Raw genomic sequence first — 55170 nt, 5'->3', positions numbered from 1 at the left:
AGCAGACCAAACTGCGTGCGGACCGGCTGAATATCACGGCTGATGACCTATACATATATGCAGAAACCAACCTGCAGTCGATCCACCAGACCATCGATCAGCTTTCACCCGACTTTGTCATCATCGACTCCATTCAGACCATCTATCATCCGGAGGTCACTTCGGCGCCGGGAAGCGTATCGCAGGTGCGGGAATGTACGGCGGAATTGATGCGGATCGGTAAGACGAAAGGAATTGCCATTTTCATCGTCGGACATGTGACCAAGGAAGGATCCATTGCCGGTCCACGCCTGCTGGAGCATATGGTCGACACCGTGCTCTATTTCGAAGGGGAGCGCCACCATTCCTACAGAATCTTGAGGGCGGTGAAAAACCGTTTCGGTTCTACGAATGAGATGGGGATCTTCGAAATGAAGGAGCTGGGTCTTGAAGAAGTCGCAAATCCTTCGGAGATCTTCCTCGAAGAACGTTCACAGGGATCGGCCGGTTCGACGGTCGTTGCATCCATGGAAGGAACAAGGCCGGTGCTTGTGGAAATCCAAGCCCTCGTCACACCGACGAGCTTCAATAACCCGAGACGTATGGCAACTGGAATCGACCATAGCAGGGTCTCCCTGATCATGGCTGTTCTTGAGAAGCGGGCGGGGATGCTCCTTCAGCAACAGGATGCCTACCTTAAGGTCGCAGGTGGAGTGAAGCTGGATGAGCCGGCTATCGATTTGGCCGTAGCGGCGAGCATTGCTTCAAGCTTCAGGGACAAAGCCTCACGCGCACAGGATTGCATCATCGGGGAAGTGGGGCTGACCGGGGAGATCCGGCGCGTCTCACGAATCGAGCAGAGGGTGCAGGAAGCGGCGAAGCTTGGCTTCCAGCGCGTCATCATCCCTCAGAACAATATCGGGGGTTGGCAGGCACCGGGCGGAATCGAAGTGGTCGGTGTATCCGATATCCATCAAGCGTTGGGTATGATTTTAGGAGGATAACAAAATGGAAGATAAAAAGGCTAAGGATAAATCCATATCGGACATTTTACAGTTCGTCGCCCCCGGTGCCCCTATCCGGGATGGCATCGATAATGTGCTCAGGGCCAATACCGGCGGATTGATCGTCGTCGGATATAACGACAAGGTCAAGTCCGTCCTCGACGGCGGCTTTCATATCAACTGTCCGTTTTCACCCAGCTATCTGTATGAGCTGGCGAAAATGGACGGGGCAATCGTCCTGAACGAATCAGGGACGAAGATCATCCTGGCGAATGCCCAGCTTGCCCCTGATGTGTATGTGCCTTCCACGGAAACAGGGATGAGGCATCGTACGGCAGAGAGGGTGGCAAGGCAGACGAATGCCCTTGTCATTGCCATCTCACAGCGCCGTAACGTCATCACCCTGTACCAGGGCAATTTCCGATACGCCCTGAAGGACATTTCCGTCATCCTGACCAAAGCCAATCAGGCTGTGCAGACACTGGAGAAATATAAGGTCGTCCTCGACCAGAGCATCTCCAATCTATCGGTTCTGGAGTTTGAAGAGTTGGTGACCCAGAGCGACCTGCTTCAGGTTCTCCATCGATTCGAAATGGTTCTCAGGATCAAAAATGAGCTTCTTACGTATTTGAGTGAACTCGGTACTGAGGGAAGACTGATCCGCCTGCAGATGAATGAACTCCTTTCAGACATCGAGAGCGAGGCGATGCTGATCTTCCGGGATTACGCCATGGACCGAAACGTCAAGGCATTCGAGCTTCTATACAAGTTCCAGGAGCTTGTGCGCTCCGAGGTGCTTGAAGACAATGTGCTCCTGAAGCTCCTTGGCTATCAAGGCTACCCTCATCATGATGAGGCGATGTTCCCGCGCGGATACCGTGTATTGAATAAGATCCCGCGTCTTCCGATCGTGATCATTGAGAACGTGATCAATGAGTATGATGCCCTTCATCACATTGTGAAAGCGACAGTGGAAGACCTCGATGAAGTGGAAGGGATCGGGGAAGTGAGGGCGCGCAAGATTAAAGAAGGTCTCAAGCTCATAAAGGAACAAACGTTCGCTGACCGGCAATTATAGCACACAAGTCCCGGTTTGATAAAAGGGAGAAATGCCCTGTTTCCAAAAAATTGACAGTGCAATCCCCGAGTGTTAGCCTTTTCATGAGGGCCTCTATCATCATTCGTGAAATTGAAGAAAATTAGTCAAGAATCTCACGTTTTAAAAATCATAAATTGTTTATAATGGATAGGAGGAGGTGAAGGTATGTTAAAAAGAATCGTTCAGGCATGCTTCCTTATCGTAGGTGGTACACTAGGGATCCTATTGATTCCGGAGTTATTGTCGGTCATCAACATGGCGGATATTTCATTAATCAATAATGCATATATGACTGCTATATTAGGTGCCATTATTTTTTATATTATTTCGTTCTGGGCAGTCGAGTATGTGGTGAACTTTGTCAAATGGTTCGAAGATAGTTTGGTAAAGGCCCCGGTGACGGATTTGCTCTTTGGAAGTCTTGGTCTGATTATCGGATTGATTGTGGCGTACCTGTTGGGAATTGCCGTCAATCAGCTTGAATTCCCGATTTTGAATGCGGTCGTACCGGTACTCTTGACCTTGCTGCTTGGGTATCTTGGTTTCCAGGTCGGCTTCAAGAAGCGGGATGAAATGGTAGGGCTCTTCGGTAATTCTCGTTCGAAGAAGAAAGATTCCGAAGAAGATGATGAGGCGAACGCCGTGAAGACGCTCAAGATCCTCGATACAAGCGTGATCATCGACGGACGTATCGCAGACATCTGTCAGACAGGATTCCTCGAAGGGATCATCGTCATTCCTCAGTTCGTCCTCGAAGAGCTCCAGCATATCGCGGATTCATCCGATGTATTGAAGCGGAATCGTGGACGCCGCGGACTGGATATCCTGAACCGCATCCAGAAGGAATTGCCGGTTGAGGTCCAGATCTATGAAGGGGACTTCGAAGAGATCCAAGAGGTGGATTCCAAGCTTGTGAAGCTTGCGAAACTCACGAACGGAATCGTTGTGACCAATGATTTCAACCTGAATAAGGTATGTGACCTTCAAGGGGTACAAGTATTGAATATCAATGACCTGGCGAACGCCGTTAAGCCTGTGGTCCTTCCTGGTGAAGAACTGAAGGTACAAGTGATCAAAGACGGTAAAGAGCATAATCAGGGCATTGCCTACCTCGATGACGGAACGATGATCGTCGTGGAGGAAGGGCGCAACTACATCGGCAAATATATCGATGTCCTTGTCACTTCGGTACTGCAGACCTCCGCGGGGCGGATGATCTTCGCAAAGCCGAAACAATTGGAAAAAGCGCTCTAAGCCTGACTCCTTTGACCCGGTAAGGTATAATGGATGAATACTAGAGGAAGTCAAAGGAGTTAATCATATGGAGTATCAAGTGGTCATCCCGGCTGCCGGAAGGGGCAAACGGATGAAAGCGGATCGGAATAAGCTGCTTCTTGAGTTGGACGGGGCACCCATCATTGTCCATACCCTTCAAGTGTTCGACCGGGATCCCCTGTGCCAGGGGATCTTTGTTGCTATCCATCCCGATGAACGGGAGGAGTTCGACGCTCTGATCGATCGTCATGATATCGGCAAGGATATCCGACTCGTCGACGGGGGGAAAGAAAGACAGGATAGCGTCTATCAGGCATTGCTTGAGGTCGATCATGAAGTCGTACTCGTTCATGATGGTGCCAGGCCGTTCATTTCCCGGTCGGTCATCCACGAGCTCGCTGAGCGGGCTGGGGAGACAGGTGGGGCGATTGCCGCGGTTCCGGTAAAGGATACCATCAAGAAAGTCATGGATGGGAAAGTCGAAGAAACGATCGAGCGCTCAAGCTTGTGGATGGTGCAGACCCCACAGGCTTTTCGCGTTTCATCCTTGAAAAAAGCCCACGATGCAGCAAGGGACGAAGGGTTCCTCGGGACCGATGACGCTTCTCTCGTGGAGCGTCTGGGAGAAGACGTGTCCATCGTGGAAAGTGATTATGACAATATCAAACTGACGACGCCGGAGGATATGTTTTTTGCCGAGGCGATACTGAAGAAGAGAACTGAAGGAGGAAAACATCATGTTTAGAATCGGACAAGGCTTCGATGTGCATCAACTAGTAGAGGATCGCCCATTGATCATGGGCGGCATCACGATCCCGTATGAGAAAGGGCTTCTGGGGCATTCTGATGCCGACGTCCTTCTTCATGCCGTGGCGGATGCCTGTCTCGGTGCCATTGCTGCCGGTGATATCGGGAAACATTTCCCCGATACCGAAGAGGAGTTCAAGGATGCAGATTCGGCCAAGCTGCTTCAGCATGTATGGACAATGGTCAAAGAGGAAGGCTATGAACTGGGGAATATCGATTGCACCATCATCGCCCAAAAGCCGAAGATGGCCCCATATATCGATGAGATGAGAGCAAGGATCGCCGAGCTTCTCGAAGCGGATCCATCACAGGTGAATGTAAAGGCCACAACATCCGAAAAACTTGGTTTCACCGGACGCGGAGAAGGGATCGCTGCTCAGACGACGGTTCTGGTGAAGCAAAAGTAAGACCCTTTATTCCGGTTTCGAACGGTGGTAAACTAATACAAGCAGAATCATAGAGGAGGAACGAATATGTCAAACGAAGTACGCGTACGTTATGCCCCGAGTCCAACGGGTCATTTACATATCGGTAATGCCCGTACGGCCCTATTCAACTATCTATATGCCCGCAGTGTGGGCGGGAAATTCATCATCCGCATCGAGGATACGGATAAGAAGCGTAACATTGAAGGCGGAGAAGAAAGCCAGCTCAAGTATCTTCAGTGGCTTGGGATCGACTGGGATGAAAGTGTGGATAAGGAAGGCGAATACGGCCCTTATCGTCAATCCGAGCGGAACCATATTTACGAACAGTATTTAAATGAGCTTCTTGAAAGCGGAAAAGCTTATAAATGCTATTGTACGGAAGAGGAGCTGGAAGCTGAACGGGAAGCCCAAAGCGCATCCGGCCAGATGCCACGCTACTCCGGTAAATGCCGCAACCTGACAGCAGAAGAGCAGGAGAAGCTTACAGCGGAAGGACGTCAGCCGAGCATCCGTTTCCGTGTGCCGGAAGGTCGCGTATTTTCTTTCAACGATATCGTGAAGGAAGAAGTATCATTCGAATCCGACGGGATTGGTGATTTTGTCATCGGGAAGAAAGACGGTACACCGACGTATAACTTTGCCGTAGCAGTCGATGATTACCTTATGAAGATTTCCCATGTGCTTCGCGGAGAGGACCATATCTCCAATACACCGAAGCAGCTCATGATCTTTGATGCCCTAGGCTGGGAGCCGCCGGTATATGGTCATATGACCCTGATCGTGAATGAAAGCCGCAAGAAGCTGAGTAAGCGTGATGAGAGCATCATCCAGTTCATCGAGCAGTATGAAGCCCTCGGCTATCTGCCTGAAGCGCTCTTCAACTTCATCGCCCTGCTTGGCTGGTCGCCAAAAGGAGAAGACGAGTTGTTCTCTAGGGAAGAATTCATCAAGATCTTCGACCCTGAGCGCCTTTCCACATCGTCTGCCCTGTTCGATAATCAGAAGCTGACGTGGATGAACAACCAGTATATGAAATCCCTGGACCTTGATCAGGTGGTCGCTCTTGCTGAACCGCATTTGATCAAAGCAGGCAAGATCAGCGGGAACCCGACTGCAGAAGAGCATGAGTGGGTTCGTCGCGTTGTCGGTCTCTACCAGGAGCAAATGAGCTTCGGAGCTGAAATCGTCGAGCTTTCAGAGATGTTCTTCAAAGATGATCTGGAATATGATGCAGAAGCGAAAGCGGTATTGGACGAGGAAGAGGTCCCTGAAGTGCTTCGTGCATTCCTTGAGGAGATCGATTCCTTAGAGAATTACGAAGCGGCAGAAATTAAAAAGTCCATCAAAAATGTCCAGAAGTCGACGGGACACAAAGGCAAGAAGCTCTTCATGCCGATCCGCGTGGCCGTTACCGGTCAGACACATGGTCCGGAACTTCCGAATGCCATTGAGTTGTTGGGGAAAGATAAAGTGAAACTTCGCCTTAAAGGACTTTTAGGTTAACATTTCGCAGGGAATGTAATATAGTAAGAGTATCACGAATTGGATAAATCGCGTTGAAGAGGAGAAGTAGGGATACGGATGCTGACTAGAGAGGACCATCACCGGCTGAAAGTGGTCTGAGCCCCTCCGTTCCTGAAATGCACCTCTGAGTCCGTTGCTGAACATATAAGTAGGTGATGGCGGCTTCCACCGTTAACAGGATCCGAGTTGGGGAGTGATCCCAATCAGAGTGGAACCGCGCTTGCCTACAGCGTCTCTGTCATTTGACAGGGGCGTTTTTTTATTGAGCGATTGAAAGGAGGGGGATGGGCATGTTCAAGACATTTAAAGAAGACATCGATGTCGTGTTCGATCAAGATCCGGCGGCGAGGAATTATTTTGAAGTGGTCCTCACGTATTCGGGACTACATGCCATCTGGGCCCACAGGGTGGCCCACGCATTTTTCAAGCGGAGATTCTTCTTCCTGGCCCGCGTGATTTCTCAGATCAGCCGGTTCTTCACCGGGGTGGAGATCCATCCTGGCGCCAAGATCGGACGCCGGTTCTTCATCGATCACGGGATGGGCGTGGTCATCGGTGAAACGTGTGAGATCGGGGACAACGTCACCTTGTTCCAGGGGGTCACACTCGGGGGTACGGGTAAAGAAAAAGGAAAGCGGCACCCTACGATAAGGGACAATGCCCTCATCGCGACGGGAGCGAAAGTGTTAGGTTCCATCGTAGTTGGGGAAAATTCTAAAGTAGGGGCAGGATCGGTCGTCTTGAAAGATGTCCCGGCGAACTCCACTGTCGTGGGCATCCCAGGGAAGGTCGTGATCCAGGACGGGGTAAAGATCCAGAAGGACCTGAACCACTGCGACCTGCCGGATCCGATCAATGACCGGATCAAACAGCTGCAAGCAGAAATCGAAGAACTCAGGATTCTATTACAAGAGGAACATGGAAGGAGTCGATCGTCTTGACGATCCGTTTATATAATACACTCACAAGACAAAAGGAAGAATTCAAGCCGCTTGAAGAAGGAAAGGTCAAGATGTACGTGTGCGGACCCACGGTCTACAACTACATCCATATCGGGAATGCCCGACCGGCGATCGTATTCGATACGGTACGCCGATACTTGGAATACCGGGACTATGATGTGAAATTCGTTTCCAATTTCACCGATGTCGACGATAAGCTCATCAAGGCGGCCAACGAACTCGGAGAAGAAGTGCCGACAATCGCCAAGCGTTTCATCGACGCCTATTTTGAAGACACCGGAGCCCTCGGATGCCAGAAAGCCGATATTCATCCGACGGTGACAGATAACATCGATACCATCATTGAATTCATCTCAGCCCTTGTCGATAAAGGATTTGCCTATGAATCACAAGGCGATGTTTACTACCGCACAAGGAAGTTTGACGGATATGGGAAGCTGTCCCATCAGTCCATCGACGAGTTGAAGGTCGGGGCGCGGATCGATGTGGGTGACAAAAAAGAAGACGAACTCGATTTCGTCCTCTGGAAATCGGCGAAAGAAGGGGAAATCTCATGGGAAAGCCCTTGGGGGCATGGACGTCCCGGCTGGCATATCGAGTGCTCGGCCATGGCGAAGCGCTACCTCGGGGATACGATCGATATCCACGCAGGCGGACAGGATCTCACATTCCCCCATCACGAAAATGAGATTGCCCAGTCAGAGGCACTGACTGGAAAACCGTTCGCGAAATACTGGCTTCATAATGGATATATCAATATTGATAACGAAAAGATGTCGAAGTCACTGGGGAACTTTGTTTTGGTCCACGACATCATCAAGGAACATGACCCGCAGGTCCTTCGTTTCTTCATGCTGTCGGTCCATTACCGCCATCCGATCAACTATAACCTTGAGCTTCTGGAGAATGCCAAGACGGCCCTGGACCGTATCCGCACCTCTTATGATAATCTCCAGCACCGCAAGGAAACGAGTGCCAATCTTGCGGATCACGATCAAGAATGGTTCGACAAAGTCGCGGGCCTCAAAGACCAATTCATCGAAGCGATGGACGATGACTTCAACACGGCGAACGGGATCTCCTCCCTGTTCGAACTTTCCAGGCAGGCGAACTATTACCTTATGGAGAAAAACACATCGACGGCTGTCATCGATTCATTCCTCGCCCAGTTCGAAGAGTTCTTCGGCGTGCTGGGTCTCTCCCTTGCCAGTGAGGAACTTGTAGATGAAGAGATCGATGAACTCATCGAGAAGCGGCTACAAGCTCGTAAGGACCGTGACTTCCAATTGGCGGATGAAATCCGTGATACGTTGAAAGCCCGGAATATCATTCTTGAAGACACTCCTCAAGGCACGCGCTGGAAAAGAGGTTGACGATGCTGTACGAAACGAATGAGCACATCGATGCGAAACAAATGAATCCATTGGCCTTGGCCTATATGGGGGATGCCGTATATGAAACCTACGTGCGGCAACTCCTCCTCACCAAAGGCAGGGTCAAGCCCAATCAACTTCACCGGGCTGCCACAAGCTATGTGTCGGCAAAGTCACAGGCGGCGATCCTTAAGTGGATGTTCGAGGAAGAGATCCTCTCAGAAGAGGAAGTCCTGGTGGTCAAACGGGGAAGGAACGCGAAATCCGGCACCACCCCCAAGAATACAGACGTGCAGACGTATAAGCATAGTACAGCTTTTGAAGCCCTGATCGGATTCCTTTTCCTTCAGAACCGCATCGAGCGGCTGGAGGAACTGATCACGTTGATCTTTGAACAGAAAGGAAAGGAGGAAAGAGCATGAGTAATGAATTAGATTTTATTGGAGGACGGAATCCCGTCATCGAAGCATTGAAGTCGGGGCGTGATATCAACAAGATTTGGATCCAGGAGGGATCCCAGAAGGGGTCGATGCAGCAGGTCATCGGTCTGGCGAAGGACTCCAATATCCTGGTCCAGTTCGTACCGAAGAAGAAAATTGAACAGATGGTTCCCGAGAATCATCAGGGTGTCGTCGCATCGGTTGCAGCGTATCAGTATGCAGAGATCGATGACCTGTTCAAGAAGGCACAGGAAAAGGGGGAGGATCCTTTCTTCCTGATCTTGGACGAGCTTGAAGATCCACATAACCTCGGTTCCATCATGCGGACAGCTGATGCGTCAGGTGCACACGGGATCATCATCCCGAAACGCCGAGCCGTCGGTTTGACGTCAACAGTGGCCAAAGCGTCCACCGGGGCCATTGAGCATATCCCTGTGGCCCGCGTCACCAACCTGTCACGTGCGGTCGAGGAACTGAAGGACCGCGGCGTATGGATTGCCGGTACGGATGCCAAGGGCAGCCAGGATTACCGCCGGCTCGACGGCACGCTTCCAATCGGCTTGATCATCGGAAGCGAGGGCAAGGGGATGAGCAGGATCCTGAGGGATAAATGCGACTTCCTGGTCCAACTGCCGATGATCGGACATGTGACATCATTGAATGCCTCGGTGGCAGCCAGTATTTTAATGTATGAGGTTCACCGCAATCGCCACCCGCTGGGAGAATAGCCATGGACATTCTCCTAGTGGACGGATATAACATCATCGGTGCCTGGCACGAGCTGAACGAGCTGAAGAAGAAGGACTTGTCGGCTGCCAGGGATCGCCTGGTGGAACAGATGGCTGAATACCAAGGGTATACCGGCTATCGGGTGATCGTCATATTCGACGCCTATTACGTGCAGGGAATCGCAAGGAAATACAATAACTACAAGGTGGAAGTGATTTTCACCAAAGAGAACGAGACGGCCGATGAGCGGATCGAGAAACTCGCCATCGAGCTCAACAACATCAAGACGCAGATTCATGTGGCGACGTCCGACTTCACGGAGCAGTGGGCGATATTCGGTCAGGGAGCCCTGCGCAAATCGGCAAGGGAACTTCTGAACGAAGTAAATGCCATCGAAAAGAAAATCGAAAAAAAAGTACGAAATTCGACAGACCGAAAGCCCCCTACGAAAATACCGTTGTCGAATGAAGTCGCTGAAATCTTTGAGAAATGGCGGCGCGGCGAGCGATGACCGGTTGACGATTGAATTTTCTGTAATGTATAATATTTCTATCTATTGCTATGCGCGGGGGGATGTCTGTGAGCAATATCACCAGGACAGAAGCATTTGACGAGAAATTGGTGACAATGGATGACGAAGCAATCATAGAAGCGGTTCATCAGGGTCATAGCGAAGCGCTGGATTATTTGATTAAGAAATATCGTAATTTCGTAAGGGCGAAAGCACGTTCCTACTTCCTGATCGGTGCAGATAAAGAAGATATCGTGCAGGAAGGGATGATCGGCCTTTATAAGGCGATCCGCGACTACAGGGAGGACAAGCTGACCTCTTTCAAGGCGTTCGCGGAACTGTGCATCACCCGCCAGATCATAACAGCCATCAAGACAGCCACGAGACAGAAACATATACCGCTCAATTCCTACGTGTCATTGGACAAGCCGATTTATGATGACGAATCGGACAGAACGCTGCTCGATGTCATCTCAGGTGCGAAAGTCATGGATCCTGAAGCTCTCATCATCAACCGTGAAGAATTCGATAATATGGAAGATAAGATGGCCGAGCTCCTGAGTGATCTTGAACGGAAGGTGCTCGCATTGTATCTTGACGGGCAATCCTACCAGGAAATCTCAGAAGAGCTGAACCGCCATGTGAAGTCCATCGATAACGCATTGCAGCGGGTGAAGCGGAAGCTTGAACGCTACCTGGAAGTCCGGGAAATAACCATGTAACCGTATTGACACAATTTGGTGACCGTGTTATTTTTGATAGGACTTACAATGGACCGAATAGGGTCCGGACCGGGTGATAAGATGACAAAGAAACTAATACTGGCCTGTACCGTTTGCGGTTCGCGGAACTACAGCGTACCCGGCAAGCAGAATCAGTCCGTTCGATTAGAATTGAAGAAGTTCTGTAATACTTGCAATTCCCATACCCTTCACAAAGAGACAAAATGACGGGGACGGAAACTCTACAGCATTGATACTAGTTGGAGGTTACTAACGGATGTTTAAATTCTTTCGCAACGTAGCATCGGAAATGAGGAAGGTTAGCTGGCCGTCCCGCAAAGAGCTGACGCGCTATACCATCACGGTCATCACGACCGTCATCGTTTTCGCCTTGTTCTTCACGGTGATCGACCTTGGTATATCAGAACTCATGCGACTCCTCATTGATTCAAAATAGAAAAGAAACAGAGATTTACCTGTATATATACCGTCAAAGCATGGTATAATGGACGATAATAGAGTACTGACCTTTGAGCCCGTTACCTTTTACGGGTTTTTTACATTGTCTGAAAGCAGATGATGGAAGTGTATTCTTACTAAGCGAGGAGGGACGGACTGGAGAGTCCTAACATATGGAGAAGAATTGGTATGTGGTCCACACGTATTCAGGATATGAGAACAAAGTCAAAGCCAACCTGGAAAAGCGCGTAGAAACCATGGGGATGCAAGATAAGATCTTCCGTGTCATCGTGCCTGAAGAGGAAGAGACAGATATCAAGAACGGCAAGAAAAAAGTAATCAAGAAGAAGGTATTTCCGGGTTATGTCATCGTTGAGATCGTCATGACGGACGATTCATGGTATGTGGTACGGAATACTCCGGGTGTGACAGGATTCGTCGGTTCATCGGGATCCGGATCCAAACCGACGGCACTGCTTCCGGAAGAAGTGACCAATCTGTTGAAACAGATGGGCATGAGCGAGAAGAAAGTAGAAGTGGATTATGAGCTCGGCGAAACGGTCAAGGTCAACGAAGGTCCATTCGCGAACTTCACCGGGACAATCGAAGAAATAGACTCTTCCAAAACGAAGCTCAAGGTGCACGTCAATATGTTCGGCCGCGATACGCCGGTTGAACTTGATTTCTCTCAAGTCGATAAATTATAATGGAAAAGAACTTGAAATCACTCTGAAAAAATGATACTATTTCATAAGTCAGTGCGTCTCGACGAGAGCCACTGAACCTAATAGACGTTCTTTATGTTGATAAAGACATTTTTTACATGAGTGGGAGGGTGTACAACCCAATAACCACATCACGGACTTAAGGAGGTGTGTCTCGTGGCTAAAAAAGTTATCAAAATGGTTAAATTGCAGATTCCTGCCGGTAAAGCTAATCCAGCTCCACCAGTTGGTCCTGCACTAGGTCAAGCAGGTGTTAACATCATGGGATTCTGTAAGGAATTCAATGCTCGCACAGCCGATCAAGCTGGCTTAATCATTCCTGTTGAAATCACGGTTTTTGAAGACCGTTCATTTACATTCATCACTAAAACTCCACCTGCTGCTGTATTGCTTAAGAAAGCAGCTGGTATCGAGTCTGGTTCAGGCGAACCGAACAGCAAAAAAGTGGCAACACTTAAACGCGATAAAGTACGTGAAATTGCTGAATCAAAAATGCCTGACCTGAATGCAGCTAGCGTTGAATCAGCTATGCGCATGGTAGAAGGAACTGCACGCAGCATGGGAATCGTCATCGAAGACTAATCCCTGCTTCCGCTATAGTTCCTGTTGACTGAGGTTGCGATGATGAAATGTACGTTTCACTCTCGCAACCTTATTTCGTGGGAGGTTATTCCGCTAAAACCACAATGAGGAGGATATTCAAAATGGCTAAAAAAGGCAAGAAGTTTCTTGAAGCTCAAAAGCTAGTAGATCGTACTACTGCTTATTCAGTTGAAGAAGCAATCGAACTAGTTAAGAAAACAAACTTCGCTAAGTTTGACGCGACTGTTGAAGTAGCGTTCCGCTTAGGTGTAGATACTCGTAAAAACGACCAGCAGATCCGTGGAGCAGTCGTGCTTCCACACGGTACTGGTAAAACTCAAAAGGTTCTTGTATTCGCTAAAGGCGAAAAAGCAAAAGAAGCAGAAGCTGCTGGCGCTGACTTCGTAGGTGATGCAGACCTTATCAACAAAATCAACCAAGGTTGGTTCGAGTTCGACGTAATCGTTGCAACTCCAGACATGATGGGTGAAGTTGGTAAGCTTGGTCGCGTATTGGGACCAAAAGGCCTTATGCCAAACCCTAAAACTGGAACTGTTACATTCGACGTTGAAAAAGCTGTCAACGAAATCAAAGCTGGTAAAGTTGAGTACCGTGCTGACAAAGCTGGTAACGTACACGTACCGGTTGGTAAAGTATCTTTCGACAACGAAAAGCTTGTTGAAAACTTTGCTACGATGTATGACACAATGCTTAAAGCTAAACCTGCTGCAGCAAAAGGAACTTACGTGAAGAACGTTTCCGTAACTTCTACAATGGGACCTGGCGTTAAAGTCGATCCTTCAACTTTCGCTGTTAAGTAATATTTGGCATTGACTTGCCGCAGGCTAATGGTTATAATTAGTCCTGTTGTGAAAAATGAATACATTTGTACCGTAGACAGTAGGAGCCTTCACCGGCTTAATCCCCTACCGAGGTAATTGCGATAAAATACATGCTTCCGGCGTGTTTGCAATGCCCTTGTGTCTACCCGATGCAAGGGCATCTTTTATTGGATGACGGTATGAATGTTCATCAGTAAATCTACAGGAGGTGTAATGATGAGCAGCATTCTAGAGCAAAAGCAACACATCGTCGGAGAAATCTCTGACAAACTAAAAAACAGTGTGTCAACAATCATTGTTGACTATCGTGGACTTGATGTTTCCGAAGTAACTGAACTTCGTAAACAACTTCGCGAAGCTGGAATCGACTTCAAAGTGTACAAAAATACTATGACACGTCGTGCAGCTGCTGAAGCAGGTCTTGAAGGTCTTAACGAATTCCTAACTGGTCCAAACGCAATCGCGTTCAGCACGGAAGAAGTTGTAGCTCCTGCCAAGATCCTTAACGCTTTCGCGAAAGATCACGAAAACCTTGAAATCAAAGCGGGTGTCATCGAAGGTCAAATCACTTCCGTTGAGGATGTTAAAGCAATCGCTGAACTTCCAAGCCGCGAAGGACTTCTTTCTATGCTACTCAGCGTGCTTCAAGCACCAATGCGCAACTTCGCGTTGGCTACAAAAGCCGTTGCCGATCAAAAAGAAGAGCAAGGCGCGTAAGTTAAAGCAAGCCGTTTAATAAAACCAATAACGAACCATAACAAGGAGGAAATATAAAATGAGTAAAGAGCAAATCATTGACGCGATCAAAGAAATGTCAGTTCTTGAACTAAACGACCTAGTTAAAGCAATCGAAGAAGAATTCGGAGTAACTGCTGCTGCACCTGTAGCTGTAGCTGCTGGTGGCGGAGAAGCTGCTGCTGAAAAAACTGAATTCGACGTTATCCTTGAGAGCGCTGGAGCTCAAAAAATCAAAGTCATCAAAGTCGTTCGCGAAATCACAGGTCTTGGCCTTAAAGAAGCGAAAGAAGTTGTTGATAACACTCCAAAACCACTTAAAGAAGGTATTTCTAAAGAGGAAGCTGAAGAACTTAAAGCTAAACTTGAAGAAGTTGGAGCTGGCGTAGAAGTTAAGTAATTCAACTTATAGAAGAAAAGCTCGCTATCATGGCGGGCTTTTTTCTTGCTTTTACCTGTGTGGTGCGCTCACAGGTGGATTCCTGCGTGACCCAGTCAGGCAGATCAGAGGAGTTGATTTCAGTGACAAACCACTATTATTCACAAAATCCTGAAGTCGGGAGTGATCCCCAGCACTTCACCTTCGATCTTCGCGGCCGTTCATTCCGGTTCAAAACCGATCATGGTGTCTTTTCGAAGAAAGAAGTCGATTTCGGCTCACGGGTGCTGATCGGTGCATTCGAACTGCCCGGAGTCGATGGGCCAGTCCTGGATGTAGGGTGTGGCTACGGTCCGATCGGATTGTCTCTGGCGAAAGAGTTTCCAGAACGGACGATCCATATGATCGATGTAAATGAAAGGGCGCTTTCCCTTGCATCTGAAAATGCCGCGGCCAACGGAGTCGGGAATGTGGAAATCTACCAAAGTGATCGTTTTGAACAAGTAGAAGAGAAGAAGTTCTCTGCAATCTTGACCAATCCCCCGATCAGGGCAGGTAAAGAAACGGTACATGCGATCTTCACAGAGAGTGCAGAGCATCTGGCGGAAAACGGCGAGCTATGGGTTGTGATCCAGAAGAAGCAGGGTGCGCCTTCGGCCATGGAGAAAATGGAAGAACTATTTTCCAACGTGGAAGTGGTCGTGAAGAAGAAGGGGTACTACATCCTGAAATCTGTGAAAGAAATTCGTTGACGTAGCATTTCTGCTATGATAACATTATAAAATGCAAAAATATTATTTTCCGGTATTATGCCTATATGTATACATAGAGCATAATTTGGAAAAGATTATAAAATAATAGTTCGTCATATGAAAATGAGGTTTTATCATTAAAACCCTTTTTCTTTTTGTCTTATGTAGACTTGCATGACTGCACAAAGGCATATAGAACAACCAAAACGCTTGATTTGAGGGGTGAATCAGTTGACAGGTCAACTAGTTCAGTATGGACGACACCGCCAACGCAGAAGTTTTGCGCGTATCAGTGAAGTTTTAGAATTACCGAATCTAATCGAAATTCAGACTTCCTCGTATCAATGGTTTCTTGATGAGGGGTTAAGAGAGATGTTCCGCGACATTTCTCCGATTGAGGACTTTACTGGTAATCTTTCTTTGGAATTCATTGATTACAGCCTTGGAGATCCAAAGTACTCGGTGGAAGAATCAAAGGAGAGGGATGTAACATACTCTGCTCCGTTAAGGGTGAAAGTCCGTCTTGTTAATAAGGAAACTGGAGAAGTAAAGGATCAAGACGTATTTATGGGTGATTTCCCACTGATGACAGACACAGGAACTTTCGTCATCAATGGTGCGGAACGTGTTATCGTTTCTCAGCTCGTCCGTTCTCCAAGTGTCTACTTCAGCGAAAAAGTAGATAAGAACGGGAAGAAAGGGTTCACTGCTACCGTTATACCAAACCGCGGAGCTTGGCTTGAGTATGAGACAGATGCGAAAGATGTAGTATATGTGCGAATTGACAGAACTCGCAAACTGCCGGTAACGGTTCTTTTACGTGCCCTTGGGTTTGGCTCTGATCAAGAAATCATCGATCTGATCGGTGACAATGAGTACATCCGCAACACGCTTGAAAAAGACAATACAGAAGGCATCGATAAAGCATTGCTCGAAATCTATGAGCGCCTCCGTCCTGGAGAGCCGCCAACGGTAGAGAATGCGAAAAGCCTTCTCGTTTCACGTTTCTTCGATCCTAAGCGCTATGACTTAGCGAACGTTGGACGCTATAAAATGAACAAAAAGCTTCATATCAAAAACCGTCTATTCAACCAGACCCTGGCCGAGACTCTTGCAGACCCGGAAACAGGTGAAATCCTGGCTGAAAAAGGAACAGTACTTGACCGCCGTGCCCTCGATAAGATCATTCCTTATCTTGAAGAAGGCATCGGTTTCAAGACGTACCAGCAAAACGGCGGTGTACTTGATGATGATATCCTTCTTCAATCGGTGAAGATTTATTCCCCGAACGATGAAGGTGAGCATGAAATCACTGTTACGAGCAACGCTTACGTAGAAGAAGAGATCAAATACATCACGCCGGCAGATATCATTTCTTCCATCTCGTATTTCTTCAACCTTCTTCACGGAGTAGGATTGACGGATGATATCGATCACCTCGGTAACCGTCGTCTCCGTTCAGTAGGTGAATTGCTTCAGAACCAATTCCGTATCGGTCTTTCCCGTATGGAGCGTGTGGTTCGCGAAAGGATGTCCATCCAGGATACGAATACGATCACGCCTCAACAGCTGATCAATATCCGTCCTGTCATTGCATCCATTAAAGAGTTCTTCGGTAGCTCTCAGCTTTCCCAGTTCATGGACCAAACGAACCCGCTTGGTGAATTGACGCACAAACGTCGTCTATCTGCCCTCGGGCCTGGTGGTTTGACCCGTGAACGTGCAGGCTTTGAAGTACGTGACGTTCACTATTCCCACTACGGGCGTATGTGTCCGATCGAAACGCCGGAGGGTCCGAATATCGGACTGATCAACTCACTTTCATCCTTTGCGAAAGTGAATAAGTTCGGCTTTATCGAAACACCTTACCGTCGTGTCGACCCTGAAACAGGCAAAGTGACCGATCGCATCGATTACTTGACTGCCGATGAGGAAGATAACTATGTAGTCGCACAGGCCAATGCGCGCCTTGACGAAGACGGATCTTTCCTTGATGAAGAAGTCATCTCCCGTTTCCGCGGTGAGAATACGGTCATCAAGCGTGAGCGTCTAGACTACATGGACGTATCTCCGAAACAGGTTGTTTCAGCTGCGACAGCATGTATCCCGTTCCTTGAGAACGATGACTCCAACCGTGCCCTGATGGGAGCGAACATGCAGCGTCAAGCGGTACCTCTTATGAATCCGGAATCACCGATCGTCGGAACAGGTATGGAACACGTATCTGCCAAAGACTCAGGTGCTGCCGTGATCTGTAAGCATGAAGGGATCGTAGAGAAGGTCGAAGCGAAACAGGTTTGGGTTCGCCGCGTGAAAGAAATCGACGGTCAAGAAGTACAAGGTGACCTCGATAAGTACCGCATGCAAAAATTCATCCGTTCCAACCAAGGAACTTGTTATAACCAACGTCCGATCGTCTCTGAAGGGGACCGCGTAGTCAAAGGAGAGATCCTAGCTGACGGACCTTCCATGGAGAAGGGTGAATTGGCCCTTGGACGAAATGTTATGGTCGGCTTCATGACTTGGGATGGTTACAACTATGAAGATGCCATCATCATGAGCGAACGTCTTGTGAAAGACGATGTCTATACATCCATTCATATCGAGGAATATGAATCAGAGTCCCGTGATACGAAATTGGGACCTGAAGAAATCACCCGCGATATTCCGAACGTCGGGGAAGATGCACTGCGCAACCTTGACGAGCGCGGAATCATCCGCATCGGTGCAGAAGTAAAAGACGGTGATCTACTGGTCGGTAAGGTAACGCCTAAAGGTGTGACCGAGCTTACAGCAGAAGAACGTCTTCTACATGCCATCTTCGGTGAGAAGGCACGTGAAGTCCGTGATACATCCCTCCGTGTACCACACGGCGGCGGCGGTATCATCCTTGACGTGAAAGTCTTCAACCGCGAAGATGGAGATGAACTGCCACCAGGAGTGAACCAACTGGTCCGCGTTTACATCGTTCAGAAACGTAAGATTTCTGAAGGGGATAAAATGGCCGGTCGTCACGGTAACAAAGGGGTTATCTCCCGGATCCTTCCGGAAGAAGATATGCCGTTCTTGCCTGACGGAACTCCGATCGATATCATGCTTAACCCTCTAGGGGTACCATCACGTATGAATATCGGACAGGTGCTTGAGCTTCACCTTGGTATGGCAGCGAGATACCTGGGCATCCACGTCGCTTCTCCAGTATTCGATGGAGCGCGCGAGGAAGATGTGTGGGCTACAATCGAAGAAGCCGGAATGGCACGCGATGCCAAGACAGTCCTCTACGACGGCCGCACAGGTGAACCGTTCGATAACCGTGTATCAGTCGGGATCATGTACATGATCAAACTGGCTCACATGGTCGACGATAAACTGCATGCCCGTTCAACTGGTCCTTACTCACTTGTTACCCAGCAGCCACTTGGTGGTAAAGCACAATTCGGTGGGCAACGTTTCGGTGAGATGGAGGTATGGGCACTTGAAGCTTACGGTGCTGCATACACGCTACAAGAAATCCTTACCGTTAAATCGGATGACGTGGTCGGTCGTGTGAAAACATACGAAGCCATCGTCAAAGGTGAAAATGTCCCTGAACCGGGAGTTCCAGAATCATTCAAGGTATTGATCAAAGAGCTTCAGAGTCTGGGTATGGATGTCAAAATCCTTTCAAGTACAGAAGAAGAAATCGAAATGCGCGATCTTGAAGATGAAGAGGACGGTCAGCAAGCCGATACACTCAACATCTCCAATGAACAACAGTCCGAGACAGTAGGGTCCAAAGAATAAATTTTGAGCAATAAGGGTTAGAGCCTGTAGATTAAAAGGGAGGTAGGCCCCTTGCTAGATGTGAATAATTTCGAATATATGAAGATTGGTTTAGCTTCCCCCGATAAGATCCGTTCGTGGTCTTTCGGGGAGGTTAAAAAACCTGAAACGATCAACTATCGTACATTAAAACCAGAAAAAGACGGCTTGTTCTGCGAGCGTATCTTCGGTCCTACGAAGGACTGGGAATGTCACTGTGGGAAATACAAGCGCGTCCGCTATAAAGGTGTAGTATGTGACCGCTGTGGTGTCGAAGTCACAAAAGCGAAAGTGCGCCGTGAGCGCATGGGTCACATTGAACTTGCTGCCCCTGTATCACACATCTGGTACTTCAAAGGAATCCCAAGCCGTATGGGTCTTGTCCTCGACATGTCTCCAAGGGCTTTGGAAGAAGTGATCTACTTCGCATCCTATGTTGTAACAGAACCGGGAGATACGGCTCTTGAGAAGAAGCAATTGCTTTCTGAAAAAGAGTACCGTGCATACCGTGAGAAATACGGTGTGAAATTCCATGCTGCCATGGGAGCTGAAGCAATCAAGAAACTTCTTCAGGATATCGATCTTGATAAAGAAGCCGATTTCCTTAAAGAAGAATTGAAGACTGCACAAGGTCAACGACGCACACGTGCGATCAAACGCCTTGAAGTGGTTGAATCCTTCAGAAGCTCCGGGAATGATCCAGACTGGATGATCCTTGATGTCCTTCCTGTCATCCCTCCGGAACTTCGTCCGATGGTACAGCTTGACGGTGGACGTTTTGCGACATCTGACCTCAATGATCTATACCGTCGTGTCATCAACCGTAACAACCGTCTGAAGCGCTTGTTGGATCTTGGTGCTCCAAGCATCATCGTTCAAAATGAAAAGCGTATGCTTCAAGAAGCTGTTGATGCATTGATTGACAACGGACGCCGCGGCCGTCCGGTAACAGGACCAGGTAACCGTCCATTGAAATCCCTCTCTCACATGTTGAAAGGGAAGCAAGGACGTTTCCGTCAAAACCTTCTTGGTAAGCGTGTTGACTACTCTGGCCGTTCCGTAATCGTCGTAGGTCCTAACTTGAAAATGTACCAATGTGGTCTTCCGAAAGAGATGGCTCTTGAGCTCTTCAAGCCTTTCGTCATGAAAGAACTCGTCGAGCGTGGCCTTGCTCACAACATCAAGAGTGCGAAACGCAAAATCGAACGCGTACAACCTGAAGTATGGGATGTACTCGAAGGCGTCATCAAGGAGCATCCGGTCCTTCTGAACCGTGCACCGACCCTTCACCGACTCGGTATCCAAGCGTTCGAACCGACTCTTGTCGAAGGTAGAGCGATCCGTCTTCACCCACTCGTATGTACTGCGTACAACGCCGACTTCGATGGTGACCAAATGGCGGTCCACGTACCACTATCTTCTGAAGCACAAGCAGAAGCACGCATGCTCATGCTTGCTGCCCAGAACATCCTGAACCCGAAAGATGGTAAGCCAGTCGTTACACCATCACAGGATATGGTACTAGGTAACTATTATCTAACCCTGGAGCGTGAAGATGCTGTAGGTGAAGGTATGATCTTCAACGATGCCAATGAAGTATTGCTTGCATACCAAAACGGTTTTGCCCATCTTCATACACGTATCGCGATCCATGCCGGAACTCTCAACAACCAAACGTTCACAGATCAACAAAATAAACAGCTGCTCGTCACAACGGTCGGTAAGGTGATCTTCAACGAAATCCTGCCTGATACATTCCCGTTCATCAATGAACCGACGAAGACGAACCTCGAGGTGGCAACACCGGAGAAATACTTCGTTAACCCAGGAACGGATGTAAAAGCACTGTTCAAAGAGCGCGAATTGATCAATCCATTCAAAAAAGGATTCCTTGGGAACATCATCGCTGAAGTATTCAAGAAGTTTGCCATCACCGAAACGTCACGCATGCTTGATAAGATGAAGGACCTAGGGTTCAAATTCTCTACCAAAGCAGGTATCACGGTCGGTATCGCCGATATCGTCGTACTAGCTGAAAAAGAGGAAATCCTGATTGAAGCTCAAGGTAAAGTAGATAACGTCTTGAAGCAATTCAAACGTGGTCTCATTACCGAAGAGGAAAGATATGATCGCGTCATCTCCATCTGGAGTGCCGCTAAAGATACGATCCAAGGTAAATTGATGGCTACGTTGGATAAACGCAACCCGATCTTCATGATGAGTGACTCCGGTGCCCGTGGTAACGCATCTAACTTCACTCAGCTTGCCGGTATGCGCGGACTCATGGCCAACCCGGCTGGACGTATCATCGAATTGCCGATCAAATCAAGTTTCCGTGAAGGTCTGACGGTACTTGAATACTTCATCTCCACTCACGGTGCCCGTAAAGGTCTTGCCGATACAGCCCTGAAAACAGCCGACTCAGGTTACCTGACCCGTCGTCTGGTTGACGTGGCACAAGATGTCATCGTACGTGAAGAAGACTGTGGAACAGACAGAGGACTCCTTGTCGGATCCATCAAAGAGGGTACAGAGATCATCGAACCTCTTGAAGAACGTCTGCTCGGTCGTTACTCACGTAAGACACTCCGTCACCCTGAGACAGATGAAATCCTTGTGAACGAAAATCAATTGATCACCGAAGATCTGGCTAAAACCATTGTTGATGCAGGTATCGAGCATGTGTCCATCCGTTCTGCCTTCACATGTAACACCCGTCACGGTGTATGTGAAAAATGTTACGGTACGAACCTTGCAACCGGTCAAAAAGTGGAAGTCGGGGAAGCAGTCGGTATCATCGCCGCTCAATCAATCGGGGAACCAGGAACGCAGCTTACAATGCGTACGTTCCATACCGGTGGGGTTGCGGGAGACGATATCACACAAGGTCTTCCACGTATCCAGGAAATCTTCGAAGCACGTAACCCGAAAGGTCAAGCGGTCATTTCCGAAATGGATGGTGTCATCACTTCCATCACAGAAGGAAAAGATCGTCAATACGAAATCACTGTACAAGGTGATGTCGAGTCAAGGAACTACACGGCTCCTTACACGGCCCGCCTGAAATTCGCAGTGAACGACCGGGTACTGCGCGGTCAAGAAATCACGGAAGGTTCCATCGATCCGAAGGAACTTCTCAAAGTACGCGATGTCGGTGCCGTACAAGAATACCTATTGCGCGAGGTACAGAAAGTTTACCGTATGCAAGGGGTTGAAATCGGAGATAAGCACGTTGAAGTCATGGTACGTCAAATGCTCCGTAAAGTACGCGTCATCGATGCCGGTGAAACGGAAGTACTCCCTGGTACACTCATGGATATCCATCAGTTCAGGGATGCGAACGAAAGTGCGTTGCTTAACGGCAATACACCTGCAACCGGACGCCCTGTCCTTCTTGGGATCACCAAGGCATCCCTTGAAACGGATTCCTTCTTGTCAGCAGCTTCGTTCCAGGAAACAACCCGCGTGTTGACAGACGCCGCAATCAAAGGTAAGCGCGACGAGCTCCTTGGATTGAAGGAAAATGTCATCATCGGTAAGTTGGTTCCAGCCGGAACAGGTATGCAGCGTTACCGCAGAGCCGAACAGGTCCTATCTGAAGAAATCTCTGAAGAGACGGTCACTGTCGACTAATAGATTTGGAGCTGACTCCTGGACCGATCGTCCGGGAGTCGGCTTTTATAAATCTTTTTGTTCTGATGTTGACATTAGAATATGAAGATGATAATATATTCAAGGTTGCTCCTATTAATAACCTGTACTTTGGAGGATATGATATGTCTTATGAAAAAGTATCGCAGGCGAAAGATGTTATTGTAGGAACAAAGCAAGCAGTGAAAGCTCTGAAAGCCGGTCAGGTAACCGAAGTAGTCATAGCGGAAGATGCTGATCCGAAAGTGACCGCGAACGTTTTGCAGACCGCAATCGATCTGAACGTACCCTTTACCAAAGTTGATTCGATGAAGAAACTCGGTAAATCGTGCGGGATAGATGTCGGGGCGGCAGCTGTTGCGATAAAACAGTAAAATAGTTTTTGTAGAGATGCTCTGCAAAGGCTTTACTTTTACCCAAAAATGATCCACCTGGATGTGTGGGCTTACCAATTAAGAAGGGAGGAAAACATAATGCCTACTATTAACCAATTAGTTCGCAAACCTCGTCAGTCTAAATCAACAAAATCAAAGTCACCTGCACTTAACAAAGGCTACAATAGCTTCAAAAAAGTGCACACTAACTTGTCTTCTCCACAAAAACGTGGTGTATGTACTCGTGTTGGTACAATGACTCCGAAAAAACCGAACTCCGCATTGCGTAAATATGCACGTGTTCGCTTGACTAACGGAATCGAGGTTACTGCTTACATTCCTGGTATCGGACACAACCTTCAAGAGCACAGTGTCGTGCTTATCCGTGGAGGACGTGTAAAAGATTTACCAGGGGTACGTTATCACATCGTACGTGGTGCTCTTGATACAGCTGGTGTTGACGGTCGTATGCAAGGACGTTCTAAATACGGAACTAAGCGCCCTAAAGCTAAAAAATAATAAAACTACCATATTCATTTCTCGTTGAAAGGAGGAAATCCCATGCCACGTAAAGGCCCTGTAGCAAAAAGAGACGTTTTACCTGATCCGATTTACAATTCTAAATTGGTTACTCGTCTAATCAACAAAATCATGATCGACGGTAAGCGCGGTAAAGCACAAAAGAAACTATACGCAGCGTTTGATCTAATCGCAGAACGCAGCGGTAAAGATGCAATGGAAGTATTCGATGCAGCTTTGAAAAATATCATGCCGGTATTGGAAGTAAAAGCTCGTCGTGTAGGTGGTTCAAACTACCAAGTTCCTGTTGAGGTTCGTCCGGAGCGTCGTACGACTCTTGGACTTCGCTGGTTAGTTAACTATTCCCGTTCTCGCGGTGAGAAAACGATGGAAGAGCGCCTAGCTAACGAAATCCTTGATGCAGCGAACAACACTGGTGCTTCTGTTAAGAAGCGTGAAGATACACATAAGATGGCTGAAGCGAACAAAGCGTTTGCTCACTATCGCTGGTAATCCGACCAACACATTAATTCTTATATTAGGAAGGAGAAAGACCACATGGCAAGAGAGTTCTCCTTAGAAAACACTCGTAATATCGGTATCATGGCTCACATCGATGCCGGTAAAACAACTGCTACTGAGCGTATCCTATTTTATACTGGTCGTATCCATAAAATTGGAGAAACTCACGAAGGTGCTTCTCAAATGGACTGGATGGAGCAGGAGCAAGAGCGTGGAATCACGATCACATCTGCTGCGACAACAGCTCAATGGAAAGGCCATCGTATTAACATCATCGATACACCGGGACACGTAGACTTCACTGTTGAAGTTGAGCGTTCACTTCGTGTACTTGATGGTGCTGTAGCAGTACTTGATGCTCAATCTGGTGTTGAGCCTCAAACTGAGACAGTTTGGCGCCAGGCTACTACTTACGGGGTTCCTCGTGTAGTATTCGTCAACAAGATGGACAAAATCGGTGCTGACTTCCTTTACTCTGTAGGAACACTTCACGATCGTCTTGGTGCAAATGCTCATCCTATCCAGCTTCCTATCGGTGCTGAGGATGACTTCGAAGGAATCATCGACCTAGTGGAAATGAAAGCTTACTACTACGAAGATGATCTTGGTACACGCGCTGAAGACCGTGAAATTCCTGATGAGTACAAAGATCAAGCAGAAGAATACCGCGGCAAGTTGATTGAAGCTGTATCTGAACTTGATGAAGAGCTCATGATGAAATACCTTGAAGGTGAAGAACTGACAAACGAAGAATTGAAAACAGCGATCCGTAACGCTACGCTAACTGTTGAATTCTATCCGGTTGTCTGCGGATCTGCCTTCAAAAACAAAGGTGTTCAATTGTTGATTGACGCCGTTATCGATTACCTTCCAGCTCCTACTGATGTAGCTGACATCAAAGGTTTCGTTCCAGATACTGAAGAAGAAGTGACTCGTCCATCAAGCGACGAAGCACCATTCTCAGCACTAGCGTTCAAAGTAGCAACTGACCCTTATGTTGGTAAGCTTACTTTCTTCCGTGTGTACTCTGGTGTCCTTGAGTCAGGTTCATACGTACGAAATTCTTCTAAAGGCAAGCGTGAGCGTGTAGGACGTATCCTTCAAATGCACGCTAACAGCCGTGAAGAAATTTCTAAAGTATATGCTGGGGATATCGCAGCTGCAGTTGGTCTTAAAGATACTAGTACTGGTGATACACTATGTGACGAGAAGAGCCTTGTTATCCTCGAGTCCATGGTATTCCCAGAGCCAGTTATCTCCCTGTCTGTTGAGCCTAAGTCAAAGGCTGACCAAGATAAGATGACTACTGCACTTCAAAAACTACAAGAGGAAGATCCGACATTCCGTGCGCATACTGACCAGGAAACTGGACAAGTTATCATCGCCGGTATGGGTGAGCTTCACTTGGACATCATCGTTGACCGTATGCGTCGCGAGTTCAAAGTAGAAGCAAACGTAGGTGCTCCTCAAGTATCTTACCGTGAAACGTTCCGCGATACAGCGCGCGTTGAAGGTAAGTTCGCACGTCAATCTGGTGGACGCGGTCAATTCGGACACGTTTGGATCGAGTTTGCACCTAACGAAGAAGGTAAAGGATTCGAATTCGAGAACGGAATCGTCGGTGGTGTTGTTCCACGTGAATACATCCCTGCAGTTCAAGCTGGTCTTGAAGACGCTCTTGAAAACGGAGTACTTGCCGGATTCCCATTGGTTGATGTTAAAGCGAAACTATTCGACGGTTCATACCATGACGTTGACTCCTCTGAAATGGCGTTCAAAATCGCCGCTTCAATGGCCCTTAAGAATGCCGCTTCTAAATGTAAGCCGGTCATCCTTGAGCCAATGATGAAGGTTGAGGTTGTTATCCCTGAGGAATACCTTGGAGATATCATGGGTGACGTTACTTCCCGTCGTGGACGCGTAGAAGGTATGGAAGCACGCGGTAACGCTCAAGTCGTTAAAGCGTTCGTACCTCTATCAGAAATGTTTGGTTATGCAACGTCCCTACGTTCTAATACACAAGGGCGCGGAACATACTCCATGCACTTCGACCACTACGAAGAAGTACCGAAGTCAATCTCTGAAGAAATCATCAAAAAAAATAAAGGCGAATAATTGATTTATTCTTTTCAATAAAGTATAAATACAATTGTAAGCTTTACTTGTCCCGGGAGTGGAGTAATCCACTTCTGGACTAAATGAATAAACTAATTTTCTTTCAAATTAAAGGAGGATTTTCAAATGGGTAAGGAAAAATTTGATCGTTCCAAGCAACATGCGAATATCGGTACAATCGGTCACGTTGACCATGGTAAAACAACTCTAACTGCTGCAATCACAACTACTCTTCACAAGAAGTATGGTCGTGGAACTGCAATGGCTTATGACCAAATCGATGGTGCTCCAGAAGAAAGAGAGCGTGGAATCACAATCTCTACAGCACACGTTGAGTACGAAACTGATACTCGTCACTATGCACACGTTGACTGCCCAGGACATGCTGACTACGTTAAAAACATGATCACTGGTGCTGCTCAAATGGATGGTGGGATCCTAGTAGTATCTGCTGCTGACGGCCCAATGCCACAAACTCGTGAGCACATCCTTCTTTCTCGTCAAGTAGGTGTACCTTACCTTGTTGTATTCATGAACAAATGTGACATGGTAGATGACGAAGAACTTCTTGAACTAGTTGAAATGGAAGTTCGTGACCTTCTTTCTGAGTATGACTTCCCTGGTGATGACATTCCAGTAATCAAAGGTTCTGCTCTTAAAGCTCTTGAAGGAGATGCTGAGTGGGAAGCTAAAATCTTCGAACTTATGGAAGCTGTAGATTCTTACATCCCAACTCCAGAGCGTGACACTGAAAAACCATTCATGATGCCAGTTGAGGACGTATTCTCAATCACTGGTCGTGGTACAGTTGCTACTGGACGTGTTGAGCGTGGACAAGTTAAAGTCGGTGACGAAGTTGAAATCATCGGTATTGCTGAAGAGAACAAAAAGACTACTGTAACAGGTGTTGAAATGTTCCGTAAGCTTCTTGACTATGCTGAAGCTGGTGACAACATCGGTGCCCTTCTTCGTGGTGTAGCACGTGAAGACATCCAACGTGGACAAGTACTTGCTAAACCAGGTACAATCACTCCACACACTAACTTCAAAGCTGAAGTTTATGTTCTTTCAAAAGAAGAGGGTGGACGTCACACTCCATTCTTCTCTAACTACCGCCCACAGTTCTACTTCCGTACAACTGACGTAACTGGTATCTGTAATCTTCCTGAAGGCGTAGAAATGGTTATGCCTGGCGACAACATCGAAATGACTGTTGAGCTAATCGCGCCAATCGCGATCGAAGAAGGTACTAAGTTCTCTATCCGTGAGGGTGGACGTACAGTTGGAGCTGGCGTTGTAGCTTCAATCCAAAAATAATTGATTTACCCAAAGCCAGATGGACTTGATCCATCTGGCTTTTTTTGTTTGTCTTGAAACGAAACACTCATACACCATGAGCGTTTCTTCTATATTAAAGCTCAATGGTGAAAAAGAAGGGTGAACGACATACGATTCACTCATCGAATCAATAAAGCAATATACAGATCGGTCTTTAAATATTGTGAAAATATCGTGCGCACTTGAAAACATCAGGAATCGTTTGTATAATAGAGAAAGTGTGCAAAACCTATAGAAGTTGCAAGAAACCCTTGCGTTCCGTGGGTATTTTAGTTATAATAGACAATGTTGGTCTTTGACTGCGATGAAACAGAAGGTTGCTGACACACCCGGCCGCTTTGCCATGGCGAGTGTGTGGGAAATTTCTGTGGAGAATGTCTATTCAAAAATAGGCGAAAAAGGAGGGAAAATAATGGCAAAACAAAAGATTCGTATCCGTTTGAAGGCTTATGATCACAGGATTCTTGATCAATCAGCTGAGAAGATTGTTGAAACAGCAAAACGTTCTGGTGCGGCGGTTTCTGGACCGATCCCACTTCCAACAGAGAAGTCTATTTACACAATTCTTCGTGCTGTGCACAAATACAAGGACTCTCGTGAGCAATTCGAAATGCGTACACACAAACGCTTAATCGACATTGTAAACCCAACACCACAAACAGTTGATGCGCTTATGCGTTTGGACTTACCGTCTGGTGTAGATATCGAAATCAAACTTTAAAACATAAAACACATAATCACAGGAGGTGTGACTAATGACCAAAGGAATCTTAGGAAGAAAGATCGGTATGACTCAAGTTTTCGCTGAGAACGGTGATCTTATCCCTGTAACGGTAATCGAGGCAGCTCAAAACGTTGTTCTTCAAAAGAAATCTATCGAAGTTGATGGCTATGAAGCGATCCAAGTAGGTTTTGAAGACAAACGTGAAAAGCTTTCTAACAAGCCGGAAAAGGGCCACGTTGCTAAAGCTGAAACTGCTCCTAAGCGCTTCATCCGTGAAATCCGCGGTGTAAACGTAGAAGAGTACGAAGTTGGTCAGGAAGTCAAAGTTGATATTTTCGCTGCAGGAGATGTAGTGGACGTAACAGGAGTTTCAAAAGGTAAAGGATTCCAAGGTGCGATCAAGCGTCATAACCAATCTCGTGGACCAATGTCCCACGGTAGCCGTTATCACCGTCGCCCAGGTTCAATGGGTCCAGTTGATCCAAACCGCGTATTCAAAGGTAAATTGCTACCAGGACGTATGGGTGGAGAACAAATCACGATTCAAAACCTTGAAATCGTAAAAGTAGATGCTGAGCGCAACTTGCTTCTAGTGAAAGGTAATGTACCTGGACCTAAGAAACAATTGATCAAAGTAAAATCTGCTGTAAAAGCAAACTAATAGAACTTTCTAAGAAAGGAGGAAACAAGAATGCCGAAAGTAGCATTATTTAACCAAAGCGGTTCTAAAGTTGGTGATATCGAACTTAACGAATCAGTATTTGGTATTGAACCAAACAAACAAGTATTGTTTGAAGCAGTCTTGATGCAAAGAGCTTCTTTACGTCAAGGTAATCACAAAGTAAAAAATCGTTCTGAAGTACGTGGCGGTGGTCGTAAGCCTTGGCGTCAAAAAGGAACAGGTCGTGCTCGTCAAGGGTCAATCCGTTCTCCACAATGGCGCGGTGGTGGTACCGTATTTGGACCGGTTCCACGCAGCTACAGCTACAAGCTTCCTAAGAAGGTTCGTCGCTTAGCGATTAAATCTGCTCTTTCTACTAAAGTGGTAGAAGAAAACATCCTAGTGTTGGAAGCATTGTCTTTCGATGCACCAAAAACGAAAGAATTTGCAAGCGTATTGAAAGGTCTTTCAATCAACTCCAAAACATTGGTAGTGACTGACGGTCTTGACGAAAACGTAGCACTTTCAGCTCGTAATATCCCTGGAGTAACAGTTGTTACTGCTTCTGGAATCAGCGTTCTAGATGTATTGGGGCACGACAAACTAGTGATGACTAAATCAGCTGTTGAAAAAGTAGAGGAGGTGCTCGCATAATGGATGCACGTGATATCATTAAGCGCCCCGTAATTACAGAGGCTTCAACTGATCTTATGTCTGAGAAAAAATATACTTTCGAAGTAGATACTAGAGCGACTAAAACTCAAGTAAAATACGCTGTCGAAGAAATCTTCGATGTGAAAGTAGATAAAGTCAACATCATGAACTACAAAGGTAAGTTCAAGCGTATGGGTAAACACGCTGGTTACACTAACAAGCGTCGTAAAGCTGTCGTTAAACTTACAACTGAAAGCAACGAAATCGAATTCTTTGAAGTATAATTCATTCAATTAAGAAGAGGAGGGAAAAAACATGGCGATTAAAAAGTATAAACCTACCTCTAATGGTCGTCGCGGCATGACTAGCTCTGATTTCGCAGAGATCACTACTGATTCTCCCGAAAAATCACTTCTAGCGCCCCTGCACAAAAAGGGTGGTCGTAACAACCAAGGTAAGTTAACAGTTCGTCATCAAGGCGGCGGTCACAAGCGTCAATACCGTATCATCGACTTCAAACGTGAAAAAGATGGTATACCTGGACGCGTTGCTACGATCGAATACGATCCAAACCGCTCTGCTAACATTGCACTAATCAACTACGCTGATGGTGAAAAGCGTTACATCCTGGCTCCTAAAACTTTGGTTGTAGGTATGGAAGTAATGTCTGGACCTGAAGCAGATATCAAAGTGGGTAACGCACTTCCACTTATCAACATCCCTGTTGGTACAATCGTACACAACATCGAGCTTAAACCTGGTAAAGGCGGTCAGCTTGTACGTTCTGCAGGTACTTCTGCACAAGTTCTTGGTAAAGAAGGCAAATACGTACTTGTTCGTTTGAACTCTGGTGAAACTCGCATGATCCTTTCTGCTTGTCGTGCTACTGTAGGTCAAGTTGGAAATGAACAACACGAATTGATCAACATCGGTAAAGCCGGTCGTTCACGCTGGTTAGGCAAGCGCCCAACTGTCCGTGGTTCTGTAATGAACCCTAATGATCACCCACACGGTGGTGGTGAAGGACGCGCTCCTATCGGACGTAAATCACCAATGTCTCCTTGGGGCAAACCGACTCTTGGATACAAAACACGTAAGAAAAACAATAAATCTGATAAATTTATCGTGCGTAGCCGCAAAAAATAACGGGATTGTACTACGGTTCGATCAAAGGGCCGTAGACCAATCACGAAGGGAGGTTCAACCATGGGTCGTAGCTTAAAAAAAGGACCTTTTGTTGATGATCATTTGATTAACAAGATCGAAAAATTGAACGAAACTGAAGGCAAACAAGTTGTTAAAACTTGGTCTCGTCGTTCAACGATTTTCCCAGCATTCATCGGTCACACTATCGCAGTTTACGATGGTCGTAAACATGTACCTGTATACGTCACTGAAGACATGGTAGGTCACAAGCTTGGCGAATTCGCGCCATCTCGTACTTACAAAGGTCACGGTAGTGACGATAAGAAAACAAGACGCTAAAATTGAGGGGAGGGTATCCTAATGCAAGCAAAAGCTGTTGCAAGAACAGTACGTATTGCTCCTCGTAAAGTACGTTTAGTCGTTGATCTAATCCGAGGTAAGCAAGTTGGAGAAGCAGTTGCGATTCTTAATCACACGCCTAAGGCAGCTTCACCAGTAATCGAGAAAGTACTTAAATCTGCTATCGCAAACGCAGAGCATAACTATGACATGGACATCAACAGCCTTGTAGTAACTGAGGCTTATGTAAATGAAGGACCAACGCTTAAACGTTTCCGTCCTCGTGCGATGGGTCGTGCAAGCCAAATCAACAAACGTACAAGTCACATTACACTTGTAGTATCAGAAAAGAAGGAGGGATAAGCTGTGGGTCAAAAAGTACATCCGGTCGGACTCCGTGTCGGTGTAATTCGTGATTGGGAATCTAAATGGTACGCAGATAAAGATTACGCTAATCTATTACACGAAGACATCAAAGTCCGTGAATATATTGCTAAACGCTTAGTAGACGCTTCTGTTTCTAAAGTAGAAATCGAACGCGCTGCAAACCGAATCAACATTACAATTCATACGGCTAAACCAGGTATGGTTATCGGTAAAGGTGGTACTGAAGTTGAAGCTCTTCGTAAAGCACTTAACGAGCTTACTGCTAAACGTGTACACATCAATATCGTTGAAATCAAACGTGCTGACGTTGATGCGAAACTAGTCGCTGAAAACATCGCTCGTCAACTTGAAAACCGTGTTTCTTTCCGTCGTGCTCAAAAGCAAACGATCCAACGTGCTATGCGTGCTGGCGCTAAAGGAATCAAAACTCAAGTATCTGGCCGTCTTGGCGGAGCTGACATCGCTCGTGCTGAACACTACAGTGAAGGTACTGTTCCACTTCATACACTTCGTGCTGACATCGATTATGCTCACGCTGAAGCTGACACAACTTACGGTAAACTTGGTGTTAAAGTATGGATCTACCGTGGAGAAGTTCTTCCTACAAAGAAGAAATCTGAGGAAGGAGGCAAATAATTATGTTATTACCTAAACGCGTTAAACATCGCCGCGAACACCGTGGTAAAATGCGTGGTCGCGCAAAAGGCGGTCAGGAAGTAGCATTCGGTGAATACGGTCTTCAAGCTACTGAAGCTTCATGGATCACAAACCGCCAAATCGAATCCGCTCGTATCGCTATGACTCGTTACATGAAACGTGGCGGTAAAGTTTGGATTAAAATCTTCCCTCATAAGCCTTACACTGCAAAACCTCTAGAAGTACGGATGGGTTCCGGTAAAGGTGCTCCTGAAGGCTGGGTAGCAGTTGTTAAACCTGGGAAAATCATGTTCGAAATCGCTGGTGTTTCTGAAGAGGTTGCTCGTGAAGCACTTCGTCTTGCAGCACACAAGCTTCCAATCAAATGTAAGTTTGTAAAACGAGAAGAAATTGGTGGTGAATCAAATGAAAACTAATGAAATTCGTGACCTAACCACTGCCGAAATTGAACAAAAAGTAAAGACCCTTAAAGAAGAGCTATTCAACCTTCGCTTCCAACTTGCGACTGGCCAACTTGAGAACACTGCTCGTATCAGCCAAGTCCGCAAAGGGATCGCTCGTATGAAAACTGTCATCCGTGAAAGAGAGATCGGGGTTAACAATTAATTTGAGAGGAGGTTTGCTTAAATGAGTGACCGCAACCAACGTAAGGTTTACACTGGCCGTGTTGTTTCCGATAAAATGGACAAAACAGTAACGGTTATGGTAGAGACTTACAAAAAGCATTCTCTATACGGCAAGCGCGTAAAGTACTCTAAGAAGTTCAAAACTCATGATGAGAACAACGAAGCAAAAGTAGGCGACATCGTACGCATCATGGAGACTCGTCCACTATCTGCTACAAAACGTTTCCGTTTAGTAGAAGTTGTTGAGAAAGCAGTTATTATCTAATACAGTTCGGATAGTTTATATTCCGAAGGGAGGTTACCTACATGATTCAACAAGAATCACGTTTGAAAGTTGCTGACAACTCTGGTGCACGTGAAGTGCTAACCATTAAAGTGCTTGGTGGATCTGGACGCAAAACGGCTAACATCGGTGATGTTATCGTGTGTACAGTAAAACAAGCAACACCAGGTGGCGTTGTTAAAAAAGGTGACGTAGTCAAAGCAGTTGTCGTACGTACGAAGTCTGGTGTGCGCCGTCAAGATGGAACATACATCAAGTTCGATGAGAACGCATGTGTGATCATCCGTGACGACAAAGGACCACGTGGTACTCGTATCTTCGGACCAGTTGCCCGTGAACTACGCGACAGCAACTTCATGAAAATTGTTTCTCTAGCTCCAGAAGTTCTTTAATAGATTACCATTGGGCCATTCAAGGAGGTGCGATGAAATGCATGTAAAAAAAGGCGATAAAGTAATGGTTATTACCGGGAAAGACAAAGGCAAAACAGGTGTTGTTCTTGCTGCATTCCCTAAAAAAGACCGTGTACTGGTTGAAGGAATCAACGTTGTGAAAAAACACGCGAAACCTTCACAGATGAACCCACAAGGTGGAATCATCAGTCAGGAAGCTTCTGTTCACGTATCGAACGTTATGATCTTGGATCCTAAGACGAACGAACCGACTCGTGTAGGCTACAAAACAGAAGACGGCAAAAAAGTACGTGTTGCAAAAAAATCAGGTGAAGTTCTTCCACTTAACAACGATAAAGATAACTAAGAAGGGAGGTATTCTGTATGAACCGCCTAAAAGAAAAATTCCAAAAAGAAATCAGCCCGGCTTTAGTAAGCAAGTTCAATTACAAATCTGTAATGGAAGTGCCTAAAGTTGAGAAGATCGTTGTCAACATGGGTGTCGGCGATGCTGTACAAAACTCAAAATCTCTTGACGTAGCAGTTGATGAGTTGATGCAAATCACTGGTCAAAAACCAGTTGTAACAAAAGCTAAAAAATCAATCGCAGGTTTCCGTCTTCGTGAAGGTATGCCAATCGGTGCGAAAGTAACTCTTCGCGGTGAGCGTATGTACCAATTCCTAGACAAATTGATTTCTGTTTCACTTCCACGTGTACGTGACTTCCGTGGTGTTTCTAAAAAAGCATTCGACGGTCGCGGTAACTACACTCTTGGAGTTAAAGAGCAATTGATTTTCCCTGAGATCGATTATGATAAAGTGTCTAAAGTACGCGGTATGGATATCGTTATCGTAACTACTGCAAACACAGACGAAGAAGCTCGTGAATTATTGACACAAATCGGAATGCCATTCCAAAAGTAAGGGAGGCGAAATCGTGGCTAAAAAATCAATGATTGCGAAACAAAAACGTACTCCAAAGCATAATGTTCAAGCGTACACACGTTGTGAGCGTTGCGGACGTCCTCATTCAGTCATCCGTAAATTCAAGCTTTGCCGTATTTGTTTCCGTGAACTTGCATACAAGGGTCAGATTCCTGGCGTTAAGAAAGCTAGTTGGTAAAACCCTATATTGGGAAGGAGGTAAATTATTATGACAATGACAGATCCAATTGCAGATTTGCTTACTCGCATCCGTAATGCGAACATGGTTCGTCACGAAAGACTAGAAGTTCCTGCTTCTAACATCAAGAAAGAAATCGCTGAAATCCTTAAACGTGAAGGTTTCGTACGTGATGTAGAATACGTGGAAGACAACAAACAAGGTCTTATCCGTATCTTCTTGAAATACGGAAGCAACAACGAACGTGTTATCACTGGATTGAAGCGTATCTCTAAACCTGGTTTACGTGTATATGCAAAATCTACAGAAGTACCTAAAGTTCTTAACGGACTAGGTATCGCGCTTGTATCAACTTCTCAAGGTGTCTTGACTGACAAAGAAGCCCGCGCTAAACAAGTTGGCGGAGAAGTACTAGCTTACGTTTGGTAATATTTTTTAAACGAATGGAGGTGCAACAGGATGTCACGTGTAGGTAAACTACCAATCGAAATTCCATCTGATGTTACAATTACAGTAGCTGAGAACAATCTCGTCACTGTAAAAGGACCTAAAGGGGAACTTTCTCGTACATTCAATTCAGATATTAAAGTAGAAGTAGAAGGGACAACTGCTACAGTTACCCGTCCTTCTGATGCTAAAGAACACCGCGCGCTTCACGGTACAACTCGTGCTTTGATCGCGAATATGGTTGAAGGAGTCTCTAAAGGATTCCAACGAAACCTAGAGCTAGTCGGTGTTGGTTACCGTGCTCAAAAACAAGGTACGAAACTTGTGCTTAACGTTGGTTACTCTCACCCAGTTGAGATCGAACCAGAACAAGGCATCGAGATCGAAGTACCGGCAAACACTAAGATTTCTATCAAAGGAATCGACAAAGAACGCGTTGGCGCATTAGCTGCTAACATCCGTGCAGTACGTTCTCCTGAGCCTTACAAAGGAAAAGGTATTCGCTACGAAGGCGAATATGTTCGTCGTAAAGAAGGTAAAACAGGTAAATAATGCCGCGTAGGCTAAAGAAAGGAGTGACCGTAGGTGATTACTAAGCCAGATAAGAACAAAACACGTAAGAAAAGACATGCCCGTGTCCGTTCAAAAATTACTGGAACTGAAACTCGTCCTCGTCTGAACGTTTTCCGTTCTAATAAAAATATCTACGCTCAACTTATCGATGATACTAATGGTGTGACTCTAGTGAGTGCATCTTCTCAAGATAAAGATTTCGGAACTGAAGCAACTGCAACTGTTGAAGCAGCAGCGAAAGTTGGAGAACTAGTTGCGAAAAAAGCTGTAGAAAAAGGCCTTAAATCAGTGGTATTCGACCGTGGTGGATATCTATACCATGGCCGCGTTAAAGCTTTGGCTGAAGCAGCTCGTGAAAACGGCCTAGAATTTTAATAAAAAGGAGGGACAATCCAGATGAGTCGTATTGATTCAAGCAAACTTGAATTTGAAGAACGCGTAGTTACAATCAATCGTGTTGCGAAAGTAGTTAAAGGTGGACGTCGTTTCCGTTTCGCTGCTCTTGTAGTAGTAGGTGACAAAAACGGCCACGTTGGCTTCGGTACTGGTAAAGCGCAAGAGGTACCAGATGCAATCCGTAAAGCGATTGAAGATGCGAAGAAAAATCTAATCGAAGTTCCTATGGTAGGTGGAACTACACCTCACCAAGTTACTGGTCAGTTTGGCGCAGGTCAAATCCTGATCAAGCCAGCTTCTGCCGGTACTGGAATCATCGCTGGTGGACCTGTCCGTGCGGTACTAGAGTTGGCTGGTGTTCAAGATATCCTTTCTAAGTCATTGGGTTCTAACACTCCAATCAACATGGTTCGCGCAACAATCCAAGGTCTTACACAACTTAAGCGTGCTGAAGACGTAGCAAAACTACGTGGTAAATCAGTAGAAGAGATCTTAGGTTAAGGGAGGGATAACGATGGCTAATAAACTAGAAATTACCCTCACTCGCAGCATCATTGGCCGTCCTCAAGATCAACGTAAAACTGTTGAAGCTTTGGGACTTCGCAAAATGCATCAAACAGTCGAGCAACAAGATAATGCTGCAATCCGTGGCATGATCAACAAGGTTTCACACCTTGTGACTGTAACTGAAAAATAATACCTAACGTTTATAAAGAAGGAGGTGCCGACATGAAATTACATGAATTACAATCTGCAGAAGGTTCTCGTAAAGTCCGTAACCGTGTAGGACGTGGTATTGGTTCAGGTAATGGTAAGACATCTGGTAAAGGTCATAAAGGACAAAACGCCCGTTCAGGCGGTGGAACACGTCCTGGTTTCGAAGGTGGTCAAACTCCATTATTCCAACGTCTTCCTAAACGTGGATTCACGAACATCAATCGTAAAGAGTATGCAATCGTCAACCTTGACGCATTAAATCGCTTCGAAGATGGTACAGAAGTTACTCCTGCCCTACTGGTTGAAACTGGTGTGGTAAGTAACGAAAAAGCAGGAATCAAGATTCTTGGTAAAGGTTCAATCGAGAAAAAGCTTACTGTTAAAGCAACTAAATTCTCAACCACTGCTAAAGAAGCTATCGAAGCTGCTGGCGGTACAACCGAGGTGATCTAATGTTTCGAACTGTCTCCAATTTTATGCGCGTGGGTGATATAAGAAATAAAATTATCTTCACCCTTCTAATGTTAATTGTCTTTCGTCTTGGTACCTTTATCCCGGTACCAAACGTAGACGCTGAAGTATTGAAAATGCAAGACCAGGCGGGGCTTCTCGGATTCCTGAATACATTTGGTGGCGGTGCACTTCAGAACTTCTCGATCTTCGCGATGGGGATCATGCCGTATATCACGGCTTCCATCATCGTACAGCTCCTGCAAATGGATGTTGTTCCAAAGTTTACGGAATGGTCGAAGCAAGGCGAAGTGGGTCGTCGTAAATTAGCCCAGTTCACACGATATTTCACCATCATCTTAGGTTTTATTCAAGCTTTCGGTATGTCCTATGGCTTCAATAGAATCTATGGTGGGATGCTCATTCAAAGCCCGGGACCAAGTACGTACCTTCTTATTGCGTTAGTATTGACGGCCGGTACGGCTTTTCTTATGTGGTTGGGTGAACAAATCACGGCTAAAGGTGTTGGAAATGGTATCTCGATCCTGATCTTTGCAGGTATCGTCGCTGCCATCCCTAACACTGTAAACCAAATCTATGCACAACAAATCGAAGGTGCTGGTGAACAGCTCTTCCTTCGCATTGTGGTTCTTGCACTTCTTGTTTTGGCAGTCATTGCAATCGTAGTTGGAGTAGTGTTCATTCAACAAGCACTTCGTAAAATTCCGATTCAATATGCAAAACGTTTAGTGGGGCGTAGTCCGGTTGGTGGACAGTCAACGCATATCCCATTGAAGGTGAATGCTGCGGGTGTTATTCCGGTAATCTTCGCGATTTCCTTTATCATCACTCCACAGACAATCTCATCCTTCTTTGGAAACAACAATGTGACAGATACGATTCAATACATTTTTGATTATACGAAACCAGTCGGAATGATCATTTATGTGGCGTTGATCGTCGCATTTACGTATTTCTATGCTTTCATTCAAGTCAATCCGGAGCAAATGTCCGAGAACTTGAAGAAGCAGGGTGGTTACATCCCGGGTATCAGACCAGGGAAGAACACACAGGAATATCTCACTCGCGTTCTGTATCGTCTAACAATTGTAGGTGCCGCCTTCCTTGCTATCATTGCAGTTCTACCGGTATTCTTCATTAATTTTGCAGGACTGCCGCAGTCGGCTCAAATCGGCGGAACAAGCTTACTCATCGTAGTGGGTGTTGCGCTTGAGACGATGAAACAACTGGAATCTCAGCTTGTGAAGCGTCACTACAAGGGATTCATCAAATAAGAGGGTTTTCGGGAACATTATGTTCCTGAAGCCGTTTTATAGACAATTAGGGGGAGTTCGAGTGAATATAGTTCTAATGGGCTTACCAGGTGCAGGAAAAGGCACTCAAGCTGAAAAGATCGTAGAAAAGTATGGTATCCCCCATATTTCTACCGGTGACATGTTCCGTGCCGCCATCAAGGAAGGCACAGAGCTAGGTTTGAAGGCTAAATCTTTCATGGACAATGGTGATCTGGTACCTGATGAGGTAACGATCGGCATCGTCGGTGAACGTTTAAGCAAAGAGGACTGCAATAAGGGCTTCTTACTGGACGGGTTTCCTAGAACGGTTGCTCAAGCAGAAGCACTTGAGAACATCCTAGCTGATCTTGGTAAAAAAATGAATTATGTCATTAACATCGACGTAGATAAGGACATCCTGATGGAGCGTTTGACAGGTCGCAGGATCTGCAGAGAGTGCGGCGCTACGTATCATCTTGTCTTTAATCCACCGAAAGAAGAAGGTGTTTGCACACGCTGTGGAGGAGAACTCTACCAACGTGCCGATGATAACGAAGAAACGGTTCAAAACCGTCTTGACGTCAACATCAAGCAAACTCAACCACTGCTTTCATACTACGAAGATAAAGGATATCTCAAGAATATCAACGGTCAACAAGACATCAACCTGGTGTTTGCTGACATCGATGAGCTTCTCGGAGGCCTTTTATAATGATCATCTGCAAAACTCCGAGGGAGATTGAGATCATGCGCCATGCAGGCAAGATTGTGGCTTTGACTCATGCGGAATTGCAAAAGCATATTTCTCCGGGAATATCGACGAAGGAATTGGATGCAATCGCTGAGAAATTCATTCGTAAACATGATGCAATTCCATCTTTTAAAGGGTATAATGGGTTTCGTGGCAGCATCTGTGCCTCAGTGAATAATGAACTTGTTCACGGGATTCCAGGGGATCGCGTCCTTAAGAATGGCGATATTATCAGTCTCGATATCGGGGCGAAATATCAAGGCTATCATGGGGATTCGGCTTGGACTTATCCTGTTGGGACAATAGATGATGAAACTCAAAAGCTTCTCGATGTAACAGAGGAATCACTCTTTCTGGGATTGAAGGAAGCGAAGCCAGGCGAACGTTTGTCGAATATCTCTCATAGTATACAAACTTTTGTGGAAGCCAATGGCTTTTCAATCGTTCGTGAGTATGTGGGACACGGTGTTGGTCAAGACTTACATGAGGACCCGCAAATCCCTCATTATGGACCGCCAAACAAAGGTCCACGTCTGAAGCCTGGCATGGTACTGGCAATTGAACCGATGGTAAACGCAGGAACCCGATATGTGAAGACATTATCGGATAACTGGACTGTTGTCACAGTTGATGATAAAATGTGTGCGCACTTTGAACACACCATTGCAATTACTGAAGAAGGCTATGAGATTTTGACGAAAGCCTGAGTGAAGGTGATTGGATTGATCGAGTCAGAATCAACGGCGAGAATCGGCCAGGTCGTTCAGATCCTTTCCGGAACTGAATGCGGGAGCTACTCGATCGTTGTTCAGCAATTGGATGAACGTTTTGTACTCATCGCAGATGGAGATAAGAGACGGTTCGACCGCCCTAAACGGAAGAACATCAAGCATCTTCGGCTGTGTGACCATGTTTCTCCAGAAGTTCATAACAGTATGATGGAAACAGGCAGAGTGACGAACGGTAAACTGCGCCATGCAGTTTCGAAGTTTGTAGAAGAAATAAGCGAGAAGAAGGGAGACGCGTTCAATGGCAAAAGATGATGTAATTGAAGTTGAAGGTAAAGTACTAGAAACTTTGCCGAATGCTACTTTTAAAGTAGAATTAGAAAATGGTCATACCATTCATGCTCATGTATCAGGGAAGATCCGTATGCACTTCATCCGTATCCTGCCTGGTGATAAGGTGACTGTCGAACTTTCACCATATGACTTGACTAAAGGTAGAATCACTTATCGTTACAAATAATCTATTGCACTCCGTACTATCAAGGAGGTTAGAATAAGATGAAAGTCAGACCATCTGTAAAACCTATCTGCGAAAAATGCAAAGTCATCCGCAGAAAAGGAAAAGTCATGGTTATCTGTGAAAACCCTAAACACAAACAAAAACAAGGCTAAACTTAAAGGAGGTGCGAATCACTATGGCACGTATTGCTGGTGTAGACATTCCACGTGACAAACGTGTTGTCATTTCATTAACATACATCTATGGAATTGGTAAAAACACTGCTGCTAAAATCTTGGCTGAAGCCGGTGTATCAGAAGATACTCGCGTTCGCGATCTTACTGAGGACGAACTTGGTAAAATCCGTGATATCGTCGACAAATTGAAAGTTGAGGGTGACCTTCGTCGTGAAATCTCACTCAACATCAAACGTCTGATGGAAATCGGTTCTTACCGCGGTCTTCGTCACCGTCGTGGACTACCTGTTCGTGGTCAACATACGAAGAACAATGCACGTACACGTAAAGGTCCTCGTAAAACTGTAGCTAACAAGAAAAAATAATAGGTAAAGGAGGTTACTTCTTAGTATGGCACGTAAACAAAACACTCGTAAACGTCGTGTGAAAAAGAATATCGAAGCCGGTATTGCTCACATCCGTTCTACATTCAATAACACAATCGTAACTATTACTGATGTTCACGGAAACGCTGTTGCATGGTCAAGTGCAGGTTCACTAGGATTCAGAGGATCTCGTAAATCTACACCATTCGCAGCACAAATGGCTGCTGAAACAGCTGCTAAAGCTTCTCAGGAACACGGTTTGAAAACTCTTGAAGTAACAGTTAAAGGTCCTGGTGCTGGTCGTGAAGCTGCAATCCGTGCGCTTCAAGCTGCAGGTCTTGAAGTTACTGCAATCAGAGACGTCACTCCAGTTCCTCATAATGGATGCCGTCCGCCAAAACGTCGCCGCGTTTAATTTCTCTGTATAAATTTTGTATCGTTGTCTATAATGGGTTATGATACAAAATGTTCAGAAAAGTAACCAGTTGTTGGTGCACAATAGGGAACGTAAACAAGGGGAATTTCGGACTTTAGACCGGAGTTCGACGTTTTGAAGGAGGGTAAATATTAATGATCGAAATTGAAAAGCCAAAAATTGAAACGGTTGAGATCAGCGATGATGCCACATATGGAAAGTTCGTCGTAGAACCACTTGAGCGTGGATATGGTACAACTTTGGGTAACTCCTTACGTCGTATCCTACTATCGTCACTCCCAGGTGCCGCTGTCACATCTATTCAAATAGATGGAGTACTGCATGAGTTTTCAACAATTGAAGGCGTCGTAGAGGATGTCACATCCATCATTTTGAATATCAAGAAGCTGGCGTTGAAGATCTACTCTGATGAAGAGAAGACGCTGGAAATTGATGTGCAGGGTGAAGGCGTCGTTACGGCTGCTGATATTACTCACGATAGTGATGTTGAAGTGTTGAACCCCGATTTACACATCGCAACATTATCGAAAAGTGGTCATTTCCGTGTGCGTCTAAGCGCAGCTCGCGGACGTGGTTACCGACCTGCAGATCAAAACAAGCGTGAAGATCTTCCAATTGGCGTGATCCCAATCGATTCTATTTACACTCCAGTATCTCGCGTTAACTATCAGGTGGAGAATACGCGTGTCGGTCAAATGACCAACTACGATAAACTTTCCCTTGATGTATGGACTGATGGAAGTATTGGACCTAAGGAAGCTATTTCTTTGGGAGCTAAGATTCTGACAGAACATCTTAATATTTTCGTTGGCCTTACAGATGAGGCGCAGAACGCTGAAATCATGGTTGAAAAAGAAGAGGATCAAAAAGAGAAAGTTCTTGAGATGACTATCGAAGAATTGGATCTTTCCGTTCGCTCTTACAACTGCTTGAAGCGTGCTGGAATCAACACTGTGCAAGAACTTGCTAACAAAACTGAAGAAGATATGATGAAAGTACGTAATCTTGGACGTAAATCCCTTGAAGAGGTCAAAGTTAAACTTGAAGACCTTGGACTTGGATTGCGCAAAGACGACTGATCGACTTCTTTCTATAGATAGACTCAACAAAGGAGGGAACCCTTAATGGCTTACAGAAAGTTAGGACGTACAAGTGCTCAACGTAAAGCAATGCTACGTGATTTAGCTACAGACCTAATCATCAACGAGCGCATCGAAACAACTGAGACTCGTGCGAAAGAGCTTCGTTCGGTTGTGGAGAAAATGATCACTCTAGGTAAACGCGGTGATCTTCATGCTCGTCGCCAAGCAGGTGCATACATTCGTAAAGAAGTTGCTAACGCTGAAACTAACCAAGATGCTCTTCAAAAGTTGTTCGCTGACATCGCTCCACGCTACACAGAGCGTCAAGGTGGATACACTCGCATCATGAAGGTTGGTCCTCGTCGTGGTGACGGTGCTCCAATGGCAATCATCGAATTAGTTTAATAATTCGTGACGACTAACATTAAGGGCGGGACAGTTAATCCTTAACTGTTCTTTGCCCTTTTTGTATAAGTGCATGTCGATGAAAAGCAGAGCGTTACGATGAGCAGCTCAGGCTGACTCGTCTAGCTCGTGCACCCCTTCCAACTTCTATAGGCATAGAAGCTGTTCAATGGATTGAACAAGAAAAGACTTCTTTTCTTTGGACGGGGTGCAGGCTTTTTTTTGTATATGGGCATTTTTTTGATAAGCTGAGATGAGAGTAGTGTAGAGGAGGTAGAGTAGGATTGGATAAGATCATCAACGTAGAGAATGTCCGCTTCCGATATTCCGACGAAGGGAATGAAGCGCTGAAAGGCATCAGCCTCTCCGTCAACCGGGGGGAATGGCTGGCGATCGTCGGGCATAATGGATCAGGGAAATCCACCCTTGCCAAAATGCTGAACGGTCTTCATTTTCCGAATGAAGGAGTCGTCACAGTGGACGGCACCCGCCTTCAGGAAGAGACGATCTGGGAGATCCGCGCCAAGCTGGGAATGGTATTTCAAAACCCTGACAATCAATTTGTCGGTGCGACAGTTGAGGATGATGTGGCTTTTGGGTTGGAAAACCATGGTGTGCCTCATGATGTGATGGTGAAACGAGTGAGGGAAGCACTGAAGAACGTCCATATGGGTGATTTTCTTGCTCAAGAGCCGCACCATCTATCGGGTGGACAGAAGCAACGGGTGGCCATCGCAGGTGTCATTGCCCTGCAGCCATCCATCATCATCCTGGATGAAGCCACCTCCATGCTCGATCCCAAAGGACGAAAAGAGGTATTAGAGGTGGTCCGGAAGCTGAAGGAAGAAGAGGAGCTGACGGTCATCTCCATCACCCACGACCTTGAAGAAGCATCAAGGGCCGACCGGATCATCGTCCTGAACCAGGGAACCGTGTTCAAAGAGGGAACCCCGGAGGAGATCTTCAAGCTTGAAGACGAACTGACGGGACTGGGTCTTGATTCACCGTTTACAATCAAGCTTGCCGGTGCTTTGAAGGAACGGGGAATTCCATTATCTAAAACATACTTAACAGAAGAAGAGTTGGTGAATGAACTATGCAGATCACATTTAAACATGTAGAGTACCGGTATTCATTCAACACTCCATTCGAAAAGTTGGCGCTCGAGGACATCAACCTGGAGATTCCGACCGGACGATTCCTGTCCGTCATCGGACACACGGGCTCCGGGAAATCCACGCTCCTGCAACACCTGAACGGGTTATTGAAACCGACGGAGGGCACCGTGACGATGGGGGACCATACGATCCATGCGAAACAAAAGTCGAAGAGCCTCAAAGCTGTACGCCAAAAGGTAGGGATCGTCTTTCAGTTCCCGGAGCATCAGCTCTTTGAAGAAACGGTCCTGAAAGATATCTGCTATGGGCCGATGAATTTTGGCATCAGCAGGGATGTGGCCGAAGCACGTGCAAGGGAACTGATCGTCAAGGTCGGTCTGACTGAAGACGTCCTTGAAAAGTCCCCGTTTGATCTTTCCGGTGGGCAGATGCGCCGTGTCGCCATCGCTGGCGTTCTTGCCATGGACCCTGAAGTCATCGTGCTGGATGAGCCGACGGCAGGGCTTGATCCGCGGGGGCAAAAAGAGATCATGGACATGTTCTATGAGCTTCACAAAGAAAAGGGTCTCACGACGATCCTGGTCACCCACAGCATGGAGGATGCAGCACGATATGCCGATGAGATCGTCATCATGCAAAAGGGCCGGTTGAAGAAGCAGGGCTCTCCGAGAGAGATCTTCTCCCACGCGGAACAACTGTTTGAAATGGGCTTGGATGTGCCGGATGTCGTTCGCTTCCAGTACGAATACGAAAAGGCCTCAGGCAGATCCCTCGGCCGGACATGCTTGACGATCGAAGAGCTGGCAGACGCCATTTCCATGTCAGGGGGTGGACGGCCATGATGGAAAAGATGATCATCGGACGCTACGTCCCCGGGGATTCTGTCCTTCACAGGATGGACCCACGGGCAAAGATCCTCTTTATCTTCGGATTCATCTGCATCGTCTTTTTGGCGAACAACGCGCTGACGTATGGGATACTCGGCATATTTACACTCGGGGCACTGCTCCTTTCAAAATTGCCGATCCGATTCATATTGGGCGGCTTGAAGCCGATCCTGTGGATCATCCTGTTTACATTCCTGCTGCATATCTTCTTTACTAAAGAAGGCGATGTGCTCGTTGATCTGAAATGGTTTGCTATATATGAAGAAGGCCTGAGACAAGGGATTTTCATCAGCTTACGGTTCTTTTACCTTATTTTGATTACATCCTTGCTTACGCTGACTACTTCGCCGATCACGATCACGGATGGACTCGAGACGCTTCTGAATCCACTTCGTAAGATCAAGTTCCCCGTACACGAGCTGGCCCTCATGATGTCCATCTCCCTCAGGTTCATCCCGACCCTGATGGAAGAAACGGATAAGATCATGAAGGCACAGATCGCCCGGGGGGCAGAGTTTACCTCAGGACCGATCAAGGACAGGCTCCAGGCCATCGTACCGCTTCTGATCCCACTCTTCGTAAGTGCCTTCAAGCGTGCGGAAGACTTGGCAACCGCCATGGAAGCAAGAGGCTATCAGGGCGGGGAGGGCCGGACGAAATACCGACTCCTTTCCTGGAAGGGCAGGGATACGATGGTAATCATCGTCCTGCTGGTCCTCACGGGACTCCTCATCGTGTTCAGGGGATGACAGGGGGAATGACTCATGCAACGAATCAAATGCACACTGGCGTATGATGGGACCGGTTTTCACGGGTATCAGGTACAGCCCGGTCAACGGACGGTCCAAGGCGAGCTTGAACGGGTCCTCGGTGCCATCCATAAAGGGGCATCGATCCGGGTGACGGCCTCTGGTCGTACGGATTCCGGGGTCCACGCACAAGGGCAGGTGTTTCATTTTGACACCCCGCTCTCCATACCGGGGGAGAAATGGCCGGTCGTCCTCAATACCCGCATACCGGACGAGATGACCATCCTGCGTGCCGAGTGCGTCTCAAGTGACTTCCACTCACGTTTCTCTGTAAAAGAGAAGGAATATCGCTATAGGATTCATAAAGGGGCGGAGAGAAGTCCGTTTCACCGGAACTTCGCCCTCCACTATCCGTATCCACTTGACGTCGGCCTGATGGAGGAAGCCGCTGCCCACCTTCTCGGTGAGCATGACTTCACAAGCTTCTGTTCGGCCAAGACCGAAGTGGAAGATAAGATCAGGACCATCCATGCCATCACCTTTGAGGAGACCGCTGACGAGCTTGTCCTGTCCTTCAGGGGAAATGGATTCCTTTATAACATGGTGAGGATCCTGACGGGGACCTTGCTGGAAGTCGGATCCGGGAAACGGAGTCCTGACAGCATCCCGGACACCCTTGCTGCAAAGGACCGGGACGCAGCAGGGAAAACGGCACCTGCCCACGGCTTATATCTGTGGAATGTGTGCTACGGAAACGAAATGGCAAGGGATGATTCGAATGGATCATACCCTTGTAAGCAGGAAAGCATCACGAATCAAAAATAAAAAACTAAAACAACTAATCCTGGTGTAACATACCCTTGACATTCTTCTGGGAACAAGATAATATAGCATATGGTATGTTATTAACCCCACGATAAGCCCCGGAAACTTATTGTGATTTAAGAATAAATACTACGGATTGAGTAATAGGAGGATAAATCATGCGTACAACGTATATGGCTAAAGCCACTGAAATCGAACGTAAATGGCTCGTTGTAGATGCAGAAGGCAAAACTCTTGGTCGTTTGGCTAGTGAAGTTGCTTCTATTCTACGCGGTAAACACAAACCAACATTCACACCACATGTTGACACTGGTGATCACGTGATCATCTTGAACGCTTCTAAAATCGAATTGACTGGTAAAAAGCTTACTGACAAGATCTACTACCGTCACAGCCTTCACCCAGGTGGTTTGAAACAACGTACTGCATTGGAAATGCGTACAAACTACTCAGAAAAAATGCTTGAACTAACAATCAAAGGAATGCTTCCTAAAGGTTCCCTAGGTCGTCAAATGTTCAAGAAACTGCACGTATACGCTGGAGCGGAGCATCCGCACCAAGCACAACAACCTGAAGTTTACGAACTTCGTGGATAATTAAAAAGAGGAGGTTATTATCTTGGCTCAAGTTCAATATTATGGAACTGGTCGTCGTAAGAGCTCAGTAGCTCGCGTACGTTTGGTACCAGGTAACGGAAACATCATCATCAACGATCGTGAAGTAGAAGTATACATCCCATTCGCAGCACTACGCGAAGTAATCAAGCAACCTCTAGTTGCTACAGAAACTCTTGGTAACTACGATGTACTCGTAAACGTACATGGTGGAGGTTACACTGGCCAAGCTGGAGCTATCCGTCACGGTATCGCTCGTGCTTTGCTTCAAGTTGACCCTGAGTACCGTGGTTCTCTAAAACGCGCTGGTCTATTGACTCGTGACTCCCGTATGAAAGAGCGTAAAAAATACGGTCTTAAAGGTGCACGTCGCGCGCCACAATTCTCAAAACGTTAATATACTTGGTATATCAACACGTACCCTCTTTGCTCTTACTGGGCAAGGAGGGTATTTTTGTGTCTGAATAGGGTATTGAATACCCCTTGAATACCTTTAGCTAAAAATCCATGTATTGCTGGAACATCTCCGCTGTTTTCTCCTTCGCTTCATCGCTTCATCGGTCACATGAGTTTAAATATCCATCGTGGTTTGAACGTCTGAATGACCAAGACGGACTTGTACATCTTTAATAGAAGCACCTGCTGCAAACAGTAGACTGGCATGTGTATGACGGAATGCATGAACATGATTTGCGGAAGCTCCAGGTTCTTTAGATAAAAACTCTTTAGCTTTTCATTCAAATAGGCCATTCGACAATAATCCATTTCATGTATTAGCTGATTATGGAATGTAAATAAGGGCTTCTTATTAGTATTGAAACCTCTTAACAACTGAACCTAAACTATGTTATTTTTACTACTATAAAATGGTAAGCTAAAGAGATCGAGAAGTTAGTAAAAGAACAGCATCAGCAGAAAGAACGTAATAGTTTGTATAAAAAAGTGGATCTTGCTGCATTAGACCCTAATAAGCCGCAAAAAGAATCCAATTCGGAGTAGACATACACCACGTCATCCCAAGAGAGTACGGGGGAGGAAACAGTTTCTCGAATCTGTATCCATTACCGCGAACCATTCACCAGCAATCGGTATCTCCATGGTGGGCAAGCTACTAAAATGAAAATAGGGGGAGTTTCAATGATACTCAAAAAGACGTTGCAAGCTCTAAAGAAACGACTTGATGAAAAAGGGAATATGGAGATTGTAGCTGAGCAAGGGGAAATTCACACAGTTCATTGTTCATTTAATCCCCCTATTGCAAGTAAAGAGCTGAAGGACTTTCAAGATGAAAAAGGATGGATTTTACCTGAAGATGTTCAACAATTTCTATCTAAACACAACGGAGCCAAAATGTATGAAATGTTACTAGGCTCGATTAATATTGGTGGTGGATTGCAAATATACTCTTTAGAGGAAATAAAGAAGACACACGATGCCCTTAAATCATTGTCTGATTATATTCCAATAGGGTATGTGTTTGAAAATAATCTATTGATAAGTCGAACAGCTCTTGAACGAGATGATCCAGACTATTTGTATATTTCTGGGATATTGCTAAAACCGGAACCCTTACATTCGAATCTGGAATTGTTTTTTGATCGGTTTGTGGTTTCACAGGGTTCAAACTTTTGGGAATGGCCAAACTATACAGCCAAGAATTACTATAAGCAATCTGGAGGAATTGAAACTTAATACTAATTAAATCAAACCATAGTCGGTCAATGATCTTACTATATATTTCAATTATCTGAGGAGCGTTTTGGAGATAAAAGAATCCACATTTATCACAAAAAGGTTTCAAACGTTTTAAAAATACGTTTAAGGGTTATCGATCAAAGTTCATCAGGGCGCATGGGCATGTAATTTCCGTAAAATGCATAATACCAAGAATACCTTTTGGGGAAATTGGTCCCAGGATAAGGTGATGATTTAAAGGAGTTTATTTATTTCCGGATAAAGATAATTAATTCTACTTTTGAATGAGCGTAAAAAAATACGGTCTTAAAGGTGCACGTCGCGCGCCACAATTCTCAAAACGTTAATTTTTCATGGAAGACCCGACCTTTTTGGTTGGGTCTTTTTTCATTTTGCCCTGGCGACACGACTTTATGACAGGGCCGCCTTCAAAAATCTCCCTTGGTAACAGTTCCTCGAATGAACCGGTCTCCTGAGAAGGAGAATAGGGTCAAAGGGGTGGATTAGTGTTGAACGTCATCACGACTTTTACAACGAAACAACGCGAAAGAGAAATCAAATCCGAACGGACCCTCCTACGTGGCATCTCCATCAAGATGCTTCAGGAGAGTGTCAGGAGACATTTCGGTTATATAAAGATACAAGGCGGCACCTTCATGCAGGAGGGCTTTGATGAAGCCTGTTTCGATGTGGCAATCGAGGCCTACCTGCTTGGAGGGAAAGTCAGCAAGTTCGGTCATGAAGGTGAAGGGGAAGAGCGTGTGAAGCAGCGCTGCAACTCAGAACTCAAGCACTTCATCGATACCCTGTATAACTTCTGGCTCTACTGGGCTGAAGTCGGTGTCACCCAGCCGGTGGATGATTCCTTCTATCACTCCTGTGAGCATTTTGTGGAAACATGGTGGGAGGAAGGATATCAGCAGGGAATGAAGCGTCTTAAGCTCAGGCTTCACTAAAGGGGTTCTAAATGTCTTTCTTGTCCCATATTTTTTAATAAGGCAAATGGGACAGGAGGACGATCATGCGTCAAAAGCTCAAAGTCATCGGGATGATCGCTGCGCTGGCAGCGGTGCTGTTTATTATTCAATATAAAATCCTGGATAAGAATACGTGGGGGTCATGGAATCTTCCCTTATCCGGTAAGGTGATCTATATAGATCCCGGTCACGGTGGTCCTGACGGTGGTGCAGGGGACAAGAACGCCCTTGAGAAGGATATCGCTCTTGATGTCTCCATCATGATCAGGGACTATCTCCAGGAGCAGGGAGCCCTTGTGATCATGACCAGGGAAGAAGACGTAGATCTGGCAGATGAAGATACGAAGGGATACAGCAGGAGGAAAGTCGAAGACCTTCATGAACGCTTGAAGCGTATCAATGACTCCGAGGCCGACCTGTATCTGAGCGTGCACCTGAACTCAATTCCGTCTGCCCAATGGAGCGGGGCACAAACATTCTACAACCCGAAGTTCAAAGAAAACGAGGCATTCGCCAAAGCCATCCAAAAAGAACTGATCCGTAACCTGGAGAATACGACAAGGGAAGCGAAGGGGCTCCAGAATGTCTATATCCTGAAGCACGCCAAGAAGCCAGGCGCCCTCGTGGAAATCGGCTTCCTATCAAACCCGGGGGAGCGGGCGAATCTTCTCAAGAAGGATTACCAGGAAAAGATCGCTGCATCGGTTTATGAAGGGATCATGGATTATCTTGCCGAAGCACCGGATAAAAAGGAATAGTGCAGGGACCCGTATTCCTTCTGGGGATCGGGTCTTTTTGTTGTGGAGGAAGAGCCTTCGTTTTGATCAGCATCTCCTTCCTTGTCGTTTGCTTGTCACCTCAGAGCGAGCCCCTCCGCTTTTCGTGGTGTCTAGCTCCGGGGGCTTGAGGCTCGAGGTCATAAGCCAAAGATCTCAAAAAGGCCAAGAACGCCTTTCCGAGATCTTCGTCTTATGCTTGTCGCCTCAGACCAAGCCCCCTCCGCTTTTCGTGATGTCCAGCTCCGGCGGGTTGACCCTCGAGGTCATAAGCCAAGAACCCAAAAGGCCAAGAGCGCCTTTTCAGGTTCTCGTCTTATGCTTGTCGGGTCAGACCGACCCGCCTGCGCTTTTCGTTGATGTCCAGCTCCGGCGGGTTGACCCTCGAGGTCATAAGTCAAGAACCCAAAAAGGCACAGAACGCCTTTCCGGGTTCTTGCTTTATGCTTGTCGGGTCAGACCAACCCGCCTCCGCTTTTCGTTATACCAGTAAAACATTCCGAACGTTTTGATCATTCATTCTAGGCTGGATATGTTATACTGGAAACAGTGAAAACGAATACAAAGTAAAGGGTGGTTACGTATGTTGACGGAACAGCAGGCACGTGAATTGTTGGCGGGATTGCAGGATCCTTTTTTACATAAAACATTAGGTGAAACGAACGGTATAGAGGAGATTTCGATCAAGGAGGAGAAAAATCATATCAGCGTGAAGATTGCGTTGGCTAAGACGGGGACGGGCGAGCAGCTGCAGTTCCAGCAGAAGGTCGTTCAGCTTCTCAAAGATAACGGGGCTGCTTCAGTGGGTATCCGTTTTACGGAGCTGTCTGATGAAGAGCTTGAGAAGCACAGGGGTTCAGGTGGGGAAGGAACGGATCTTCTTTCACCTGCAAGCAAGACGACGTTCATCGCTATTGCAAGCGGTAAGGGTGGCGTGGGCAAATCGACGGTTTCTGTGAACCTTGCCGTCTCACTGGCGCGTCAAGGGAAGAAGGTCGGTCTTGTGGATGCCGATATTTACGGATTCAGTGTTCCTGATATGATGGGGATCATGAAGCGTCCGGTTGTACGCGGGGAAAAGATCATTCCAGTAGAACGGTTCGGGGTGAAAGTCATTTCCATGGGCTTCTTTGTGGAAGACAATGCCCCTGTCATCTGGAGGGGACCGATGCTTGGTAAAATGCTGAATAACTTCTTCTCCGACGTAGAGTGGGGAGACCTTGATTACCTTCTACTCGATTTGCCGCCGGGAACAGGGGATGTGGCACTCGACGTTCATACGATGCTTCCTAAGTGCAAGGAGATCATTGTGACGACTCCGCATCCGACAGCTGCCTTTGTGGCTGCACGTGCAGGTGCCATGGCCCTCCAGACGGATCATGACATTCTTGGTGTCGTAGAGAATATGTCGTATTTCGAGAGTAAGATCACGGGTGAGAAGGAATTCGTCTTTGGTCAAGGCGGAGGAGAGAAGCTGACGGAAGAACTGCGCACCGATCTCCTTGGTAAGTTGCCTCTTCAACAGCCGGATTGGAATGAAGAGGACTTTGCTCCTTCTGTCTATGCAGCCGATCACCGCCTGGGTCAGATCTATGGCGAGATCGCTCATAAGGTGATTGAAAAACTTTCATAAAAAAAGGCCGGATACTCGGGAAATCCCGATTGATCCGGCCTTTTTGCGTTAAGCACCGCCACCCTGACCTCCACCGGAGGTACTTCCGCCGCCTTGGTCATTAAGGGTCTTACCACTTTTTTGATTTCCCGTAGATCCTTTATCCATGGCTTCCTGGATCTTCGACTGGAAGAGCGGGCTTTGGAGTGTTTCAATGATCACCTGTTGAAGGTGCTCGCGATATTCCTTGCTTTTAAGGGCTTCGATGATATCTTTCTGCATGGCAGGATCCTTGAATAGGTCAATCATCATGCCTTGGTACTCGGGATCTTTCATGAGGTCTTTCAGAAGCTTTTCGTTGCCTTCCTTCATGCTTTTCGCCATCGTTTCAGCAAACTTCGGGTCTTCAAAGGCCTTCTTCCAGAACTCCACGCCTTTTTCCGACGTGAGGGTCTTCGAAATGGTATCTGTTACGACTTTTTCATTCAGGATCAGCTCTGATTTCATTTCATCGTCACTCATGATTTCTTTGATAGCCTTTTTGCCATCGTCTGTTTTCAATATATCGACAACCATTTTCTTGGTTTCTTCATAGTCCATTTTGCCGGTCTCCGTTCCTCCGCCACCACAGGCAGTCAAGAGAAAGAAGGATGACAGCACAAGAAAGGATAATCGTTTCATGGTCAGGCTCCTTTCATACAAGTTCCCTTACCTTTAATATGGAGCCGGACACAAAAAATATACTTATTAATCATGGGCCATATGGATTTTTCATGAAAGCGTTTGGTACAATCAGAAGAGTCCATATATTTAGATTTGGGGGAAAGTAGAAGTGACCATCCGTAATTGGATCCGTTTTTTCATTCATACGCTGCTAGTCGGGGGATTAGTGACCGGAGTGGCATCCTTGTTCATCAGATGGGATCAGTTCGGTCCATATGTCAGTGATGGAGACGTACTGGGGATCTTATCGAGCCTGTTATGGTTCTTATTTGTAGGCTTCACCTTCAGTGTCATCAGCCAAATGGGGTATTTCGCCTATTTGACAATCCATCAATTTGGCATGGGGTTATTCAAGGGGCTGTGGAATCCAGTGCAGTTCTTGTTGATTCTATTCGTGTTATTCGATCTCATTTATTTCCGGTTCAGGGCATTCGCAGAAGCGGATGATTCCTATCTGCCATATATCCTCCTTGGATTCGGCATCTTGTTGATTGGGGCAGTCACCGCCTATTTCAAGAATCAGCAGTCGAGCTCGAACACTTTTGTATCCGCTTTATTCTTTATGATTGTCATTACGACACTGGAATGGCTCCCTGTCCTGTTGGTGAACTCCATCGACTGGCTGTACCTGATGCTCCTGGCTCTTATATCCTGTAACGCCTATCAGCTGCTGATGCTTCCGCGTTATCTGGAAAATTCCCGTACCGAGAGACAACAAAAGACAGGATGAGAAAAAGGCCGTCAGCTGACGGCCTTTTTTCATTGGATCAGGGAAGACTTGGCATCACCGTTTGATATCATATCCGATACATTGATGAAGCTTCCTTTGGACTGAAGTTCCTTTATGATTTCAGGAAGGGCCTTCTGAGTCTGCTTGGCAGAATCAGAAGCGTGCAGAAGGATGATATCCCCTTTCTTCGCTTCACCAACATTTTCGACGATTTCATCCACTCCAGGGTTGGTCCAGTCTTTTGAGTCCACACTCCAGTGTACAAGGGTGAGTCCAAGTGAATCCGCCACCTTCAGCGTTTCTTTATCGAAGTGGCCTGTTGGGCTTCTAAGCAGCTTCACCTCCTGCACATTGAGTTTTTTGAAGATCGTATCGGCCTTCAGGATGTCTTGTCTGATCTTTTCAGGTTCCATATCTGTGTAGTCTGAGTAAGCATATCCCAGATTTCCGATCTCGTAGCCCTGCTTCACAATCTGGTCCACCAGCTCAGGATGGCGTTCGGCCCAGGCGCCGGATAGAAAGAAAGTGGCGGACTGAACATTCATCCTCTTTAATTCCTGCAATATAGGCTTCGCTTTTTCATCTCCCCATCCGATATTAAAGGTCAGGGCAACGCCTTTCTCTCCTTTGAAAACCGCCTTCGGTCCATCTTTGGTTCCGAAGACAGCAATACTTGATGTATTCGCACTATACACCATCAGAGCGGTGAAAAAAGATATGACGATAATCAGTGCAACCTGCTTCAGTCTCTTGGCATTCACCGTATGAAATGTACTCACATGCCATCCCCCTGTTCTTCTGTTGTCGATTTCAATGCGTATTACACCTTATGCATGTCCCCCTGAAAATATCTATATTCGAAAAAAATGATTATAAAAATCTTTATATGGAAAAAACTACAATTATCAACAGTAAGGGGTGGCATAATTGCTTGGGTTTTTAATCGACGACAGAGAGAAGCAAGAGATCGAATATTTACTGAAACGTGAAATGGACGAAATTCTGTTCGACTTGAAAGACGCAAGGATTGAATATATCGTGAAGCGTGCCATGGATGAACGCTATGCGATTTTGTTTTCCCTATTCAGAAGGATCGCGAGTCACAAGGAGTGTTTAAAGTATATGAAGAGGACTTCGTTCAAGGACGAGTCCAATCAGTAAATGGATATGGGGCATGTGCGGCTTATCTCGGATTGTACGTGCCTTGGTTGATCTTTGGGTTCTTCTAACCGAAGGGATGCGTAACCCGTGTATAGAGACAATTGAAGCATGTTGAGGAGAGAGATGAAGGACGCAAATAAAATAACAATGTTTTTACTAAAAAGTATTGACCGGAGATTGAATAGCTGATATATTATTAAACGTCGCTGCTACAGCAAAGGCATTTCAAACCAAGAGATGAAAAAACTTGCTAAAAAAACAGTTGACACCACGAAGTAAGATGTGGTAAATTAGAAAAGTCGCCGAAAGAGACAGCGACAAGC

At 46.3% G+C, this 55170-nt stretch carries 71 protein-coding genes, 2 pseudogenes and 1 other annotated feature (1 of these 74 only partly in view); of the genes and pseudogenes, 70 read left to right on the top strand and 3 right to left on the bottom strand.

All coding sequences use genetic code 11. The features are described from left to right. The 64 genes and pseudogenes from radA to rpsI form a co-directional block, all read left to right on the top strand. On the top strand, positions 1–983 hold the 3' portion of the coding sequence (radA, locus tag ACNA6I_RS22655) for a DNA repair protein RadA (RefSeq protein ID WP_048007584.1). Its footprint begins 388 nt before the window's first position; 983 of the gene's 1371 nt are visible here — the last part of the coding sequence; its start codon lies off the left edge, out of view; the stop codon is at positions 981–983. A gap of 4 nt (positions 984–987) precedes the next feature. After that, on the top strand, positions 988–2061 hold the full coding sequence (gene disA, locus ACNA6I_RS22650; protein WP_048007585.1) for a DNA integrity scanning diadenylate cyclase DisA: 1074 nt from the start codon (positions 988–990) through the stop codon (positions 2059–2061). 186 nt (positions 2062–2247) lie between these two features. Continuing rightward, entirely contained in the window at positions 2248–3336 is a 1089-nt protein-coding gene (locus tag ACNA6I_RS22645; protein WP_048007586.1) for a PIN/TRAM domain-containing protein, read from the top strand. 67 nt (positions 3337–3403) lie between these two features. Continuing rightward, a complete protein-coding gene (gene ispD, locus ACNA6I_RS22640; protein ID WP_048013965.1) occupies positions 3404–4102 on the top strand; it encodes a 2-C-methyl-D-erythritol 4-phosphate cytidylyltransferase in 699 nt (232 codons plus the stop codon). Then, entirely contained in the window at positions 4095–4571 is a 477-nt protein-coding gene (gene ispF, locus ACNA6I_RS22635; RefSeq protein ID WP_048007588.1) for a 2-C-methyl-D-erythritol 2,4-cyclodiphosphate synthase, read from the top strand. The genes ispD and ispF overlap by 8 nt, the downstream gene beginning before the upstream one ends. Positions 4572–4637: 66 nt before the next feature. Then, positions 4638–6095: a glutamate--tRNA ligase gene (gltX, locus tag ACNA6I_RS22630; RefSeq protein ID WP_416314211.1), complete on the top strand. Its 1458-nt coding sequence runs from the start codon at positions 4638–4640 to the stop codon at positions 6093–6095. Between the two features lie 311 nt (positions 6096–6406). Further along, positions 6407–7057, top strand: a complete 651-nt coding sequence (cysE, locus tag ACNA6I_RS22625; RefSeq protein ID WP_048007590.1) for a serine O-acetyltransferase — start codon at positions 6407–6409, stop codon at positions 7055–7057. Then, positions 7054–8451 carry a cysteine--tRNA ligase gene (cysS, locus tag ACNA6I_RS22620; protein ID WP_048007591.1) on the top strand — a complete coding sequence of 466 codons (1398 nt, stop codon included), beginning with the start codon at positions 7054–7056 and terminating at the stop codon, positions 8449–8451. The genes cysE and cysS overlap by 4 nt, the downstream gene beginning before the upstream one ends. A gap of 2 nt (positions 8452–8453) precedes the next feature. Then, positions 8454–8873, top strand: a complete 420-nt coding sequence (locus ACNA6I_RS22615; protein WP_048007592.1) for a Mini-ribonuclease 3 — start codon at positions 8454–8456, stop codon at positions 8871–8873. Next, positions 8870–9619, top strand: a complete 750-nt coding sequence (gene rlmB / locus ACNA6I_RS22610; protein ID WP_048007593.1) for a 23S rRNA (guanosine(2251)-2'-O)-methyltransferase RlmB — start codon at positions 8870–8872, stop codon at positions 9617–9619. Before ACNA6I_RS22615 ends, rlmB begins: the two co-directional genes overlap by 4 nt. 2 nt (positions 9620–9621) lie before the next feature. Beyond that, positions 9622–10131, top strand: coding sequence for an NYN domain-containing protein (locus tag ACNA6I_RS22605; RefSeq protein WP_048007594.1), 510 nt, complete (start codon positions 9622–9624; stop codon positions 10129–10131). A gap of 116 nt (positions 10132–10247) precedes the next feature. Continuing rightward, a complete protein-coding gene (gene sigH, locus ACNA6I_RS22600) occupies positions 10248–10853 on the top strand; it encodes an RNA polymerase sporulation sigma factor SigH (protein WP_370294868.1) in 606 nt (201 codons plus the stop codon). 81 nt (positions 10854–10934) lie between these two features. Further along, positions 10935–11081, top strand: a complete 147-nt coding sequence (gene rpmG / locus ACNA6I_RS22595; protein WP_079513658.1) for a 50S ribosomal protein L33 — start codon at positions 10935–10937, stop codon at positions 11079–11081. A gap of 49 nt (positions 11082–11130) precedes the next feature. Then, on the top strand, positions 11131–11310 hold the full coding sequence (gene secE / locus ACNA6I_RS22590) for a preprotein translocase subunit SecE (RefSeq protein WP_048007596.1): 180 nt from the start codon (positions 11131–11133) through the stop codon (positions 11308–11310). A gap of 175 nt (positions 11311–11485) precedes the next feature. Beyond that, positions 11486–12019: a transcription termination/antitermination protein NusG gene (gene nusG / locus ACNA6I_RS22585; RefSeq protein WP_048007597.1), complete on the top strand. Its 534-nt coding sequence runs from the start codon at positions 11486–11488 to the stop codon at positions 12017–12019. Between the two features lie 174 nt (positions 12020–12193). Further along, on the top strand, positions 12194–12619 hold the full coding sequence (rplK, locus tag ACNA6I_RS22580; protein ID WP_048007598.1) for a 50S ribosomal protein L11: 426 nt from the start codon (positions 12194–12196) through the stop codon (positions 12617–12619). Between the two features lie 122 nt (positions 12620–12741). Further along, positions 12742–13440 carry a 50S ribosomal protein L1 gene (gene rplA / locus ACNA6I_RS22575; protein WP_048007599.1) on the top strand — a complete coding sequence of 233 codons (699 nt, stop codon included), beginning with the start codon at positions 12742–12744 and terminating at the stop codon, positions 13438–13440. Positions 13441–13492: 52 nt separating this feature from the next. Beyond that, positions 13493–13636 (top strand) — a sequence feature (ribosomal protein L10 leader region). A 41-nt stretch (positions 13637–13677) separates the two neighbouring features. Continuing rightward, the gene (rplJ, locus tag ACNA6I_RS22570) at positions 13678–14178 is read left to right on the top strand and encodes a 50S ribosomal protein L10 (RefSeq protein ID WP_048007600.1); all 501 of its coding nucleotides are present in this window, start codon (positions 13678–13680) and stop codon (positions 14176–14178) included. A gap of 58 nt (positions 14179–14236) precedes the next feature. Further along, positions 14237–14596: a 50S ribosomal protein L7/L12 gene (gene rplL, locus ACNA6I_RS22565; RefSeq protein ID WP_048007601.1), complete on the top strand. Its 360-nt coding sequence runs from the start codon at positions 14237–14239 to the stop codon at positions 14594–14596. 122 nt (positions 14597–14718) lie between these two features. Further along, positions 14719–15327, top strand: a complete 609-nt coding sequence (locus ACNA6I_RS22560) for a class I SAM-dependent methyltransferase (protein ID WP_416314210.1) — start codon at positions 14719–14721, stop codon at positions 15325–15327. 231 nt (positions 15328–15558) lie between these two features. Further along, entirely contained in the window at positions 15559–19110 is a 3552-nt protein-coding gene (gene rpoB, locus ACNA6I_RS22555) for a DNA-directed RNA polymerase subunit beta (protein ID WP_048007602.1), read from the top strand. Between the two features lie 51 nt (positions 19111–19161). After that, positions 19162–22761 carry a DNA-directed RNA polymerase subunit beta' gene (gene rpoC, locus ACNA6I_RS22550; protein WP_048007603.1) on the top strand — a complete coding sequence of 1200 codons (3600 nt, stop codon included), beginning with the start codon at positions 19162–19164 and terminating at the stop codon, positions 22759–22761. Positions 22762–22904: 143 nt separating this feature from the next. Then, entirely contained in the window at positions 22905–23153 is a 249-nt protein-coding gene (locus ACNA6I_RS22545; protein WP_048007647.1) for a 50S ribosomal protein L7ae-like protein, read from the top strand. A gap of 99 nt (positions 23154–23252) precedes the next feature. Further along, on the top strand, positions 23253–23672 hold the full coding sequence (gene rpsL, locus ACNA6I_RS22540) for a 30S ribosomal protein S12 (RefSeq protein ID WP_048007604.1): 420 nt from the start codon (positions 23253–23255) through the stop codon (positions 23670–23672). Between the two features lie 42 nt (positions 23673–23714). Next, on the top strand, positions 23715–24185 hold the full coding sequence (gene rpsG, locus ACNA6I_RS22535) for a 30S ribosomal protein S7 (protein ID WP_048007605.1): 471 nt from the start codon (positions 23715–23717) through the stop codon (positions 24183–24185). A gap of 45 nt (positions 24186–24230) precedes the next feature. Then, positions 24231–26309 carry an elongation factor G gene (gene fusA, locus ACNA6I_RS22530; RefSeq protein WP_048007606.1) on the top strand — a complete coding sequence of 693 codons (2079 nt, stop codon included), beginning with the start codon at positions 24231–24233 and terminating at the stop codon, positions 26307–26309. A 126-nt stretch (positions 26310–26435) separates the two neighbouring features. Further along, the gene (tuf, locus tag ACNA6I_RS22525; RefSeq protein ID WP_048007607.1) at positions 26436–27626 is read left to right on the top strand and encodes an elongation factor Tu; all 1191 of its coding nucleotides are present in this window, start codon (positions 26436–26438) and stop codon (positions 27624–27626) included. 433 nt (positions 27627–28059) lie between these two features. Further along, positions 28060–28368 (top strand): 30S ribosomal protein S10, encoded by a 309-nt coding sequence (rpsJ, locus tag ACNA6I_RS22520; RefSeq protein WP_034676072.1) that lies wholly within the window; start codon positions 28060–28062, stop codon positions 28366–28368. Between the two features lie 34 nt (positions 28369–28402). Continuing rightward, a complete protein-coding gene (rplC, locus tag ACNA6I_RS22515; RefSeq protein ID WP_048007608.1) occupies positions 28403–29032 on the top strand; it encodes a 50S ribosomal protein L3 in 630 nt (209 codons plus the stop codon). A gap of 30 nt (positions 29033–29062) precedes the next feature. Beyond that, positions 29063–29686, top strand: coding sequence for a 50S ribosomal protein L4 (rplD, locus tag ACNA6I_RS22510; RefSeq protein WP_048007609.1), 624 nt, complete (start codon positions 29063–29065; stop codon positions 29684–29686). Next, positions 29686–29970 carry a 50S ribosomal protein L23 gene (rplW, locus tag ACNA6I_RS22505; protein WP_048007610.1) on the top strand — a complete coding sequence of 95 codons (285 nt, stop codon included), beginning with the start codon at positions 29686–29688 and terminating at the stop codon, positions 29968–29970. The genes rplD and rplW overlap by 1 nt, the downstream gene beginning before the upstream one ends. Before the next feature lie 31 nt (positions 29971–30001). Next, entirely contained in the window at positions 30002–30832 is an 831-nt protein-coding gene (gene rplB / locus ACNA6I_RS22500) for a 50S ribosomal protein L2 (RefSeq protein ID WP_048007611.1), read from the top strand. Between the two features lie 60 nt (positions 30833–30892). Further along, complete coding sequence (gene rpsS / locus ACNA6I_RS22495; protein WP_048007612.1) at positions 30893–31171, top strand: 30S ribosomal protein S19; 279 nt, start codon at positions 30893–30895, stop codon at positions 31169–31171. A gap of 21 nt (positions 31172–31192) precedes the next feature. Further along, the gene (gene rplV, locus ACNA6I_RS22490) at positions 31193–31534 is read left to right on the top strand and encodes a 50S ribosomal protein L22 (RefSeq protein ID WP_048007613.1); all 342 of its coding nucleotides are present in this window, start codon (positions 31193–31195) and stop codon (positions 31532–31534) included. Positions 31535–31537: 3 nt separating this feature from the next. Next, positions 31538–32194 (top strand): 30S ribosomal protein S3, encoded by a 657-nt coding sequence (gene rpsC, locus ACNA6I_RS22485; protein WP_048007614.1) that lies wholly within the window; start codon positions 31538–31540, stop codon positions 32192–32194. Between the two features lie 2 nt (positions 32195–32196). Next, entirely contained in the window at positions 32197–32631 is a 435-nt protein-coding gene (gene rplP / locus ACNA6I_RS22480) for a 50S ribosomal protein L16 (RefSeq protein ID WP_048007615.1), read from the top strand. Beyond that, entirely contained in the window at positions 32621–32821 is a 201-nt protein-coding gene (gene rpmC, locus ACNA6I_RS22475) for a 50S ribosomal protein L29 (RefSeq protein ID WP_048007616.1), read from the top strand. The genes rplP and rpmC overlap by 11 nt, the downstream gene beginning before the upstream one ends. A gap of 21 nt (positions 32822–32842) precedes the next feature. Beyond that, positions 32843–33106 (top strand): 30S ribosomal protein S17, encoded by a 264-nt coding sequence (gene rpsQ / locus ACNA6I_RS22470; protein ID WP_032085279.1) that lies wholly within the window; start codon positions 32843–32845, stop codon positions 33104–33106. A 41-nt stretch (positions 33107–33147) separates the two neighbouring features. After that, on the top strand, positions 33148–33516 hold the full coding sequence (rplN, locus tag ACNA6I_RS22465) for a 50S ribosomal protein L14 (RefSeq protein WP_032085280.1): 369 nt from the start codon (positions 33148–33150) through the stop codon (positions 33514–33516). A gap of 37 nt (positions 33517–33553) precedes the next feature. After that, entirely contained in the window at positions 33554–33883 is a 330-nt protein-coding gene (gene rplX / locus ACNA6I_RS22460; RefSeq protein WP_048007617.1) for a 50S ribosomal protein L24, read from the top strand. A gap of 17 nt (positions 33884–33900) precedes the next feature. Beyond that, entirely contained in the window at positions 33901–34440 is a 540-nt protein-coding gene (rplE, locus tag ACNA6I_RS22455) for a 50S ribosomal protein L5 (protein ID WP_048007618.1), read from the top strand. A 13-nt stretch (positions 34441–34453) separates the two neighbouring features. Beyond that, on the top strand, positions 34454–34639 hold the full coding sequence (locus ACNA6I_RS22450; protein ID WP_010191505.1) for a type Z 30S ribosomal protein S14: 186 nt from the start codon (positions 34454–34456) through the stop codon (positions 34637–34639). Positions 34640–34669: 30 nt separating this feature from the next. After that, complete coding sequence (gene rpsH, locus ACNA6I_RS22445) at positions 34670–35068, top strand: 30S ribosomal protein S8 (RefSeq protein ID WP_048007619.1); 399 nt, start codon at positions 34670–34672, stop codon at positions 35066–35068. 30 nt (positions 35069–35098) lie between these two features. Next, entirely contained in the window at positions 35099–35638 is a 540-nt protein-coding gene (gene rplF / locus ACNA6I_RS22440) for a 50S ribosomal protein L6 (protein WP_048007620.1), read from the top strand. A gap of 33 nt (positions 35639–35671) precedes the next feature. Further along, entirely contained in the window at positions 35672–36034 is a 363-nt protein-coding gene (gene rplR, locus ACNA6I_RS22435; RefSeq protein WP_048007621.1) for a 50S ribosomal protein L18, read from the top strand. Between the two features lie 21 nt (positions 36035–36055). Further along, a complete protein-coding gene (gene rpsE / locus ACNA6I_RS22430) occupies positions 36056–36556 on the top strand; it encodes a 30S ribosomal protein S5 (protein WP_048007622.1) in 501 nt (166 codons plus the stop codon). A gap of 13 nt (positions 36557–36569) precedes the next feature. Then, positions 36570–36752, top strand: a complete 183-nt coding sequence (rpmD, locus tag ACNA6I_RS22425; RefSeq protein WP_048007623.1) for a 50S ribosomal protein L30 — start codon at positions 36570–36572, stop codon at positions 36750–36752. A 32-nt stretch (positions 36753–36784) separates the two neighbouring features. Then, positions 36785–37225: a 50S ribosomal protein L15 gene (gene rplO, locus ACNA6I_RS22420; RefSeq protein WP_048007624.1), complete on the top strand. Its 441-nt coding sequence runs from the start codon at positions 36785–36787 to the stop codon at positions 37223–37225. Continuing rightward, complete coding sequence (secY, locus tag ACNA6I_RS22415) at positions 37225–38517, top strand: preprotein translocase subunit SecY (RefSeq protein ID WP_048007625.1); 1293 nt, start codon at positions 37225–37227, stop codon at positions 38515–38517. The genes rplO and secY overlap by 1 nt, the downstream gene beginning before the upstream one ends. 61 nt (positions 38518–38578) lie before the next feature. Further along, entirely contained in the window at positions 38579–39229 is a 651-nt protein-coding gene (locus ACNA6I_RS22410; RefSeq protein ID WP_416314209.1) for an adenylate kinase, read from the top strand. Further along, on the top strand, positions 39229–39975 hold the full coding sequence (map, locus tag ACNA6I_RS22405; RefSeq protein ID WP_048007627.1) for a type I methionyl aminopeptidase: 747 nt from the start codon (positions 39229–39231) through the stop codon (positions 39973–39975). Before ACNA6I_RS22410 ends, map begins: the two co-directional genes overlap by 1 nt. Positions 39976–39990: 15 nt before the next feature. After that, entirely contained in the window at positions 39991–40311 is a 321-nt protein-coding gene (locus ACNA6I_RS22400; protein ID WP_048007648.1) for a KOW domain-containing RNA-binding protein, read from the top strand. Next, positions 40298–40516, top strand: coding sequence for a translation initiation factor IF-1 (gene infA, locus ACNA6I_RS22395; RefSeq protein ID WP_048007628.1), 219 nt, complete (start codon positions 40298–40300; stop codon positions 40514–40516). Before ACNA6I_RS22400 ends, infA begins: the two co-directional genes overlap by 14 nt. A 38-nt stretch (positions 40517–40554) precedes the next feature. Beyond that, positions 40555–40668 (top strand): 50S ribosomal protein L36, encoded by a 114-nt coding sequence (gene rpmJ / locus ACNA6I_RS22390; protein ID WP_003156543.1) that lies wholly within the window; start codon positions 40555–40557, stop codon positions 40666–40668. Between the two features lie 23 nt (positions 40669–40691). Next, the gene (gene rpsM / locus ACNA6I_RS22385; protein WP_048007629.1) at positions 40692–41057 is read left to right on the top strand and encodes a 30S ribosomal protein S13; all 366 of its coding nucleotides are present in this window, start codon (positions 40692–40694) and stop codon (positions 41055–41057) included. Positions 41058–41082: 25 nt separating this feature from the next. Beyond that, positions 41083–41472, top strand: coding sequence for a 30S ribosomal protein S11 (gene rpsK, locus ACNA6I_RS22380; protein WP_048007630.1), 390 nt, complete (start codon positions 41083–41085; stop codon positions 41470–41472). Between the two features lie 155 nt (positions 41473–41627). After that, complete coding sequence (locus ACNA6I_RS22375; protein ID WP_048007631.1) at positions 41628–42572, top strand: DNA-directed RNA polymerase subunit alpha; 945 nt, start codon at positions 41628–41630, stop codon at positions 42570–42572. A 45-nt stretch (positions 42573–42617) separates the two neighbouring features. Next, the gene (gene rplQ / locus ACNA6I_RS22370; protein WP_048007632.1) at positions 42618–42980 is read left to right on the top strand and encodes a 50S ribosomal protein L17; all 363 of its coding nucleotides are present in this window, start codon (positions 42618–42620) and stop codon (positions 42978–42980) included. A 284-nt stretch (positions 42981–43264) separates the two neighbouring features. Continuing rightward, positions 43265–44101, top strand: a complete 837-nt coding sequence (locus ACNA6I_RS22365) for an energy-coupling factor ABC transporter ATP-binding protein (RefSeq protein ID WP_048007633.1) — start codon at positions 43265–43267, stop codon at positions 44099–44101. Continuing rightward, positions 44077–44940 (top strand): energy-coupling factor ABC transporter ATP-binding protein, encoded by an 864-nt coding sequence (locus tag ACNA6I_RS22360; protein ID WP_048007634.1) that lies wholly within the window; start codon positions 44077–44079, stop codon positions 44938–44940. The genes ACNA6I_RS22365 and ACNA6I_RS22360 overlap by 25 nt, the downstream gene beginning before the upstream one ends. Next, positions 44937–45734: an energy-coupling factor transporter transmembrane component T family protein gene (locus tag ACNA6I_RS22355; protein ID WP_048007635.1), complete on the top strand. Its 798-nt coding sequence runs from the start codon at positions 44937–44939 to the stop codon at positions 45732–45734. Before ACNA6I_RS22360 ends, ACNA6I_RS22355 begins: the two co-directional genes overlap by 4 nt. 15 nt (positions 45735–45749) lie before the next feature. Next, a pseudogene (gene truA / locus ACNA6I_RS22350) lies at positions 45750–46490 on the top strand (tRNA pseudouridine(38-40) synthase TruA); the annotation flags it as partial. Between the two features lie 227 nt (positions 46491–46717). Continuing rightward, on the top strand, positions 46718–47155 hold the full coding sequence (gene rplM / locus ACNA6I_RS22345) for a 50S ribosomal protein L13 (RefSeq protein ID WP_048007636.1): 438 nt from the start codon (positions 46718–46720) through the stop codon (positions 47153–47155). Positions 47156–47177: 22 nt separating this feature from the next. Next, the gene (rpsI, locus tag ACNA6I_RS22340) at positions 47178–47570 is read left to right on the top strand and encodes a 30S ribosomal protein S9 (RefSeq protein WP_048007637.1); all 393 of its coding nucleotides are present in this window, start codon (positions 47178–47180) and stop codon (positions 47568–47570) included. A 100-nt stretch (positions 47571–47670) separates the two neighbouring features. Here rpsI and ACNA6I_RS22335 read toward each other — a convergent pair. Next, positions 47671–47855 (bottom strand): annotated as a pseudogene (locus ACNA6I_RS22335) (tyrosine-type recombinase/integrase); the annotation flags it as partial. Positions 47856–48310: 455 nt separating this feature from the next. Between ACNA6I_RS22335 and ACNA6I_RS22330 the strand changes: the two are divergent. The 4 genes from ACNA6I_RS22330 (at position 48311) to ACNA6I_RS22315 (ending at position 52254) form a co-directional block, all read left to right on the top strand. After that, a complete protein-coding gene (locus ACNA6I_RS22330; protein WP_251528770.1) occupies positions 48311–48865 on the top strand; it encodes an SMI1/KNR4 family protein in 555 nt (184 codons plus the stop codon). Positions 48866–49374: 509 nt separating this feature from the next. Beyond that, positions 49375–49824, top strand: coding sequence for a DUF2521 family protein (locus tag ACNA6I_RS22325; RefSeq protein ID WP_416314208.1), 450 nt, complete (start codon positions 49375–49377; stop codon positions 49822–49824). A gap of 65 nt (positions 49825–49889) precedes the next feature. Next, positions 49890–50603 carry an N-acetylmuramoyl-L-alanine amidase CwlD gene (gene cwlD, locus ACNA6I_RS22320; protein ID WP_063191357.1) on the top strand — a complete coding sequence of 238 codons (714 nt, stop codon included), beginning with the start codon at positions 49890–49892 and terminating at the stop codon, positions 50601–50603. Between the two features lie 601 nt (positions 50604–51204). Then, on the top strand, positions 51205–52254 hold the full coding sequence (locus tag ACNA6I_RS22315) for a P-loop NTPase (RefSeq protein ID WP_048007641.1): 1050 nt from the start codon (positions 51205–51207) through the stop codon (positions 52252–52254). Positions 52255–52302: 48 nt separating this feature from the next. Here ACNA6I_RS22315 and gerD read toward each other — a convergent pair whose 3' ends face one another. Next, positions 52303–52914 (bottom strand): spore germination lipoprotein GerD, encoded by a 612-nt coding sequence (gene gerD / locus ACNA6I_RS22310; RefSeq protein ID WP_048007642.1) that lies wholly within the window; start codon positions 52912–52914, stop codon positions 52303–52305. A gap of 151 nt (positions 52915–53065) precedes the next feature. Here gerD and ACNA6I_RS22305 point away from each other — a divergent pair, with 151 nt between their 5' ends. After that, entirely contained in the window at positions 53066–53686 is a 621-nt protein-coding gene (locus ACNA6I_RS22305; RefSeq protein WP_048007643.1) for a KinB-signaling pathway activation protein, read from the top strand. Positions 53687–53715: 29 nt separating this feature from the next. Here ACNA6I_RS22305 and pdaB read toward each other — a convergent pair whose 3' ends face one another. Further along, positions 53716–54465 (bottom strand): polysaccharide deacetylase family sporulation protein PdaB, encoded by a 750-nt coding sequence (gene pdaB, locus ACNA6I_RS22300; RefSeq protein ID WP_048013972.1) that lies wholly within the window; start codon positions 54463–54465, stop codon positions 53716–53718. Between the two features lie 148 nt (positions 54466–54613). On the opposite strand from pdaB, the gene ACNA6I_RS22295 reads away from it, so the two are divergent. Continuing rightward, entirely contained in the window at positions 54614–54847 is a 234-nt protein-coding gene (locus ACNA6I_RS22295) for a hypothetical protein (protein ID WP_048007645.1), read from the top strand. The last annotated feature ends 323 nt before the right edge of the window (positions 54848–55170 follow it).

This window comes from Rossellomorea sp. FS2 (assembly GCF_047915635.1).
Lineage (GTDB): Bacteria > Bacillota > Bacilli > Bacillales > Bacillaceae_B > Rossellomorea > Rossellomorea marisflavi_A.
The sequence above is the reverse complement of the archived record's forward strand: the minus strand, read 5'-3'. Positions and strand labels throughout refer to the sequence as shown.

Excerpts from the sequence above, each read along its gene's own strand:
- secY (WP_048007625.1), top strand. The coding sequence starts at position 37,225 with ATGTTTCGAACTGTCTCCAATTTTATGCGCGTGGGTGATATAAGAAAT.
- nusG (WP_048007597.1), top strand. The coding sequence starts at position 11,486 with ATGGAGAAGAATTGGTATGTGGTCCACACGTATTCAGGATATGAGAAC.
- ACNA6I_RS22605 (WP_048007594.1), top strand. The coding sequence starts at position 9,622 with ATGGACATTCTCCTAGTGGACGGATATAACATCATCGGTGCCTGGCAC.
- rplO (WP_048007624.1), top strand. The coding sequence starts at position 36,785 with ATGAAATTACATGAATTACAATCTGCAGAAGGTTCTCGTAAAGTCCGT.
- secE (WP_048007596.1), top strand. The coding sequence starts at position 11,131 with ATGTTTAAATTCTTTCGCAACGTAGCATCGGAAATGAGGAAGGTTAGC.
- rpmJ (WP_003156543.1), top strand. The coding sequence starts at position 40,555 with ATGAAAGTCAGACCATCTGTAAAACCTATCTGCGAAAAATGCAAAGTC.
- ACNA6I_RS22330 (WP_251528770.1), top strand. The coding sequence starts at position 48,311 with ATGATACTCAAAAAGACGTTGCAAGCTCTAAAGAAACGACTTGATGAA.
- rpsS (WP_048007612.1), top strand. The coding sequence starts at position 30,893 with ATGGGTCGTAGCTTAAAAAAAGGACCTTTTGTTGATGATCATTTGATT.
- rpsQ (WP_032085279.1), top strand. The coding sequence starts at position 32,843 with ATGAGTGACCGCAACCAACGTAAGGTTTACACTGGCCGTGTTGTTTCC.
- rpsL (WP_048007604.1), top strand. The coding sequence starts at position 23,253 with ATGCCTACTATTAACCAATTAGTTCGCAAACCTCGTCAGTCTAAATCA.
- fusA (WP_048007606.1), top strand. The coding sequence starts at position 24,231 with ATGGCAAGAGAGTTCTCCTTAGAAAACACTCGTAATATCGGTATCATG.
- tuf (WP_048007607.1), top strand. The coding sequence starts at position 26,436 with ATGGGTAAGGAAAAATTTGATCGTTCCAAGCAACATGCGAATATCGGT.
- rpsM (WP_048007629.1), top strand. The coding sequence starts at position 40,692 with ATGGCACGTATTGCTGGTGTAGACATTCCACGTGACAAACGTGTTGTC.
- ispF (WP_048007588.1), top strand. The coding sequence starts at position 4,095 with ATGTTTAGAATCGGACAAGGCTTCGATGTGCATCAACTAGTAGAGGAT.
- ACNA6I_RS22355 (WP_048007635.1), top strand. The coding sequence starts at position 44,937 with ATGATGGAAAAGATGATCATCGGACGCTACGTCCCCGGGGATTCTGTC.
- ACNA6I_RS22545 (WP_048007647.1), top strand. The coding sequence starts at position 22,905 with ATGTCTTATGAAAAAGTATCGCAGGCGAAAGATGTTATTGTAGGAACA.
- rlmB (WP_048007593.1), top strand. The coding sequence starts at position 8,870 with ATGAGTAATGAATTAGATTTTATTGGAGGACGGAATCCCGTCATCGAA.
- rpsH (WP_048007619.1), top strand. The coding sequence starts at position 34,670 with ATGACAATGACAGATCCAATTGCAGATTTGCTTACTCGCATCCGTAAT.
- rpsK (WP_048007630.1), top strand. The coding sequence starts at position 41,083 with ATGGCACGTAAACAAAACACTCGTAAACGTCGTGTGAAAAAGAATATC.
- rpmC (WP_048007616.1), top strand. The coding sequence starts at position 32,621 with ATGAAAACTAATGAAATTCGTGACCTAACCACTGCCGAAATTGAACAA.
- rpmG (WP_079513658.1), top strand. The coding sequence starts at position 10,935 with ATGACAAAGAAACTAATACTGGCCTGTACCGTTTGCGGTTCGCGGAAC.
- rplF (WP_048007620.1), top strand. The coding sequence starts at position 35,099 with ATGTCACGTGTAGGTAAACTACCAATCGAAATTCCATCTGATGTTACA.
- ACNA6I_RS22645 (WP_048007586.1), top strand. The coding sequence starts at position 2,248 with ATGTTAAAAAGAATCGTTCAGGCATGCTTCCTTATCGTAGGTGGTACA.
- rplQ (WP_048007632.1), top strand. The coding sequence starts at position 42,618 with ATGGCTTACAGAAAGTTAGGACGTACAAGTGCTCAACGTAAAGCAATG.
- sigH (WP_370294868.1), top strand. The coding sequence starts at position 10,248 with ATGGATGACGAAGCAATCATAGAAGCGGTTCATCAGGGTCATAGCGAA.
- gerD (WP_048007642.1), bottom strand. The coding sequence starts at position 52,914 with ATGAAACGATTATCCTTTCTTGTGCTGTCATCCTTCTTTCTCTTGACT.
- rplL (WP_048007601.1), top strand. The coding sequence starts at position 14,237 with ATGAGTAAAGAGCAAATCATTGACGCGATCAAAGAAATGTCAGTTCTT.
- rplB (WP_048007611.1), top strand. The coding sequence starts at position 30,002 with ATGGCGATTAAAAAGTATAAACCTACCTCTAATGGTCGTCGCGGCATG.
- rplA (WP_048007599.1), top strand. The coding sequence starts at position 12,742 with ATGGCTAAAAAAGGCAAGAAGTTTCTTGAAGCTCAAAAGCTAGTAGAT.
- map (WP_048007627.1), top strand. The coding sequence starts at position 39,229 with ATGATCATCTGCAAAACTCCGAGGGAGATTGAGATCATGCGCCATGCA.
- infA (WP_048007628.1), top strand. The coding sequence starts at position 40,298 with ATGGCAAAAGATGATGTAATTGAAGTTGAAGGTAAAGTACTAGAAACT.
- rplP (WP_048007615.1), top strand. The coding sequence starts at position 32,197 with ATGTTATTACCTAAACGCGTTAAACATCGCCGCGAACACCGTGGTAAA.
- ACNA6I_RS22615 (WP_048007592.1), top strand. The coding sequence starts at position 8,454 with ATGCTGTACGAAACGAATGAGCACATCGATGCGAAACAAATGAATCCA.
- gltX (WP_416314211.1), top strand. The coding sequence starts at position 4,638 with ATGTCAAACGAAGTACGCGTACGTTATGCCCCGAGTCCAACGGGTCAT.
- ACNA6I_RS22315 (WP_048007641.1), top strand. The coding sequence starts at position 51,205 with ATGTTGACGGAACAGCAGGCACGTGAATTGTTGGCGGGATTGCAGGAT.
- ispD (WP_048013965.1), top strand. The coding sequence starts at position 3,404 with ATGGAGTATCAAGTGGTCATCCCGGCTGCCGGAAGGGGCAAACGGATG.
- rpsG (WP_048007605.1), top strand. The coding sequence starts at position 23,715 with ATGCCACGTAAAGGCCCTGTAGCAAAAAGAGACGTTTTACCTGATCCG.
- rplJ (WP_048007600.1), top strand. The coding sequence starts at position 13,678 with ATGAGCAGCATTCTAGAGCAAAAGCAACACATCGTCGGAGAAATCTCT.
- rplN (WP_032085280.1), top strand. The coding sequence starts at position 33,148 with ATGATTCAACAAGAATCACGTTTGAAAGTTGCTGACAACTCTGGTGCA.
- rpsE (WP_048007622.1), top strand. The coding sequence starts at position 36,056 with ATGAGTCGTATTGATTCAAGCAAACTTGAATTTGAAGAACGCGTAGTT.
- rpmD (WP_048007623.1), top strand. The coding sequence starts at position 36,570 with ATGGCTAATAAACTAGAAATTACCCTCACTCGCAGCATCATTGGCCGT.
- rplC (WP_048007608.1), top strand. The coding sequence starts at position 28,403 with ATGACCAAAGGAATCTTAGGAAGAAAGATCGGTATGACTCAAGTTTTC.
- ACNA6I_RS22375 (WP_048007631.1), top strand. The coding sequence starts at position 41,628 with ATGATCGAAATTGAAAAGCCAAAAATTGAAACGGTTGAGATCAGCGAT.
- rplM (WP_048007636.1), top strand. The coding sequence starts at position 46,718 with ATGCGTACAACGTATATGGCTAAAGCCACTGAAATCGAACGTAAATGG.
- rplD (WP_048007609.1), top strand. The coding sequence starts at position 29,063 with ATGCCGAAAGTAGCATTATTTAACCAAAGCGGTTCTAAAGTTGGTGAT.
- rplW (WP_048007610.1), top strand. The coding sequence starts at position 29,686 with ATGGATGCACGTGATATCATTAAGCGCCCCGTAATTACAGAGGCTTCA.
- cwlD (WP_063191357.1), top strand. The coding sequence starts at position 49,890 with ATGCGTCAAAAGCTCAAAGTCATCGGGATGATCGCTGCGCTGGCAGCG.
- disA (WP_048007585.1), top strand. The coding sequence starts at position 988 with ATGGAAGATAAAAAGGCTAAGGATAAATCCATATCGGACATTTTACAG.
- rplV (WP_048007613.1), top strand. The coding sequence starts at position 31,193 with ATGCAAGCAAAAGCTGTTGCAAGAACAGTACGTATTGCTCCTCGTAAA.
- cysE (WP_048007590.1), top strand. The coding sequence starts at position 6,407 with ATGTTCAAGACATTTAAAGAAGACATCGATGTCGTGTTCGATCAAGAT.
- rplX (WP_048007617.1), top strand. The coding sequence starts at position 33,554 with ATGCATGTAAAAAAAGGCGATAAAGTAATGGTTATTACCGGGAAAGAC.
- ACNA6I_RS22360 (WP_048007634.1), top strand. The coding sequence starts at position 44,077 with ATGCAGATCACATTTAAACATGTAGAGTACCGGTATTCATTCAACACT.
- rplE (WP_048007618.1), top strand. The coding sequence starts at position 33,901 with ATGAACCGCCTAAAAGAAAAATTCCAAAAAGAAATCAGCCCGGCTTTA.
- rpsJ (WP_034676072.1), top strand. The coding sequence starts at position 28,060 with ATGGCAAAACAAAAGATTCGTATCCGTTTGAAGGCTTATGATCACAGG.